This is a genomic window from Alkalibacterium sp. AK22, from assembly GCF_000585255.1.
GTDB lineage: Bacteria > Bacillota > Bacilli > Lactobacillales > Carnobacteriaceae_A > Alkalibacterium.
The window spans coordinates 1-57,671 of the sequence record NZ_JANL01000036.1 but is presented as its reverse complement, the minus strand read 5'-3'; the positions used below and the strand labels follow the sequence as shown (position 1 = coordinate 57,671).

57 protein-coding genes (1 of these 57 running past the window's edge) are annotated in these 57,671 nt (G+C 43.7%); 39 read left to right on the top strand and 18 right to left on the bottom strand.

Translation table 11 applies throughout. The features are described from left to right. From ADIAL_RS07755 to ADIAL_RS07745, 3 genes are all read left to right on the top strand, one after another. On the top strand, nucleotides 1–241 hold the 3' end of the coding sequence (locus ADIAL_RS07755; RefSeq protein WP_034302195.1) for a DNA alkylation repair protein. The gene continues 515 nt to the left of window position 1, outside the view; 241 of the gene's 756 nt are visible here — the last part of the coding sequence; the start codon falls outside the window, past its left edge; its stop codon occupies nucleotides 239–241. Nucleotides 242–604: 363 nt separating this feature from the next. Next, nucleotides 605–1,471 (top strand): hypothetical protein, encoded by an 867-nt coding sequence (locus ADIAL_RS07750; protein WP_051503812.1) that lies wholly within the window; start codon nucleotides 605–607, stop codon nucleotides 1,469–1,471. 101 nt (nucleotides 1,472–1,572) lie between these two features. Continuing rightward, entirely contained in the window at nucleotides 1,573–5,028 is a 3,456-nt protein-coding gene (locus ADIAL_RS07745; protein WP_034302189.1) for a hypothetical protein, read from the top strand. Between the two features lie 194 nt (nucleotides 5,029–5,222). Here ADIAL_RS07745 and ADIAL_RS07740 read toward each other — a convergent pair whose 3' ends face one another. Continuing rightward, nucleotides 5,223–6,437: an HD-GYP domain-containing protein gene (locus ADIAL_RS07740; protein WP_051503811.1), complete on the bottom strand. Its 1,215-nt coding sequence runs from the start codon at nucleotides 6,435–6,437 to the stop codon at nucleotides 5,223–5,225. Between the two features lie 183 nt (nucleotides 6,438–6,620). Here ADIAL_RS07740 and ADIAL_RS07735 point away from each other — a divergent pair, with 183 nt between their 5' ends. The 14 genes from ADIAL_RS07735 to ADIAL_RS07670 all read left to right on the top strand — a co-directional run bounded on the left by ADIAL_RS07735 (nucleotide 6,621) and on the right by ADIAL_RS07670 (nucleotide 21,573). Then, on the top strand, nucleotides 6,621–7,226 hold the full coding sequence (locus tag ADIAL_RS07735) for an N-acyl amino acid synthase FeeM domain-containing protein (RefSeq protein ID WP_197017783.1): 606 nt from the start codon (nucleotides 6,621–6,623) through the stop codon (nucleotides 7,224–7,226). Beyond that, complete coding sequence (locus ADIAL_RS07730) at nucleotides 7,226–7,984, top strand: ThiF family adenylyltransferase (RefSeq protein ID WP_034302183.1); 759 nt, start codon at nucleotides 7,226–7,228, stop codon at nucleotides 7,982–7,984. The genes ADIAL_RS07735 and ADIAL_RS07730 overlap by 1 nt, the downstream gene beginning before the upstream one ends. Before the next feature lie 252 nt (nucleotides 7,985–8,236). Beyond that, nucleotides 8,237–9,667 carry a DASH family cryptochrome gene (locus tag ADIAL_RS07725; protein ID WP_034302181.1) on the top strand — a complete coding sequence of 477 codons (1,431 nt, stop codon included), beginning with the start codon at nucleotides 8,237–8,239 and terminating at the stop codon, nucleotides 9,665–9,667. Nucleotides 9,668–9,897: 230 nt separating this feature from the next. Next, nucleotides 9,898–10,704, top strand: coding sequence for an alpha/beta fold hydrolase (locus tag ADIAL_RS07720; protein WP_034302178.1), 807 nt, complete (start codon nucleotides 9,898–9,900; stop codon nucleotides 10,702–10,704). A 254-nt stretch (nucleotides 10,705–10,958) separates the two neighbouring features. Next, on the top strand, nucleotides 10,959–11,828 hold the full coding sequence (locus ADIAL_RS07715; RefSeq protein WP_034302175.1) for a DUF6671 family protein: 870 nt from the start codon (nucleotides 10,959–10,961) through the stop codon (nucleotides 11,826–11,828). Nucleotides 11,829–12,095: 267 nt separating this feature from the next. Then, entirely contained in the window at nucleotides 12,096–12,905 is an 810-nt protein-coding gene (locus ADIAL_RS07710; protein ID WP_034302172.1) for a TspO/MBR family protein, read from the top strand. 477 nt (nucleotides 12,906–13,382) lie between these two features. Continuing rightward, nucleotides 13,383–14,651, top strand: coding sequence for a hypothetical protein (locus ADIAL_RS07705; RefSeq protein WP_034302169.1), 1,269 nt, complete (start codon nucleotides 13,383–13,385; stop codon nucleotides 14,649–14,651). Between the two features lie 240 nt (nucleotides 14,652–14,891). Next, entirely contained in the window at nucleotides 14,892–15,866 is a 975-nt protein-coding gene (locus ADIAL_RS07700) for a Gfo/Idh/MocA family protein (protein ID WP_034302165.1), read from the top strand. A 27-nt stretch (nucleotides 15,867–15,893) separates the two neighbouring features. Then, on the top strand, nucleotides 15,894–17,204 hold the full coding sequence (locus ADIAL_RS11125; RefSeq protein ID WP_051503810.1) for an SH3 domain-containing protein: 1,311 nt from the start codon (nucleotides 15,894–15,896) through the stop codon (nucleotides 17,202–17,204). A gap of 330 nt (nucleotides 17,205–17,534) precedes the next feature. After that, nucleotides 17,535–18,536, top strand: a complete 1,002-nt coding sequence (locus ADIAL_RS07690; RefSeq protein ID WP_034302162.1) for a tRNA dihydrouridine synthase — start codon at nucleotides 17,535–17,537, stop codon at nucleotides 18,534–18,536. Nucleotides 18,537–18,716: 180 nt separating this feature from the next. Then, nucleotides 18,717–18,899, top strand: coding sequence for a hypothetical protein (locus ADIAL_RS07685; protein ID WP_034302160.1), 183 nt, complete (start codon nucleotides 18,717–18,719; stop codon nucleotides 18,897–18,899). A gap of 233 nt (nucleotides 18,900–19,132) precedes the next feature. Next, nucleotides 19,133–19,333, top strand: a complete 201-nt coding sequence (locus tag ADIAL_RS07680; protein WP_034302157.1) for a cold-shock protein — start codon at nucleotides 19,133–19,135, stop codon at nucleotides 19,331–19,333. Nucleotides 19,334–19,643: 310 nt separating this feature from the next. Then, a complete protein-coding gene (locus ADIAL_RS07675; protein WP_034302155.1) occupies nucleotides 19,644–19,844 on the top strand; it encodes a cold-shock protein in 201 nt (66 codons plus the stop codon). A gap of 373 nt (nucleotides 19,845–20,217) precedes the next feature. Then, nucleotides 20,218–21,573, top strand: coding sequence for a YjiH family protein (locus ADIAL_RS07670; RefSeq protein WP_034302152.1), 1,356 nt, complete (start codon nucleotides 20,218–20,220; stop codon nucleotides 21,571–21,573). A gap of 105 nt (nucleotides 21,574–21,678) precedes the next feature. On the opposite strand, the gene heR is transcribed toward ADIAL_RS07670, so the two are convergent. Then, nucleotides 21,679–22,461, bottom strand: a complete 783-nt coding sequence (heR, locus tag ADIAL_RS07665) for a heliorhodopsin HeR (protein ID WP_034302150.1) — start codon at nucleotides 22,459–22,461, stop codon at nucleotides 21,679–21,681. Nucleotides 22,462–22,789: 328 nt separating this feature from the next. Here heR and ADIAL_RS07660 point away from each other — a divergent pair, with 328 nt between their 5' ends. From ADIAL_RS07660 to ADIAL_RS07635, 6 genes are all read left to right on the top strand, one after another. After that, nucleotides 22,790–22,984, top strand: coding sequence for a YwbE family protein (locus tag ADIAL_RS07660; protein ID WP_034302148.1), 195 nt, complete (start codon nucleotides 22,790–22,792; stop codon nucleotides 22,982–22,984). A gap of 349 nt (nucleotides 22,985–23,333) precedes the next feature. Continuing rightward, nucleotides 23,334–24,431, top strand: coding sequence for a hypothetical protein (locus ADIAL_RS07655; protein WP_034302146.1), 1,098 nt, complete (start codon nucleotides 23,334–23,336; stop codon nucleotides 24,429–24,431). Nucleotides 24,432–24,443: 12 nt separating this feature from the next. Beyond that, entirely contained in the window at nucleotides 24,444–25,670 is a 1,227-nt protein-coding gene (locus tag ADIAL_RS07650; protein WP_034302145.1) for an NADH:flavin oxidoreductase/NADH oxidase family protein, read from the top strand. 52 nt (nucleotides 25,671–25,722) lie between these two features. Then, nucleotides 25,723–26,475 carry an alpha/beta hydrolase gene (locus ADIAL_RS07645; protein WP_034302142.1) on the top strand — a complete coding sequence of 251 codons (753 nt, stop codon included), beginning with the start codon at nucleotides 25,723–25,725 and terminating at the stop codon, nucleotides 26,473–26,475. A gap of 165 nt (nucleotides 26,476–26,640) precedes the next feature. Beyond that, on the top strand, nucleotides 26,641–27,486 hold the full coding sequence (locus ADIAL_RS07640; protein WP_034302139.1) for a M15 family metallopeptidase: 846 nt from the start codon (nucleotides 26,641–26,643) through the stop codon (nucleotides 27,484–27,486). Beyond that, nucleotides 27,479–28,747 carry a CapA family protein gene (locus ADIAL_RS07635; RefSeq protein ID WP_155849203.1) on the top strand — a complete coding sequence of 423 codons (1,269 nt, stop codon included), beginning with the start codon at nucleotides 27,479–27,481 and terminating at the stop codon, nucleotides 28,745–28,747. Before ADIAL_RS07640 ends, ADIAL_RS07635 begins: the two co-directional genes overlap by 8 nt. A 115-nt stretch (nucleotides 28,748–28,862) precedes the next feature. Here the strand turns inward: ADIAL_RS07635 and ADIAL_RS07630 are convergent, their stop codons facing one another. Further along, nucleotides 28,863–29,873, bottom strand: coding sequence for an EAL domain-containing protein (locus ADIAL_RS07630; protein ID WP_081757756.1), 1,011 nt, complete (start codon nucleotides 29,871–29,873; stop codon nucleotides 28,863–28,865). Nucleotides 29,874–30,012: 139 nt separating this feature from the next. Next, nucleotides 30,013–30,156 carry a lmo0937 family membrane protein gene (locus tag ADIAL_RS11400; protein WP_155849202.1) on the bottom strand — a complete coding sequence of 48 codons (144 nt, stop codon included), beginning with the start codon at nucleotides 30,154–30,156 and terminating at the stop codon, nucleotides 30,013–30,015. A gap of 169 nt (nucleotides 30,157–30,325) precedes the next feature. Between ADIAL_RS11400 and uvsE the strand changes: the two genes are divergently transcribed. From uvsE to ADIAL_RS07605, 5 genes are all read left to right on the top strand, one after another. Further along, entirely contained in the window at nucleotides 30,326–31,585 is a 1,260-nt protein-coding gene (uvsE, locus tag ADIAL_RS07625) for a UV DNA damage repair endonuclease UvsE (protein ID WP_034302136.1), read from the top strand. A gap of 21 nt (nucleotides 31,586–31,606) precedes the next feature. Continuing rightward, nucleotides 31,607–32,362, top strand: a complete 756-nt coding sequence (locus tag ADIAL_RS07620; protein ID WP_034302134.1) for a tryptophan-rich sensory protein — start codon at nucleotides 31,607–31,609, stop codon at nucleotides 32,360–32,362. A 224-nt stretch (nucleotides 32,363–32,586) separates the two neighbouring features. Further along, complete coding sequence (locus ADIAL_RS07615; RefSeq protein WP_034302131.1) at nucleotides 32,587–33,594, top strand: YeiH family protein; 1,008 nt, start codon at nucleotides 32,587–32,589, stop codon at nucleotides 33,592–33,594. Between the two features lie 26 nt (nucleotides 33,595–33,620). Then, a complete protein-coding gene (locus ADIAL_RS07610) occupies nucleotides 33,621–34,520 on the top strand; it encodes a glycerophosphodiester phosphodiesterase (RefSeq protein WP_051503808.1) in 900 nt (299 codons plus the stop codon). A gap of 35 nt (nucleotides 34,521–34,555) precedes the next feature. After that, nucleotides 34,556–36,109 carry a bifunctional metallophosphatase/5'-nucleotidase gene (locus tag ADIAL_RS07605; RefSeq protein ID WP_034302128.1) on the top strand — a complete coding sequence of 518 codons (1,554 nt, stop codon included), beginning with the start codon at nucleotides 34,556–34,558 and terminating at the stop codon, nucleotides 36,107–36,109. 88 nt (nucleotides 36,110–36,197) lie between these two features. On the opposite strand, the gene ADIAL_RS07600 is transcribed toward ADIAL_RS07605, so the two are convergent. The 10 genes from ADIAL_RS07600 to ADIAL_RS07555 form a co-directional block, all read right to left on the bottom strand. After that, nucleotides 36,198–37,097, bottom strand: coding sequence for a cation diffusion facilitator family transporter (locus ADIAL_RS07600; RefSeq protein ID WP_034302125.1), 900 nt, complete (start codon nucleotides 37,095–37,097; stop codon nucleotides 36,198–36,200). Nucleotides 37,098–37,393: 296 nt separating this feature from the next. Further along, the gene (gene hisIE, locus ADIAL_RS07595) at nucleotides 37,394–38,035 is read right to left on the bottom strand and encodes a bifunctional phosphoribosyl-AMP cyclohydrolase/phosphoribosyl-ATP diphosphatase HisIE (protein WP_034302122.1); all 642 of its coding nucleotides are present in this window, start codon (nucleotides 38,033–38,035) and stop codon (nucleotides 37,394–37,396) included. Then, a complete protein-coding gene (gene hisF / locus ADIAL_RS07590; RefSeq protein WP_034302119.1) occupies nucleotides 38,028–38,792 on the bottom strand; it encodes an imidazole glycerol phosphate synthase subunit HisF in 765 nt (254 codons plus the stop codon). The genes hisIE and hisF overlap by 8 nt, the downstream gene beginning before the upstream one ends. Then, the gene (hisA, locus tag ADIAL_RS07585) at nucleotides 38,792–39,496 is read right to left on the bottom strand and encodes a 1-(5-phosphoribosyl)-5-((5-phosphoribosylamino)methylideneamino)imidazole-4-carboxamide isomerase (RefSeq protein WP_034302117.1); all 705 of its coding nucleotides are present in this window, start codon (nucleotides 39,494–39,496) and stop codon (nucleotides 38,792–38,794) included. The genes hisF and hisA overlap by 1 nt, the downstream gene beginning before the upstream one ends. Then, nucleotides 39,493–40,071 (bottom strand): imidazole glycerol phosphate synthase subunit HisH, encoded by a 579-nt coding sequence (hisH, locus tag ADIAL_RS07580; RefSeq protein ID WP_034302114.1) that lies wholly within the window; start codon nucleotides 40,069–40,071, stop codon nucleotides 39,493–39,495. Before hisH ends, hisA begins: the two co-directional genes overlap by 4 nt. Next, complete coding sequence (gene hisB, locus ADIAL_RS07575) at nucleotides 40,068–40,649, bottom strand: imidazoleglycerol-phosphate dehydratase HisB (protein ID WP_034302111.1); 582 nt, start codon at nucleotides 40,647–40,649, stop codon at nucleotides 40,068–40,070. Before hisB ends, hisH begins: the two co-directional genes overlap by 4 nt. Beyond that, nucleotides 40,646–41,644, bottom strand: coding sequence for a pyridoxal phosphate-dependent aminotransferase (locus tag ADIAL_RS07570; protein WP_034302109.1), 999 nt, complete (start codon nucleotides 41,642–41,644; stop codon nucleotides 40,646–40,648). Before ADIAL_RS07570 ends, hisB begins: the two co-directional genes overlap by 4 nt. Beyond that, the gene (gene hisD / locus ADIAL_RS07565; RefSeq protein ID WP_034302107.1) at nucleotides 41,641–42,891 is read right to left on the bottom strand and encodes a histidinol dehydrogenase; all 1,251 of its coding nucleotides are present in this window, start codon (nucleotides 42,889–42,891) and stop codon (nucleotides 41,641–41,643) included. The genes ADIAL_RS07570 and hisD overlap by 4 nt, the downstream gene beginning before the upstream one ends. Nucleotide 42,892: 1 nt before the next feature. After that, nucleotides 42,893–43,501, bottom strand: a complete 609-nt coding sequence (hisG, locus tag ADIAL_RS07560) for an ATP phosphoribosyltransferase (protein ID WP_034302105.1) — start codon at nucleotides 43,499–43,501, stop codon at nucleotides 42,893–42,895. Nucleotides 43,502–43,522: 21 nt separating this feature from the next. After that, entirely contained in the window at nucleotides 43,523–44,368 is an 846-nt protein-coding gene (locus ADIAL_RS07555) for an ATP phosphoribosyltransferase regulatory subunit (RefSeq protein WP_034302103.1), read from the bottom strand. A 137-nt stretch (nucleotides 44,369–44,505) separates the two neighbouring features. On the opposite strand from ADIAL_RS07555, the gene hisJ reads away from it, so the two are divergent. The 3 genes from hisJ to ADIAL_RS07540 are packed head-to-tail and all read left to right on the top strand — an operon-like array spanning nucleotide 44,506 to nucleotide 46,352. After that, nucleotides 44,506–45,291 carry a histidinol-phosphatase HisJ gene (gene hisJ, locus ADIAL_RS07550; RefSeq protein WP_034302100.1) on the top strand — a complete coding sequence of 262 codons (786 nt, stop codon included), beginning with the start codon at nucleotides 44,506–44,508 and terminating at the stop codon, nucleotides 45,289–45,291. Beyond that, the gene (locus ADIAL_RS07545) at nucleotides 45,284–45,505 is read left to right on the top strand and encodes a YdbC family protein (RefSeq protein ID WP_034302098.1); all 222 of its coding nucleotides are present in this window, start codon (nucleotides 45,284–45,286) and stop codon (nucleotides 45,503–45,505) included. The genes hisJ and ADIAL_RS07545 overlap by 8 nt, the downstream gene beginning before the upstream one ends. 40 nt (nucleotides 45,506–45,545) lie before the next feature. After that, the gene (locus ADIAL_RS07540) at nucleotides 45,546–46,352 is read left to right on the top strand and encodes an aldo/keto reductase (RefSeq protein ID WP_034302095.1); all 807 of its coding nucleotides are present in this window, start codon (nucleotides 45,546–45,548) and stop codon (nucleotides 46,350–46,352) included. Nucleotides 46,353–46,502: 150 nt separating this feature from the next. Here ADIAL_RS07540 and ADIAL_RS07535 read toward each other — a convergent pair whose 3' ends face one another. Further along, nucleotides 46,503–47,096 carry a ribonuclease H1 domain-containing protein gene (locus tag ADIAL_RS07535; protein ID WP_034302092.1) on the bottom strand — a complete coding sequence of 198 codons (594 nt, stop codon included), beginning with the start codon at nucleotides 47,094–47,096 and terminating at the stop codon, nucleotides 46,503–46,505. A 630-nt stretch (nucleotides 47,097–47,726) separates the two neighbouring features. On the opposite strand from ADIAL_RS07535, the gene cls reads away from it, so the two are divergent. The 6 genes from cls (at nucleotide 47,727) to ADIAL_RS07505 (ending at nucleotide 53,783) form a co-directional block, all read left to right on the top strand. Further along, nucleotides 47,727–49,274 carry a cardiolipin synthase gene (gene cls, locus ADIAL_RS07530; protein ID WP_034302090.1) on the top strand — a complete coding sequence of 516 codons (1,548 nt, stop codon included), beginning with the start codon at nucleotides 47,727–47,729 and terminating at the stop codon, nucleotides 49,272–49,274. 18 nt (nucleotides 49,275–49,292) lie between these two features. Continuing rightward, nucleotides 49,293–50,168 carry an MBL fold metallo-hydrolase gene (locus ADIAL_RS07525; protein WP_034302087.1) on the top strand — a complete coding sequence of 292 codons (876 nt, stop codon included), beginning with the start codon at nucleotides 49,293–49,295 and terminating at the stop codon, nucleotides 50,166–50,168. A gap of 64 nt (nucleotides 50,169–50,232) precedes the next feature. Further along, on the top strand, nucleotides 50,233–51,612 hold the full coding sequence (locus ADIAL_RS07520; protein WP_034302085.1) for a bifunctional metallophosphatase/5'-nucleotidase: 1,380 nt from the start codon (nucleotides 50,233–50,235) through the stop codon (nucleotides 51,610–51,612). 15 nt (nucleotides 51,613–51,627) lie between these two features. Then, entirely contained in the window at nucleotides 51,628–52,407 is a 780-nt protein-coding gene (locus tag ADIAL_RS11120) for a YutD family protein (protein ID WP_051503807.1), read from the top strand. Beyond that, nucleotides 52,397–53,167: a TIGR01457 family HAD-type hydrolase gene (locus tag ADIAL_RS07510; RefSeq protein WP_034302083.1), complete on the top strand. Its 771-nt coding sequence runs from the start codon at nucleotides 52,397–52,399 to the stop codon at nucleotides 53,165–53,167. Before ADIAL_RS11120 ends, ADIAL_RS07510 begins: the two co-directional genes overlap by 11 nt. Further along, nucleotides 53,160–53,783 carry a TIGR01906 family membrane protein gene (locus ADIAL_RS07505; RefSeq protein WP_034302081.1) on the top strand — a complete coding sequence of 208 codons (624 nt, stop codon included), beginning with the start codon at nucleotides 53,160–53,162 and terminating at the stop codon, nucleotides 53,781–53,783. The genes ADIAL_RS07510 and ADIAL_RS07505 overlap by 8 nt, the downstream gene beginning before the upstream one ends. Nucleotides 53,784–53,894: 111 nt before the next feature. On the opposite strand, the gene ADIAL_RS07500 is transcribed toward ADIAL_RS07505, so the two are convergent. Genes ADIAL_RS07500 through ADIAL_RS07490 form a run of 3 tightly spaced genes read right to left on the bottom strand, consistent with a single transcriptional unit; the run spans nucleotide 53,895 to nucleotide 55,933 of the window. Next, nucleotides 53,895–54,404, bottom strand: coding sequence for a phosphatidylglycerophosphatase A family protein (locus ADIAL_RS07500; RefSeq protein ID WP_034302079.1), 510 nt, complete (start codon nucleotides 54,402–54,404; stop codon nucleotides 53,895–53,897). Nucleotides 54,405–54,427: 23 nt separating this feature from the next. Beyond that, nucleotides 54,428–55,426 (bottom strand): NAD(P)/FAD-dependent oxidoreductase, encoded by a 999-nt coding sequence (locus ADIAL_RS07495; protein ID WP_034302076.1) that lies wholly within the window; start codon nucleotides 55,424–55,426, stop codon nucleotides 54,428–54,430. A gap of 27 nt (nucleotides 55,427–55,453) precedes the next feature. Next, nucleotides 55,454–55,933, bottom strand: coding sequence for a divergent PAP2 family protein (locus ADIAL_RS07490; protein ID WP_034302073.1), 480 nt, complete (start codon nucleotides 55,931–55,933; stop codon nucleotides 55,454–55,456). Between the two features lie 155 nt (nucleotides 55,934–56,088). On the opposite strand from ADIAL_RS07490, the gene ADIAL_RS07485 reads away from it, so the two are divergent. Beyond that, on the top strand, nucleotides 56,089–56,679 hold the full coding sequence (locus tag ADIAL_RS07485; RefSeq protein ID WP_034302070.1) for a peptidylprolyl isomerase: 591 nt from the start codon (nucleotides 56,089–56,091) through the stop codon (nucleotides 56,677–56,679). Between the two features lie 33 nt (nucleotides 56,680–56,712). Beyond that, nucleotides 56,713–57,567 carry an ROK family protein gene (locus ADIAL_RS07480; protein WP_034302068.1) on the top strand — a complete coding sequence of 285 codons (855 nt, stop codon included), beginning with the start codon at nucleotides 56,713–56,715 and terminating at the stop codon, nucleotides 57,565–57,567. Nucleotides 57,568–57,671: the final 104 nt, after the last annotated feature.

Genomic DNA, 57,671 nt, shown 5'->3' with positions numbered 1-57,671 from the left:
CAAGCTGACTGTCTTTTTGAAAGAACCAGAGAAAGTGTTTGCCGTACTGGAATTACTTAAACAAGATGAGGTTATGTTTGTAAAAAGATCAGTTGCCAACCATATGACTGACTGGCTGAAAGTCAACCGAGAACCCACAGCTGAGTTGCTGAGAAGCTGGCGGGAGTCGGACAATGTGCATACGCAGTGGATTGTTAAGAAAGCGACTAAAAAAATTGAAATAGACACAGCTGATAGTTAACACAGGAAGAAGAGAGGCATGTGGATTTCCTTTTATATGTAGTTATTACATGTGAGAGGATTCCATTCTAGTCTTTATAATAAAAGCCAGCAGGCCTGCGTCCTAAGGTGAAAAAGAGGCGCAGGTCTTTGTGCACAGAAACGAGAGATAAGCGAAAATGTGTCTCTCTCCAGGTTAAGAGGAGATGTTTTACAAGTGGGTTAAGCGCTTTATTTTTACTCGTTTTTGTGCTATCTTAGAACATGTACGGTGAAGACTACAGCTGTCCTTAACTGCGTGTCATTTTGAAAAAAAGGTAATAACAGAGGGGATTATTCAAAAGTATAGATTGAATTCAGCGATACATAGACAAGGAGGATAAGGGTGTTACATTTAAAAAATGAGCGACTAGAGATTGAAATCCAGGAACCCGGAGAAATCTATGCGGGGTCCCGATTTGACTGGACAGGTTTTATAACTCAAATTACCCTGGACGACACTGTGACATACTGTGTTCCGGAACAACAGAAAAAAGGTAAAGGAACGGGTGGACTGGGGTTCTGTAATGAATTTGGCATAGACAAACCTATTGGCTACAACGCTATTAAAACAGGAGAGTTTTTTCCGAAAATTGGTGTAGGCTTGTTGAAGAAAGAAACCGAAGAAGCCTATGACTTTTTCAAGGCATACGAGCTGATTCCATCGGATGCCACGGTTGAAAAAAATCAGAATACTCTGCGATTCAAGTCAGAGGCTTCCAGTTCAAGTGGATATGGGTACCACCTGATTAAAGATGTCACGCTCGAAGTTAACCGCTTAACTTTGAGCTACGAACTGACCAACACGGGAAGCCAGCCCCTTGTAACGACTGAATATTCACATAATTTTATAGGAATCAACAATCAGCTAATTGGTCCTGAATATGAGCTGAGCTTGCCTAAAATGACGGCTATTGATGTCGCTGTAGGTTCTGTTGACAGAGAGGGACAGAAGTTGACTTGGGGGGAGACTCCCGAAGCTGATTTCTACGCAGCGATTGAATGGAATCACAAGGATGGCGACTGCAACTGGAATCTATATCACAAACAAATTTGTGCGGGGGTCAGAGATATTTCTGTTTTGACGCCATCCAAAGTAGCGCTTTGGGGGTATACCCATGTTGTTTGCCCGGAACTGTTCATTGACATCGATTTAAAAGCCGGCGAAACAAAAAAGTGGGAACGGGTTTATGAGTTCTATCAAAATAGATAAACCAAACTTTCGTCCTGTCAGACAACTTTTTTTAAACAATAAACAGATTCGATACTAAAAGTAAGATGAGTAGACAAAATAGATACAGAAAGGAAATAATTATGACTCAAGAAAATGTATACCTGGGTAACACCCCGCTAAAGGATTTGGAAAAAGAGGTGGAACTGGAAACAGTTAGCCTCAATGATGAAACTTATTTTAAAATTGAAAACTACGACGAAATGAATCCCTTTTTCATGACCGTTGTTTCTGATGTTGACCACTGGATGTTCATTTCCAGCACGGGAGGTCTGACTTGCGGACGTAAAAATGCTGAATCAGCCCTTTTCCCATATGATACGGATGATAAGATTCACGACAGTTTTGAAACAACGGGATCCCATACAGTACTGATCCTTGAAAAAAATGAAAAGCAGTATCTGTGGAAGCCTTTTTCCAGACACAACAAAGATGTCTATCGTATAACTAGAAATCTTTATAAAAACACGACCGGCAACAAGATTAGGTTTGAAGAAGTCAACCATGACTTAAATATCAAGTATGCCTATACCTGGAAGAATACGGAAGCTTTTGGTTTTGTCAAAACGTCTGAACTGACCAACTTGACAGAAGGCGGTACAGACGTTCGTATCCTCGACGGAATCCGTAACATCCTACCTTATGGCGTCAACACTTTGCTTCAGACGACCAAAAGTACTTTGGTCGACGGTTACAAACGCTGTGAGCTGATTGAAAAAGCAGGACTGGGGATATATAATCTGAGCTCGATTTTGACAGACAAGGCAGAGCCAAGTGAATCCCTCACGGCTACAACGGTCTGGTCCAAAGGGTTAGATAATCCGACTTATCTGTTGTCAGAGCAGCAGATTGTGACCTTTGCGAAAAATGAGGCAATTCAAACAGAAGAGGATGTCAAAGGTAGAAGAGGGTCTTACTATGTTGCTGAAACTGTGAATCTTTCAGGACAGGAGACAAAAACGTGGTCCATCATTGCTGAACTGAATCAGAGTGCCTCTCAGATCGAAGAATTGATTCAGACCATCACTTCAGATGAGCAGCTGCTTGAAAAGGTGGAAGCCGATGTATCCAAGGGCGACCGCCACCTGCGGAAGCTGGTCTTTGAAGCAGACGGTTTTCAGCAAACGGCTGATGAAAAAGCCAGTTTCAGACACTTTTCCAATACTCTCTATAACATTATGCGTGGCGGGATTTATGCGGATGGATATACAATCGATAAAAAAGATTTCAAGGCCTTTGTCCATAACTGGAACAAAGACATCTATATGCAGCAAAAAGACTTCCTGGATGATATGCCTGAAACCATAGACTACAATGAGCTCCTTGCTCAAGCAGCAGAATTAGACAGCCCTGACTTTGAGCGACTGGTATTTGAATATCTGCCATTAACATTCAGCCGGCGTCACGGAGATCCAAGTCGTCCGTGGAACAAGTTCAATATAGAAGTTGTAAAAGAAGATGGCGGAAAAGAACTGAAATACGAAGGGAACTGGCGGGACATTTTCCAGAACTGGGAAGCCTTATCCTTGTCTTACCCAGCTTATACGGAAAGTATCATCGCCAAGTTTGTCAATGCTTCAACGGCAGACGGCTATAATCCTTATCGTATTACTAAAGACGGGATCGACTGGGAAACACTGGACCCTGAAGACCCCTGGTCAAATATCGGCTACTGGGGAGATCACCAGATCATTTACTTGCTTAAGCTGATGGAATTGTCTAAAGCATACAATCCAAAAAAACTTAAAGATCTGCTGCACAAGGAAGTCTTCGTGTACGCTAATGTTCCCTACCGTATTAAAGGGTTTGATGCTTTAGTAGCTGATCCGAGAAACAGTATCGAATATGATGACGTTAATGAAGCAGCCATCAGCAGCCGGACAGATAAAGTCGGTTCAGACGGCAAGCTGGTATATAGTCAAAATGATATCTATAAGGTCAACTTAATGGAAAAACTGTTGGTTACCCTATTGTCCAAATTTTCGAACTATGTTCCTGAAGGCGGCATCTGGATGAATACACAGCGTCCGGAATGGAACGATGCTAATAATGCTCTAGTAGGAAATGGCTTATCCATGGTGACACTGTATTACATGCACCGCTTCCAGGTCTATATGAATGAACTGCTAGAGGATATCGATAGAGACAGCATTGCCGTCTCAACAGAAGTTCTGAAGATGTTTAAGGATACCCAAGCGGTTCTAAAAGACAGCCGTAAGCATCTGGGCAGTCAGCTTACAGATCATACACGTTTTGAAATTGTTGAAACGCTAGGAAGAATTGGGGAAACATACAGAGAAGCTATTTATACTAATGGCTTTTCCGGAGACAAGGTAGATTTGTCTCTTGAGGAACTCAAAAACTTTATTGGCATTTCTATGGAACACCTGCAAGATTCTATTCGTAAAAACAAGCGTGAAGATGGTCTCTACCACTCTTACAACCTGATTCGCTTTAAGGACCGAGCCTGCAGTCTGTCTTACCTGTACGAAATGCTAGAAGGGCAAGTTGCTGTACTCAGCTCGAAAGCTTTGAGCGGTTCAGAAGCGAATGCTGTATTGAAAGCTTTAAGAAAGAGTGCAGTTTACCGTGAAGATCAGAACAGTTATATGCTGTATCCGAACCGCGACTTGCCGAAATTCCTTGAAAAGAACCTGATTCCCGAGGAGGCTGTTTATTCGTCTTCAATCTTAAAAAAGGAAGTGGAAGCTAAACGGTCGCGTTTTGTTGAAAAAGATGTCCATGGCAATTATCACTTTAATGGCCGCTTCAGAAATGGAGAAGAAATTGAAGCAGCTCTAAAGGCAACTGGAGAGTTTGCCAAAGCAGATATCAAGATGGTTGAAGAACTGTTCTCTGATCTTTTCAATCATCACGCTTTTACTGGACGTTCCGGAACCTTCTATAAATACGAAGGGCTGGGTTCTATCTACTGGCACATGGTATCTAAATTGGTACTGGTGACTCAGGAAAACTTCAATGCGGTTCATGCTGAGTCCGGGATGACTGAAGAGGCGAAAGAGCTTATGAAGGACTATGAAGAGACAAAAGCCGGCATCGGACTGGAGAAGTCGCCTGAAGAATACGGGGCCTTCCCAACTGAAGCGTACTCTCATACGCCAAGCTTTGCCGGAGTTCAGCAGCCGGGTATGACTGGACAAGTAAAAGAAGACTTTATTTCCCGACTGGACGAACTGGGAGTCAAAGTCACCGAAGGCCAAGTCTCTTTCGAACCTGTTCTTCTAAGAAAAGCAGAATTTCTGACAGAAGAGACGATATGGAATCTTCCAGCCAAAGACATCACAGAGACAACCGCAGTTAAACTGCCCGAGCAGTCTTTGGGCTTCACTTTCTGTGCCGTACCAGTAGTTTATACTTTGTCAGACAAACAGTCTGTAACCGTCATCTATACTAATGGAACAGAAAAGACTATGGACGAGACGCAGAAGCTGGATTCAAAAACAAGTCAGCAGCTGTTTGAACGATCAGGTGAAATTAGTCAGATCACTGTTTGTGTTGACTCAAGCCGGCTGATTTAAACTGTGTACCACGACTCCGTTTCTTTCGTAAATAAGAAGAAAAGCGCTGTCGAATGATAGAGTGACTCTGTTTGGCGGTATTTTCTTACTACCTATGGGTGATCATGTGAGGGTGGACAATAGTGGTAGATTCAAAACCAAAGAGCACAGTCACAAAAAATGATTATAGAAGAAATATAAAAATAACCGACTTCTCAAAGGAAGTCGGTTATTTTTTCGAATTCATCAAGCGAATCCTGAGCAGCTGTATAAATTTCAAAAAACTGTGGTTTAGCTTTCTCAAGTATCTCTTTAAGGCTCGGATCAAACTGACTCCCAAAGCCTTTTTCTATTTCACACAGGGCATCTTCCATAGACAATCCGTCTCTATAGGCTCTGGTTGACGTCATGGAATCAAAGGCATCAGCAATGGACAGAACACGCGCTTCAATCGGAATCAGGTATCCTTTGAGGCCAGTGGGGTATCCTTTACCATCCCAGCGTTCGTGATGGTACAGTACGCCATTTTTCAAGTCTTCCAGACCGTCAACTTTTTCAATCATTTGAGTTCCGAGGACGGTATGCGTTTTGATTTCTTTATATTCAATGTCTGTAAGTTTACCCGGCTTGGTCAAAATACTTTCAGAGACATGAATTTTTCCAATATCATGAAGGAGTCCGCTGAGTCTCAATTTTTTCATCCGATGAGGATCTTGAAACTCAGGAAGCTGAGCACCTAAAGCCATCGCATATTTGCTGACACGTTCGCTGTGACCAAAAGTGTACTGGTCTTTGGCTTCCATCGCAATGATAAAACTTTTGACAACCTGCTCGATTGTTTTCTCCAGCGATTCAACTACCGTATTGACTTGTTTATTGTAAAGCATGTTTAATTTGGCCAGCAGTAAATAGCTGAAGGTCGCAACGATAATATAAAGTAAAATCCTGTTTGAAATATCAATATTGTCTGCCGTGTTATCGATGGACGTGGGGAAAACAAAGCTGACAGTTGAGAGACTGATCAGACCAATCAGGGAATAGGAAAGCAGCAGTGAACGCTTACCGTAAAGACTGTTAATGATAGGAATCAGCAAAAAGTAACTCCAGGCCTCTGAGTAGCCGGAACCAAAATATAAACTGACAATAATATAGATAATAAAAATAAGGATAATATGCGTGTTGGTTCGGGTATGAAAGTGTGCAAAGCGAAAGAGCAGGACAATTCCTATGCCTACAACTAGAATAGTCAATAGTATACTCAAATCTGCCCTAGAATAGGGCAGATTGTACCACTGAAAAACAGAATTCCAGCCGATGCTCATGACAATATAAATCAGGGCAATCAATAAAATCTGACGGTTCAGACTCTGGTCATAATCCGAAACAAGATTTTTGAACAGTTTGTTGCGGACGTTTTCTATATTATTCATTAGGCATTCATCCTAGTTATGTATTTGGCGCTTATTTACACCATAAAGTGTATCACTTTTTTTGAAAAAAGACCATAAATATAAATAATGGTGCAAAAAAATTCAGAAAAAGCTTTTAATTCATGACAAAATTGTATTTAATAGAGGAGTAATGTGAAAAAAATGCTAAAGGAGTGTTTTTTGTTGGAAGCTAAAGAAGAGTACTGTTTCAGTGTCGTAGGGGATACGATGCTGAATGACGCTATTACCATGCACCATCAACGCTACCAGGAAGTCGGATTTTTTAAACAGGGAGAAGACGATCCTTATGTCGATCATTCAAAGTATTTTATTGTTCAAACTGAACCTGAAAAGAAAGTGGTAGGAGTCACTCGCCTCATTTTTATGCCTATGGATGAGCTGCCGTCCATCAGACATTTTAAAATATTTGATGACGAAAAGCTCAAGCTTGCTGGACTTGAGGCAGATAAATATGCAGAAATCAGTGCATTCACCAAGATGCCTCAGCATGATGTAGGATTGGGGCTGATCAGAACAGTACTGAATTACTCAATTAAAAACAATCTGACGCACTGGGTCTGCTGTATTGACGAACGTGTTTACCGCTATCTACACCGTATTTTCAAATTTCCTTTTGAAGTCATCGGTGAACCGAATGTATACCTAGGGTCGAAGACCATTCCTTGTCTACTGGATCTGAAAGAGTGCCTGGAGACTTTAAAAGTCAAACGTAAAAAACTGTACGACTACTTGACTGAAGAAGATTATACACTGGAGGATGCAAAATAATGATTAAAGATCAATTTTCAAGGAACTTAGGTATCATGTCAGAAGCAGAGGTACAGCAGCTGCACGATTCAACGGTTGCCATCGCCGGATGCGGCTGTATTGGAGGTTTTTCAGCTGAACTGCTCGCACGTATGGGTGTAGGCAGACTGATCCTGGCAGACCCGGATGTATTTGATGTATCTAATATCAATCGCCAGTGTGCCGCCACTCACCTTTCTGTCGGGCTGAAAAAAGCTGAAGCGCTAAAAAGTCATTTACTGGCAATCAATCCTGAACTGAAAATCGACTGTTACCTGGACGGGGTAACTGCAGAAAACGCCAATGCTTTTCTTGAGGGCGCTGACTATGTCATCGACGCCATTGATTATTTTGCTTTTCCGGAATCTGTGGCGCTGCACCGTGCAGCTAGACCTAAAAATCTTTTTATTACAACAGCTGTCGCTTTAGGTTTTGGGACTTCTGTCATGACGTTCTCGCCTACTGGCATGAAGCTTGAAGAGTATGTCGGCATACCCGAGGATATAACGATCGAAGCGCTCAAGGGACACACCTTCCCCCCTTCAGGCTACAGCAAGAGCCTGCCGGCCTATGCGACAGAAGAAAAAATTACCGAATGGATTCTAAATGAAACCATTCCGACTATCAGTGTCGGACAGGCACTGGGCCCCGGTGTTTTGGTTTCGAAACTAGTGTTGCATCTGCTCGGTCGCAAGCAGCCTGACATTGTACCCGAATTCTTTCAGCTACATCTGGAATAAGTGAGCGTGTCAGGGGATATAGTTCATTTAACGTATAGTCGGTTTGAAAAGAAGGGGTTGCGATAGGCGCCCAAATATAGCTATGGTGTCCAGTGAATCTAATAGCATCCGGAAAGGGGTCTAAACAGGCTCCTTTTTGCTTTGATATCAGGGGGAAGGTCTGAAGGGAAAGGCTGCATAGCCACCACAGAAACGTGAAGGCCATCAGTATGAGCGGCCATGGTGTATAATTTAATAAAGGAGTGAAAAAGTATGCGTGTAGTATGGTTCAGAAATGACTTAAGAGTACATGATCACCAGGCTCTTTATGATGCAGTAAAATCAGGAGAGAAAGTTCAGGGGGTGTATATATGGGATAAACGTTTTGAGGCGGAACAGACACCTGGTCTAAAGCGGATGGGACAACACAGGCAACGTTTTCTGGAAGAAAGCCTTGAGGATTTAAAACAGTCCCTCAGCATTCTGGGCATTGACCTAGTTGAGCTAAGAGGAAAAGGCAGCAAACTGCTGCCTGAGTGGCTGCAAGAGCAGTCAGTCCGAGATGTGTATGTCCATACTCATCCAGGAGTTGAAGAGAGTCAGGAGTTGGCTATGGTCCAGGAGAGCAGTCCTCAGGTACGCTGGCATATCAAGGAAGGACATATGCTGCTGAGAAAGGATCAGCTAGCAATGGATCTTAGTGAGTTCCCCATGTCTTTCACTCAGTTTAGAAAAAAGTTGGAGAAGGCCCTTCAGATTCCACAAAAAAATAGTGCCTACCATTCCGTTGAAAGAGAAGTGATCAAAGAAGCGCCTGTTCCTGATTGGATAAAAAAACAGCTTAATGCAGATAATAATAGAGCTTATAGTGCAAAAAGCAAGAGGGAAAACTTAGGAACAGATCCAGTCAAGGGGGGAGAAACAGCAGCTCTTAAGCGCCTGGAAACGTATGTGGGACAAGCAGACCGCCTCTTCAGCTATAAAGAGACTCGTGATGGTATGCTGTCTTTTGACGATAGTTCTAAGCTGTCTTTCTGGCTAGCTTCAGGGTGTCTGTCCCCGAAAAGAGTTTATCAGCGCATTTTGGATATGGAGAGTCAATCCAAGCGGAACGAATCCAGCTACTGGCTGTTTTTTGAGTTGCTGTGGAGAGAGTATTTTCAGTGGCTGCTCGTGGCCACTGGCAGTCGACTGTTCGAGCTGAGAGGTCTACTGGACTATGAAAGGCAGTGGTCTCATAATAACGAATATTTTGATGCCTGGAAAAACGGGCAGACGGGGTACCCGCTTGTAGATGCAGCCATGACTGAGCTGAAGAAGACTGGTTACATGAGCAATCGTTCCCGACAGAATACTGCGAGTTTTCTGACTAAAAATCTTGGTGTCAACTGGTTGTGGGGAGCCAGGTACTTTGAAGAGCAGCTGATCGATTTTGATACTGCTAGTAATTACGGGAACTGGGCCTATCAAGCGGGTGTAGGAACAGACACGCGAGAAATGAGAGCTTTCAATGTAATCAATCAGGGAATCCGTTATGATCCTAAAGGATTATATGTAAAACACTGGTTGGGTCTGCCATCCGATTTGCCAGGAAAAACCGTTTATGACCCTTATGCACTAATGAAAAAGACGGATTGGCACAAACCGATTGTTGAGCAGACCAGATCCCTTGAAGCACGCAAAAAAGAATGGGGACTGAGATGAAGAATGATGCTGATAGTTGAACACGACATATGATAAACTTGAAGCAAGACAGACTGATTAGGTCTGAGCCTCTTGGACCAGATATATTTAAGGGTAATGTCCGTTCTATAGAACCAGGATCGGACTGGAGAAACATGTGAAAAAATGAGCAGATAAGAGATAGGATAAAAACCAGAAAACAAGGTTCATAACACGATGTAATCATACATAAACTTTATGGAGGTGCTGCCATGTTTTACGGGGCAAAAAAGGGACAAGTCAAGATCGGGACAACAGAGATGGATTATGTCACATTCGGGAAAGGTGCGCAGCCGCTGGTAATTATACCGGGCTTATCGGACGGTCTGCGTACAGTCAAAGGTGCGCGTTTCACCATAGCGCGCATGTTTAGAGACTTTGCCAAAGACTTTAAAGTATATGTATTCAGCCGAAAAAATACTTTGTCAGAAGGGTATTCTACACGAGACATGGCTGATGACCTGAAGACGGCAATGATCAAAACAGGAATCAGTCAGGCAGATATTTTGGGTGTTTCACAGGGAGGAATGATTGGACAGCATCTTGCTGTCGATCACCCGGAAATGGTCCGCCGGCTTGTACTTGCTGTTTCGGTTTCCAGACCTAATCAGACGCTAGATCAGACGATTGGCCGCTGGATTGACTGTGCAGAAAGAGACGATTATCAAAGCTTCTTTATAGATTCTATAGAAAAAACGTATACAGAAGAAAAAGCGAAGAAATATCGACCGCTCTATCCAATACTGACTAGAATAGGAAAACCTAAATCTCTCGAGCGTTTCAAGATACAAGCCACTGCTTGCATAGAGCATAATGCATACGACAGCCTTCAGTTTATTACTCAGCCCACGCTTGTCATTGGAGGCGATACGGATCATGTAGTAGGCAAGGGCAGCAGCGAAGAGATGGCAGAAAGAATAAAAGAAAGCAAGCTTGTCCTCTATGAAGGTCTTGGGCACGGAGCATTTGATGAAGCCAATGACTTCAATGAACAGATTTTATCTTTTTTAAACCGGTGAATAGTCTCTTTATGTCAAAAGAGCATTGACTAGTGATGCATCTGGTTTGATCGGAGTGATGTAAATGTGTATTCGTATCTCTGTTTAAAGGAGACTTCACTGAGGGATTCCTTTTTATTTAGCTGAGTATGCTGAAAAGTCCCGACTTGTTTTCGATTTTTTATTAGAATCGGGTGCAACTGTACAGGAAAAATGATAATCTATTCATCGTAAAGAACAAACGTCTGCTAGTCTGGATGGGAGATAAGGTGAACATGGTGAAGGAAAAGCAAAATATATTCAGTGGGCGAACGGCCGTACTGGGGACTATGCATAAAAAAGAGCGAGTAATTGCGCCGCTGTTCAAGCACGCATTCGACATAGACGTAACTGTGCCGAGTAATTTTGATTCTGATCAGTTCGGAACGTTTACAAGGGAGGTTAAGCGCAGAGGAGACCAGCTAGAAGCAGCCAGGTATAAAGCGCAAAGTGCAATGGAAATAAGCGGTCAGACGCTGGCTTTGTCGAGTGAAGGAACATTTGGGCCACATCCGGCTATCCCTTTCTTTGCTGTCAACCGCGAATTGATATTACTATTGGATCAGAAAAATGACCTGGAAATCAGTGGTATGTCGGTTAGTACAGAAACAAACTTCAAGCACGGTCATGTCGCGAACTTCGATGAAGCTTTAGCTTTTGCCCTGGCTGCAGGCTTTCCAGAAGCGGGCATGGTCGTCAGATCAGCCGGACAGTCTGAGAAAACACAAAAATTATTCAAAGGAATTACTGATGAATGTAGCTTACAAAAAGCGGTACAGACAGTCCTGGATTGCTCAATAGACGGTACAGCATGCATCGAGACGGATATGAGGGCCTTGTACAATCCCAAACGTATGAAGGCTATACAGGCAGCAACACATGATTTAATCAAGAATATGAACAGTCTTTGCCCGGCCTGCAGCTGCCCCGGCTTTATGGTGACTGAACGGATCAAGGGCCTCCCCTGCGGGTGGTGCAGGCAGCCGACCCAACAAACACTGGCTTTGACCTATGCCTGCAGCCGATGCGGGCACAATGAAGACAGATATTATCCGGAAGGTATAGAGGAAGCGGACCCTGGAAGCTGCTCTTTCTGTAATCCATGAATACAACAGAAGAGGTTTGAACCGGCACCTGCCTTGTATAGAAAATTAAAAAGACGATAAGAAACCGCTGTTTCCCCTGAACGGAAAGGCAGCGGTTTTTTTGCACTATAAACGGACCAGCTGTTTAGAATAAATGGACATGAGCGGGTGTATATCAGGGGCTTGTTTCCTTTATGTCTGATACAATTAAAAATGAACCTGGTGAATTCATTTGTGACAGCATATTGCCGGGACATATTGATTAATTTTTGAGAAGGAGGAAAAAGAATGCAAGCAAAAACTAAGGCGTGGGTGAATCTAGGCCTACTTCTACTGACTCTCGTGGTCAACGCGATGGGGGCGATGGGTGTAATCAACGGCCTCTCGCAGGAAGAAATATCCGACCGGTATGCTACGCTAATTACGCCGGCATCATCCACATTTAGCATATGGAGCGTGATTTACACCCTACTTTTCATCTCAGTCATTGTGATGATCATCAAACACAAGTCACCTTATTTCGAAAAAGCCATTCATAAGATCAGTTATCTTTTTTGGGCTACTTGTGCATTCAATATTTTATGGATCGTTCTGTTCTCTTACCTGTGGATTGGCCTGTCCTCACTGTTTATTTTCATCTTCCTGCTGACTATGGTCACGATTGTCAAGCAGCTGGGTAAGATACACAGCAAAAAACGGTGGCTGTTGCCAGTAACCTTTGGTCTCTATGGAGGCTGGCTTTTGATTGCAACAGTAGTCAATATTGCGACCTGGCTGGTACAGATTGAATGGAACGGTTTTGGCATTGGAGACGAAGTCTGGAGCATCGTGATTCTTATTGTGGCTGTTCTGATTACCCTGGCCGTATCTTTGGACCTGCAGAATGCGGTCTTCCCGTTGCCGGTTGCTTGGGGATACTTTGGCATCTATAACAACCTGTTCGATCCTGAAGGGTATCAGGGAGACTTTACTCTGATCCAGTGGGTAGCACTCGCAGGTGCCGCGGTTCTCGTCGGTGTTGCTGCCGTACAGTTATACAAAAATACCTTTAGCGTTATGCCCAAAAAATCTTCACAGCTGAAATTTCAGGAAAGCTGACCTTTTGGTGTGCAGTATATGAAATCGTCCCTGTCCTCTAAAATATGAGGGCAGGGACGATTTTTTTGTTCAGACACATCTTGATATGTAAGCATGCTGAACTATAGTCGGCCTTGACATCAGGAGAGTGAATGATTTTAAAAAATTAAACAAAAATAAGCTATCAGCCAGTCGGTTTGATACAATATAGGTAGTAACTGCTTATTTGGTATTTGAATGCTAAAGGAACTTAGCCGATTCTCGGGAAAGGTTACAGGTATGGTGGTTCAATTCATTTCGTTGTCTATTGCTGGCCTTCCCTATATTTTTGCAGGCATGTGTAATCGCTCTATTTATAGTGGCAGACTGGGCTCAGGATTTAAGAATCGAGGTATAAATAGAATACGGTGAGGCAGTCCGGTAGGCACACAGCGGGATCAGCTCGTCTTTATCAAAACAGTGGCACTGGGAATAATGGATAGAAAAGGAGAAAAGGAAATGCAAGCTAAACGATACGGTTACAGGCTGACAGGCTTTATGGCTGCACTTATGATTCTGGCAGGCTATGCAGCAGCCAGTAGACATAGTGATCAGGACAATGCTCTGCTGAAAGAATCAGAAGAAAACCGTCAGGAGGAGCAGCTTGCTCCTGGATTCGAAACGGGTGAGACAGGTTTCAGTCAAAATGAAGATGAACGAGCGGATGCACATGAGGAACAGGCTATTTTTGGAAATCAGCGAGACATGGCTTATGTTCTGCCTGACCAAGTGAGCTTGAGAGTAGAGGACGAAGAGCGCAGCCAGGAAATCGGTCGGTTGGCGAGAGGAAATGAAGTCCGAATTCTTGACATAAGGGAAACTGAAGCATCTACCTGGGTCCAAATCAGCCATCATGCAGTTGAAAGCGGTTCAGGATGGATCCAAGCGGAGCACCTGACCCGGCAGCTGACGGAGCTTTCTGAGGACCTATTTGATGAGGCTGAACAAAATGCCTTATTCACTTCGCCTGAATTGTTTGAAGTCAACCGAGTCGTTGCTTACTATGGTCATCCTTATACTGAAAGCATGGGCGTTGTGGGGCGTTATGGGTTAGATGAACTCATCACTTCCCTTAAGAAAACAGCCCAGTCTTATGATGAATCAGATGAACAAAAAGGAGTATTACCGGCTGTATATCTCGCTTACGGGACTGTCCAGCCTGGAGGAGATGTTTTCAAAATAAATCATGAGCTGGTGATGACTTACATTGAAGCGGCTTACCAGGAAGGTGTCTTGGTTTATTTGGAGCATCCGATAGGCAGGCAAGATCTTAATTTTTCGGTCCAGGAACTTTTGCCTTTTTTGAGGTATCCGAATGTTCATCTAGCCCTTGACCCCGGACAGCGGATCGGCCTGCCGATGCAGGAGATAGGACAGCTGAGTGGGGAGGAAATCAATACGGTTCAGCAGACAGTCCAGACTTATATACAAAAGCAGGCTATACCCGGAATCAGGCAATTTGTCTTTCCTCAGTTTGTTGAAGAGAGGGTAGAGGACATTAAAACAGTATCCAATGATTTTGAACCCGTCTTGCCTGTTTACATCACGAATGAGAGAGAATTACCGGAAGGACAGCTTACCTCGCATGAGTGGGCGCCGCAAGCAGCGCATATTCCTTATAAAGGCATCAAACTCAAGTATAACAGTATCGATCAGGCGGGTTCAGTCCTGACTCCCCAGGAAGTACTCAGACTTGATCCGCAGCCTAGCCTGATTATTTATCAGTAATTTGTGAAAGACTCCTCTGGTACCTGTCAGGCACGGGGACACTGTTCAACAGTGGATACAGCAAAATTTTTCAAGTAAATACAGCCGATGGTGTGGCTGTATTTACTTGATTGCAGAAGGTTCAGGATGTGTCAATCTATTAGAAAAAAGGGCAAACCCCACTTGTTAGCCCACTAAGACCTTACATCAAGCCGGCAGAATAGAAGGTGCACCGACCGATAAAAGAAGGAGTAGAAGAACATGAATAAATTTAAATGGGCATATATTGGATGCGGCGGGATTGCTCAGATCACCGCTGCTGAATTGATTCAGACAGCAGATAATGAGATTACTGCCGTGTGGAACCGGACCCGAGAAAAAGCGGAAAAGTTTGCCGAAATCTACGGTGGTCAAGTCTATGATACCGCCCTTGAGGCGATTAGGGCCCCTGAAGTGGAAGGCGTATACATTAATGTCAATGGAGACCAGCATGCTTACTTTACCCGGCTCTGTCTCGAAGCAGGCAAGCCAGTCTTGTGCGAAAAACCGTTCACTGAAAATGCAGCAGTCACCAGAGAATTGTTTAACTATGCCCACAGGCAAAAGGTCTATGTGTCCGAGGCCATGTGGACCTGGCACAACAAACCGGCTCTGAAAGTAAAAGACTGGATTCAGTCCCAGGCAATCGGAGACATGGAAGACGTCGTCTGTGCCTTTGAAATCCCCCTGCTTGAGCAGACAGATAATCCAAGACTGACGACACCTGAAATGCTGGGCGGGGCACTGCTTGATCTGGGCATCTACACTATTCGCTACATTTATGAACTCTTTGGACCGCCGCTGTCTATTCAGTGTGCAGGGCATATGGAGGAAGTAGATTTGTCCGATCAAATAGTCATGAATTATGGGAACTTCAAAGCCACTCTTCTTGTATCCATGGAAAAAGAGGGTGGCCACTACTTTGAGGCTAAAGGGACAAAAGGAAGCATTCATGTGCCTTATTTTCATGCAGCACATAAAGCCATACTGGAAGTCGAGGGTCAGACTGAAGCCTTCACAACAAATGATCTGCTATATGGGCAGCAGTTTTCCAATGTAGCCGAAGAAATAAGGTCGGGTCGAAAAACAGGGTTGAAGATTTCAGCTGAGAGTACCTTGGCAGTCATGGAACTGATGGATGAGTGCCGCAGACAGATGGGGCTGGTCTATCCGCAGGAAAAAACCGGTACTGAATAACATAGGAAAATAGGAGAGGAAAAAAATATGACGAATAAATGGCATGCACGTTTACTTACACTGCTCTCGCTGTCTGTACTAACACTGTCAGGATGCCCTGAGGAAGAACCTGCTCAGGAAGAATCTGGCCAGATGGAACAGGAAAAGCAAGCAAGGAGTGAGACAGTTTCAGAATCAGACGAGACAGAAACGCAAGAAAAAGACGCTGATTATGATGAAGGTGAGGAGTCCGGGGAAGAGGTTCCTGAAGAAGATGAAGTGGAAGCACCCGTTTCTAGTTTTGGAAATCAGGAGAACGTCAGGTACATTACTGCTGACCGCCTGACAATCAGATCAGAAGGATCAGCTGAAAGTGTTGAGTTAGGTTCTTTAAGAAAAGGAAATGAAGTCCGGATTACCGATGAAATAAAAGAAGAGGACCTGACCTGGTATCAGATCGAACACCACAATCTGGCACTGAACGAAGGCTGGGTCTCATCTGAATTTACAACAGGCGATCTGAACGATCTGCACCAGCTGACAGACTTCAGTGATGAGGAACGGAATGATTTCTTTGCTTCGCCCGCTCTGTTTGAAGACCATACGGTAGTGGCATACTATGGACACCCTAATTCTGAAATCATGGGTATAGTAGGGCGTCATCCAGTTGAGGAACTGCTAAATCTGGTAACAAAAACCGCTGAAACATACGATGCGCTTTTAAACGACAAAAAAACAATCCCTGCCGTATACTTGGTGTACGGAACCGTTCAGCCTGGGGGCGAGGTATTCAAAATGGACTATGATCTGGCTCTTTCTTATATTGAGGCGGCTTACGAGAGAGGGATCCTCGTTTATATCGATCATCAGATGGGCAGACATCACCCGACTTATTCTATTCAGGAAATCCAGTCTTTTCTGAGATACCCGAATGTTCATCTGGCACTCGATCCGGAATGGCGTACGGAAAGACCGATGCAGGAAGTCGGCCACATCACCGGTACAGAACTGAATGAAGTACAGGAAATAATGAAAGCCTATATCGAAGACAATGAAATTCAGGGGACACGTCAGTTTGTCTTCCATCAGTTTGTAGAAAAGATGATCCGTGATGTTGAAGCGGCGTCCAGTGACTTTGATCCGGTCCTACTGGTTCATAACACATCCGGCTGGGGCACACCGGAAGGTAAACGGGCGACGCATGACCGGGTTGCAGAAGCAACGAACATTCCCAACAAAGGCTTCAAGCTGTGGTACCACTTCTCGGATAGACCTGGCGTTCACTATGATCGTCCGTTAATGACTCCAGAAGAAGTCATGGATCTTGATCCACAGCCCGGTCTAATTATTTATCAGTAAAAAGTGAAGGGTTGAATAAACCATACTATTTGCTGGGAGGCATACTTATAACCCTAAGCAATGAAAGGACTGCCGAACGTACAAACTGAAAAATACCTTTGGCAGTTACTAGCTGAAGGTGTTTTTATATGCTGAAAAGGAGTATTTGACAAAAGCCGTGTAATCGTTAAAATAAATAGAGTTAGTTTTTCACTGCTATTTAAATCTTTTTAAGAATTAACCGGTAAACTAAATAATAGCGCAAGCCAATCATCAATAATGCAGTGGGGTTGAGACTGGAAAGGCTGCTGCTTATACACGAATTTAAATAATGAAAGGATTTACTTTATTATGAAAGAGAATTTCTGGAAAAATCTGCCGAAACCCTTCTTTATTCTGGCACCGATGGAAGATGTAACGGACGTCGTTTTCAGACATGTCATAGCCGAAGCCGGCCGTCCAGATGTGTTTTTTACAGAATTTGCCAACTCTGTAAGCTACTGCCATCCGGAAGGACGCAACAGTTTACGTGGCCGACTGGCCTTTACTGAAGATGAGCAGCCGCTGGTGGCCCATATCTGGGGAGACGAGCCGGAGCATTTCAAAGAAATGAGTATCGGAATGGCTGAAGCAGGCTTCAGCGGTGTGGATATCAATATGGGCTGCCCGGTCCCTAACGTAGCCGGTAAGGGGAGAGGAAGCGGGCTGATTCTTCGACCGGAAGTGGCGGCTGAACTGATTGAAGCTGCCAAGGCTGGAGGTCTACCCGTTAGCGTGAAAACCCGTCTGGGATACACCAAACTGGATGAATGGAGAGACTGGATTACCCACTTACTCAATCAAGATATCGTAAACCTTTCAATACACCTTCGTACGAGAAGGGAAATGAGTAAATATGACGCTCACTGGGAACTGATACCGGAAATCAAACAACTGCGTGATGAAATCGCGCCGGACACTCTGCTGACGATCAATGGGGATATTCCTGACCGTGAGACAGGCCTAAAAATCGTTGAAGAGACTGGAGTTGACGGAGTAATGATCGGCCGCGGTGTGTTCACCAATCCTTTTGCTTTTGAAAAAGAAGCAAGGGAGCACAGCAGTCAGGAAATGCTGGATTTGCTGCGTCTGCATCTCGACTTATTCGACCAGTACGGTGAAGTGAATGGCCGAGCCTTTAAACCATTGAGACGATTCTTTAAAATCTATGTCCGTGGCATGCGAGGGGCAAGTGAATTGAGACAAAAACTGATGGAGACCGTCACAACTGATGAAGTTCGAGTGCTGCTCGATCAATTTGAAGAGCAGCTGAATCAGCCTGTTGAAGAAACAGCTGACACATACAGTAATTGATTGAAAACCCGCTTACGCGGGTTTTTTAATCCTTCAAATCGTCCAGCTTCCCGGCTTTCAAAAACAAGAGTATAATAAAGGTGGAATATAAAAGTCGAAACAGTGATCTAGGTTGTGAGCTACCTTAAAAAAATCAGAGCAGTATCTGAACCGTTCCTGAAGTAGAAGGGGGGCAGTATCATGAAAAAAGAGACAGCTGTGATGCTGGGGATCCTGCTTTTTGTGATTCTCATTTCGATGAAACTTTGGATAAAAGCGACCTTAGAGCTACAGCTTTTGGGTCTAGTTGCCTTATTTGCCCTTTCTTTCTATCTAAAGAAGGTGGTAATGAAGCGACTAAAAGCTAGAGTGAAACATACCTGAGCGCTATATACAGGTGATCTGATTCAAGGAGAACAAGTTATTTTGCAAAAATGACAAAAGTAAATGAGTCAGAAATAAGACAATTGGAAAATAAATTTGGCAATCCGCTCTGCTTGTGCTATGATATGTATAACATATTGTAAGAGACATTTTACGAACTGTGTAATGCATTCCGAATTGGTCCTTAAGCAATATTGTAAATACGTGCAGAAGGCACAAGGAGGAATTTTATTATGGAAACAGGTACAGTAAAATGGTTTAACGCAGAAAAAGGTTTTGGATTTATCGAACGTGACGGAGCGGACGACGTATTCGTACACTTCTCAGCAATCCAAGAAGAAGGATTCAAGTCTCTTGACGAAGGTCAGACAGTAAACTTTGACACTGAAGAAGGCGCACGCGGACTTCAGGCTGCCAACGTAACTAAGGCTTAATCACCTAACTTAATCACTGACTAGAGGTATGGATCATTCCATGCCTCTTTTTTGTGTACATATCGCAAAAACGGTCAGCCTGTTGAGGAATGAAAGGTATACGGCCGACATATCAGAGAAAAAATCAGTAAGGACATCAAATAAGTCAATAATAAGGCAATTGAAAAATAAATTAGGTAATTAGTGACTCGTGTGCTATACTGTGTATAACATATTGTAAGAGACATTTTACGAACTGTGTAATGCATTCCGAATTGGACCTTAAGCAATAATGTAAATATGTGCAAAAGGCACAAGGAGGAATTTTATTATGGAAACAGGTACAGTAAAATGGTTTAACGCAGAAAAAGGTTTTGGATTTATCGAACGTGACGGAGCGGATGACGTATTCGTACACTTCTCAGCAATCCAAGAAGAAGGATTCAAGTCTCTTGACGAAGGTCAAGCAGTAAACTTTGACACTGAAGAAGGCGCACGCGGACTTCAGGCAGCAAACGTTACTAAGGCTTAATCACCTAGCTTAATCACTGACTAGAGGCATGGATCACTCCATGCCTCTTTTTTTGTCCCTGTTTAAGTTTAAGGGAAGAGCCAAAATGATAGCTTCATAAATATACTGTCGTCTATAGGCAGATTAAAGAACTTTTTTTTTACAAAAACTGTCTTTAGAGTCTTTTTTTATAATAGTTTTTTTTTTGATACTGTTTTACAGGATAGTGGGTAGAAGCTTTCGAAAAAAGGAGCTTTATATGTATAAAATAACTACATAAGTACTATTTATACAACAATAACACTTTCTATTTGACAAGACAAAGATAAAAAAATTGTATAATATTCATATTTGTGCTATCCTGAAAAGCGACAAAATTGGAGGAGTATTATACATGATTAATAAGTTAAAGTTTATATTATTATCCCTTCTGGGGGTAGTGTTTTTTCTGGTCCCCTTTGAAATAGGTGGAGAAAGCAGAATAATGATTTCACACATCATTTATCTGGTTACCGACAATATACTGGATGAATTTCTTTTGTTCACTGAAGTATCCTCCTGGATTGTACTTTTAGGAACGGTTATTTTTCTCTTCTACACTTCAAGCAGCAAATTTTTGAACAATGTGTTCAAGGCATCACCCATAAATGTTGTGCTTAGGCTGGTAGGATCTTTTCTCTACCTGATGGTCATCAATGAATGGTTTGCGGGGAATACACTAGTTGATGCAGTTCTGGACCCAGATACTGGAGGGCTGATGGCTGGAGGGGACGGCCTGCTGACGACACTTTATATCACTTTCTTTGTGGGCCTGCTGGCTTTACCACTGCTGACCCACTTCGGTATGGTAGAATTTATCGGTATTATTCTTGGCCCTGTGGTGGAGAAAGTCTTCAAAGTTCCAGGGTATGCGATGATTGACGGTATTGCATCTTTTGTCGGCGACGGGACGATTGGTATCGTAGTCACTGACAATCAGTACCAAAGGGGTTATTACAATAAAAGAGAAGCCTATATCATCTCTACCAGTTTCTCTATTGTGGGTATCGCATTTGCTGCAGCCGTAGCTGATCTACTCGGATTCAGTTCCATTTTCCCTATTTTTTACGGTACAATTCTGCTGGTTACCCTGATTCTTGCCTTTATAACTGCCCGGATGCCCTTGAAAAAATTTGAGCCGACGTATTATGAAAATACGGAGCCCAAATCAAATGATGTACCGGATGAAAAAACGGTCGTGACGCACGCTTATGATTCAGCTGTAGAAGAAGCGGAAGCGACTCGAGTGGGTGGAGCGTTTATTGAAGCTGTCAAAAATATTGTCCACATATATGTAGGCTTCCTACCGATTATTATGGCAGTAGGGACAGTATCGCTGATTATTGCTGAGTATACAGCCTTTTTTGATGTAATCAGTGTTCCCTTTATTTATATATATCAGCTACTTGGTTTCAGTTCAGAAGTTGCTGCTGAAATGGCTCCGGCTTCATTGGCCGGTTTTGCAGATATGTATTTGCCGGCGCTTTTCATCAGCGGTTCAGTATCTGAAGCAGCCCGTTTCTTTATTGGAGTACTCGCCTTCACGCAACTGGTATTTATGTCGGAAACAGGTATGATCCTTGTCAAAACAGAAATTGGACTCAACTTCTGGGATGTTACCAAAGTCTTTATTTTCCGGACTATTTTATCGATTCCCGTATTATATCTTCTGACCCAGCTGCTTAGTCTTGCCGGGGTGCTCTCGTTTTAATTGACGTATAGCAAGCCGCGATAATCTAAAAAAGTCACTCCCATCAAAAAGTTGGTGGGAGTGACTTTTTTAGTCAAAATCAGTTATTAGGCTAATGGTCAGACATTAAGGCTGCATGACACCGGCAAAAGCCAGCCAGGCTAGTACAGATTTGGCAACCAGGCTCAGGATAATATAACCACGCTCACCATAAAGGTAGTTTTCCCATTTTCCAATCTTTTTATACTGTAGAATCATATTGATTGGAAAAAGATTGAAAAAGACAAAGTAACTCCCGACAATGGCGTAGACAAACCAGGGAACTTCGGATGGATCGGCATTTCCAAAGCCATAAAGAACGATCACGACCCAGGGGGCCAGTCCGGCAATGGTTCCAAAAATGAAAGGCTTCCAGTTGATCTTTTTCGTATACTGATTGATTTCTTCCATGTCCAGGCCGAAAAGGTTCATGGCGGCATTAGCCGCAAAAATAGCTACTAAAGCACCAATATCGTATACTCCAAACAGCAAAGCGATAAGCACAATCATGATGGAGGAGCTTAGAGCATATTCATACCAGCGGAAGCGATTGATTCCTTTACTAAGATCGCGGTTATAAATAGGATTTCCCCATGGACTGACAATAATAAAATGAGCTAGAGCAGAAAGAAACAAGAATATGGAGACAGCAGCTCCAAAAGGCAATTCGCCAATCTGACCAGGGTCGGTGACTAGGCGCATCTGACTTTCATCAAAAGTAAGAAAATAGGATAAGATCGGAATCCGAAAATCGGCAATACGTTCGATAAAGAGGGCAAATCCCAACATCAATAAGCCTTGAATGAGATGCAGAACACCCATAATTAAGTTGAATCGCTTCAAAGATGCATACGTGATAGCTTTTGACATAATACACACGCTCCTTTTCGGTATGAAGCAGTTGCAGGAATCATCTACGGACCAACTCCCCCCCTTTCTGTCTGAAGAAAAAAGCGGATCAAACTGTCTTTGTTTAGGACTATTTTACCATACATTCACTAAAAATAGGATTCGGACCTCCTGCTGGCATGTATCTAAAGGGGAAACAATCTAAGGCTTCAAAATGGGACTAGTATCTTATACAGCTGAAAGAGTGTATACTATATGAAGACAACTGAGTCTGATTATTAGCAGACGATAAGCTCTAAGGGTATAAGGATGCTTATTCTATTTATTTACCGACAAGGAGGATATATATATGGATGGAACAAAAAGACAAAATATCAAACCGGGGGACAAAGTAAAGGTTGTTCAGAAGCAGGATCAGCGTTCGGGTAAGCTGACAGAAGGCGTGGTCATGAAGCTACTCACCAACTCACCCACCCATCCGCATGGAATTAAAGTCATGCTGGAAGACCAGACAGTAGGTAGGGTAAAAGAAGTCCTTAAGTAAGCACTATTGATTAGTAAAAAGGATTCTGATCAGTGACAGACGCTGGCCCGAAACGGCCAGTGTCTGTTTTTGTTTGTCTACGTTTGTCAAAGCTGATATAGCAGCGGGGATAGTGTGGACTATAGAGGTATATCGTTAAAGAAGGAAGTCTGCATTTATAATTACATATTCTAGTACAAAAAGGTTATAATGAAAGTGAAAAGCTGCTAGCTTTCTGCACAGACCATGCTATCGGTTCGGAAAGATTCTATATGTAGGAGTCTGAGATTTGAGGCGTACAGTGAAATAAACTTTAAAAGGTATAAAAAGTGGAGCCTAAGCAGGATTGAAAAGTAAGGAGGGGGTTCTTATGACAAATGATCTGCGGTTTTTAATTAATCCTTTTCAAATTAAAGTAGATCCTATTGAACGCCTACTGATGATTAGTTTTGAAAAAGATCCTGACAGTCGGTATAATGGCTTTGAAATTCAGTATGTAAATGATCACAAGGTAGGCAAAGGGCATCTAATCATAGCTTGGCGACGAGACGGTCAAGTCGATGTCTATCATCAGCCTGATATAAATATCAAAGAAAAGCATTTTAATTCTGCCGGTCGGGGCTTATGCGAGACTATCCGTTGTATGTTTGATGTAAGTTCCTTTGATATCACCAGCAAAGGAGTCCAGGCCCTTTACCGGTTCAACGATAAGTACGGCAGAAATATAAAGATAAAAATCAACGAAAAAAACCACAAGAAGCGTGAACCTTTCAATATCCTTGCTCCTATGGGAGCTAATGCATCCAATCCTTCCTCCTTCCCCTTAGTTATGCTGTATGATTTTTATTTCGTCAGAAGAAAGCAGACGGTTATTGAAGTGGACATCAATAGTCGTCTTCATAAAACGGATAATCTACCCGTCTTAATCAATGGATCAGCTATGTCAGCAGCAAGATATAGTCCCCGTCCGCTCATGGTAGACTTCAATCCTTCAGCGGATGACTACATTCCTGTACTCAAACTCAGGAAAAAACAGCTGGAGTTGCTGACCTATACAGAAGAACTCTTTTTCGAGTGGACAGGTCAAGGTGTCGGGATCAAGCATATGCGAAACATTAATGGGGTCTGTCCGCTGACCCTTTCCTTTGCACCGGCTTTTCCAGACGTCATTACGATGAAGCCTAACCAGTTTTTTGAAGGAACATTTGAAATCAGCTGTGATAAGACAGCAGGGGTGATTTCGGGACAGTACCGGGTGACAAAAAAAAATCAGCTCATCAAAATTAAGTGTATTCCCTCGGGCGGTTGGTCTCCGGTAGCTGATCGGCTTGCTTTGAAGTTTTTGTTCCGTACTACCCCAGTCTATAAAGACTGGCCTAAAACGTATGAATGGACAGCCTACATCACTGAGCGGGACCAGGATAATTATTACATCCACTCCTGGTGGAAACGAACAAAAAGACAGTAAGAGGAGGAGTCGATGGAGACATTAAGAGTAAAACAGCCGATGACGCTTCCTAACGGCCGAGTAATCAAAAATCGATTTTTTAAATCAGCGATGAGCGAAGCGATGGCTGACAAGAACAACAGTCCGACAAAAGCCCATTTGAATTTATATTCCAAGTGGGCTGAAGGAGGGGCGGGTATAGTTGTGTCTGGGAATGTAATGGTTGATAGGGCGGCACTGGGTGAGCCGGGAAATGTTGTAGTCGAGGATGAGCGAGACTTGCCTAAACTCAAAGAGTGGGCACAGACAGCGACTGTTGAGCAGACCGAATTGTGGATGCAAATTAATCATCCAGGACGTCAGTCGCCTAAATCGATGAGCAGCCAGCCGGTGGCGCCAAGTGCCGTTCCGCTTAGAAAGCCGTATGCTTTATTTTTCGCTTCCCCCAAAGCCTTAACGCTTTCGGATATTGATATACTGGTCAATAAGTTTGTCAGTACAGCTCTGGTGGCCAAAAAAGCAGGGTTTACGGGTGTACAGATTCATGCTGCCCATGGTTATTTAGTGAGCCAGTTTCTATCGCCTTTAACGAACCAGAGGCAGGACCAGTACGGCGGCAGTCTGAATAACAGGCTGCGTTTTTTAATAGACATTTACTATGGGATGCGTCAGACGCTGGGGAAAGACTTTTCTATCAGTGTAAAGCTGAATAGTTCAGACTTCTCGCCTGGAGGCTTTACTGGAAAAGAAGCAACTGAAGCTATTAAAATACTGGCAACTGCAGGGATCGATTTGGTGGAAATATCTGGCGGGAGCTATGAAAATCCACATATGTTTCAGTCGGTTGAGAGAGAGACTATTTTCTTTCTGGACTATGCTGAGCAGCTCATGGAAACAGTCGACATACCGCTAGTTGTCACTGGCGGTTTTCGGACACTTGAGCGTATGGAACAAGCATTGGAACAAAAAAGTACATCTATGATTGGTTTGGCCCGTCCACTAGCTCTTTATCCTGATTTACCGAGGAAGCTAATGAATGGAGAAATGACTGGGGCAGATCTTCCCAGACTGACGACAGGTATTAAACATTTGGACAAGAAAATCGGTGGTCTTATGGCTATCAGTTATTACGAACAGCAAATGAAAAATATTGCGTCTGGTAGAGCTGTTGATTTATCCAGAAATGGATGGAAACCGCTGATAACGAGTTTGAAGGGGCACGGTTTGACCGGTCTGTACTCGGCCAGAAAAAGCGAGTAAAATACACGCGCAGGCGCAATGAGACATTTTAGTCAGAAAGCAGGAACTGTACATGCATATACTGAAAACATACTGGAAACGCATCGGACTAATTATGGGAATCATCCTGATACTATTACTGATCGGCTCTTTTTACGTGCTCTCGGCAAATACTTACAGAGCTATGTTAGAGGCGGAGAGGATGATTGAAAAAGAACAGGTGACCGTTGAAGATAACGTCATCATTGTAAATACTGATGAGCACAAGGGAAATCTTGTATTCTATCAAGGTGGACTGGTAGAGTCGACTGCCTATCTTCCCCTAGCTTTAAGTTTGAGCAGGGAAGGGTTCAGAGTATTTATTCCGAATATGCCGTTGAATCTGGCAATTTTAAACACGGCTGCGTTTGAAGATATTCAAAGCACTTATCCATCTGATGAACCCTGGTTGCTCGGTGGCCATTCTCTGGGAGGAGCCAGTGCATCCATTTTTGTTTCCGGCAACTCAGAAGCAGTCGATGGCCTGTTTTTCCTGGCTGCCTATCCCAGTTCTGGAAGCGACTTGTCAAAATATGCTCTTCCGGTCTTATCGGTAACGGCAACAAACGACAACATCTTAAATTGGGAAAGTTATGAAGAGGCTCAGTTAAACTTGCCTGAAGAAAGCCTGACGAGTGTCATTATCGAGGGAGGGAATCACTCCAATTTTGGTTACTACGGTTTTCAGTCAGGAGATGGGGAAAATACCCTTTCAAGGGAGGAGCAGCATGACTTAACGGTACAGGCAGTAACAAATTTTTTTAATCAGCAATTAGCCGATGATTAACCTTTAGATCAGGGTTAAATATATTCAGCTATTAGGCAGTTAATCGCTAATGATTGGTGAACTGATTTGAGTAAAGATAGCAGCTTAAGGTGAAATATGGTAATCTATGACTAATATCCGAGACAGGCCGGTTTTGTCTCAAGAGAATACGAAGGAGTCATTAATGTGAAAAAAAAAGTAATAATACAGTCTATTGGCTTGCTGGCCAGTGTCCTGCTGATTTCAGGCTGCCAGGAAGCATCAGAAGATCCGTCAGAAGACATTGCAGAAGAAAGCGGACAGGACAATAGTGAGGAAACACCTGAAAATAACAGTAACTCAGATGGTCTAAACGAATCAGATTCAGTTAGTGACGAGGAAGACCAAGACGAAACTTTTGAGGATGTTAGTGTGACAGTCGATTATGAGGCAGATCTGCTGAAACCTTCGAGTATTAAGGCATTGGTGAACAAGCAGTATGCCTTGCCCGAGGATTATTCTCCCGAAGATCTGGTGACGGTTGAGGTACCGACCATTCTTGAAAATCCAGAGGTCAACCAGCTGAGAGAAGCGGCTTCTATAGCCTTGTCTGACATGTTTCAGGCTGCTGAAGAAGAGGGAATCAAACTCTATGCCCGCTCCGGTTACCGCTCCTATCAGACTCAAGTTCAGCTGTTCGACAGCTATGTCTCCAACCATGGAGAAGAAGCAGCCAACCGATATAGTGCGCGACCTGGTGAAAGTGAACATCAGACCGGACTGGCTATGGATGTGACCAGTGAAAGTGCTAATTACCAGTTGTCCGAAGCTTTTGGCGATACCGAGGAGGGAATGTGGGTAGCTGAAAGAGCCCATGAATTTGGATTTGTCATACGTTACCCGAGAGGAAAGGAAGACGTGACTGGTTATCAGTTTGAACCTTGGCACCTAAGGTATTTTGGAGAAGAGCTGGCTCAGGAGATATATGAAAGCGGATTGACTTATGAAGAATACTTAATGGAAAGAGGTTTGGATATTGAAGCCGGTGAATAACAGAAATAAATCATGGAAATTACTTGGACTGATTATTACTCTGCTGCTCGTTTTGACTGCAGCGGTTGTCATTGGTATGGGCCTTGCCCAAGGAGATAATGACGCTTCTGATTCAACAGAAGAGGTAGCATCCGAGGGACAGAGCACAGGAGAAGATGAAGCACGGGAAACAGACGACAGCGCAGAAGAAGTAACAGAAGAGCCGGAAGAGACATTCACAGACATCCGAATCTCTGCTGTGGGAGATGTCATGGGCCATATGTCTCAAATAATCAGTGCGTATGATGCTGAATCCGACTCCTATGATTTTACCCCGGTCTTTGCTGATGTGAAACCCTATATAGAAGAAGCAGACCTAGCCATTGCAAACCTAGAAACCACTTTGGCAGGGTCAGCCCGTACCTATGCCGGCTATCCGGCCTTCAATACACCGGATGCTATTATAGACGCACTGGATTTTGCGGGCTTTGATACACTGATTACGACAAACAACCACAGCCTGGACACTGGTCCTGATGGTTTGAGACGCACCGTAGAAGTCATCGAAGACAGAGGACTGGAGCCGGTCGGCACATATGCAGAAGAACCGGCTTCCCGTGTGCACCTGAAAAATGTCGAAGGAATAGAGATTGCGGTACTGGCTTATACTGAGCATCTTAATGGTCTGGAAGCCAGTTATTCAGCTGAGCAGTTGGATGCCATGGTCAATGTCATTAGTGAAGAGCGTATTTTGGCAGATATTGCAGAGGCGAAAGAAGCTGAGCCGGATCTCATCCTCACCTATATGCATTGGGGTCAGGAATATACGAGAGAGCCTAACGACTTCCAGAATCAGTGGGCAGAGTTTCTGACTAAAGAAGGGGTCGATATTATTATTGGAAGTCATCCTCATGTGATTCATGAAACGACGCTTCTTGAAGTGGATGGGAACGAAACTGTTGTGGCTTATTCTCTTGGTAATTTTGTCTCTAATCAGCGCCGAGAAACGTTAGGTGCGGGTTATGAACCAACTGAAGACGGAGTCATACTGAACATCGACATTCAAAAAAATGATCAGACCGGTGAAACAAGTGTAACGCAAGTAGACTATACACCGACTTGGGTATACCGGAACCGGTACTCTGGTGATGCCAACTACACTTACCGCATCCTTCCTGTAGAATCTGCTCTTGAATCAGGGGAATTCAATGAAGATATCAATAATCGATTGAGACAGTCGCTAGAAGAAACGCGCTCACGAATGAATCTGGAAGATGATTAGCCTATCTGTGAGTGAAAAACTGCCTGAGAGAGTCCTTTGGGAACGACTCTCTCAGGCAGTTTTTTGTGCAGAAAAAGAATTGAGTGCTTGACAGATTACCGGCTGGAAGAGAACATCAAATCATCAAGTTAGCGAGTTCGATTTTGCAGGTATCCAACGGTTCCGGTAGAGGCCTTCCAATAAAATATCCTTGAAATAACTGATATCCTTTGGATTTGAGCCATTCAAAATCGTCAAAACACTCAACACCTTCTGCGAGTGTAACGGCCCCGTAAGTATCTGCGATTTCCAGAAATTTTAAGGCTACCTCCTGCTTGTCCAGACAGCTACTGACTCCTTGAACATACTGCATATCTAGTTTCATGTAAGGAGGCTCCAAATCTTCTACTATGGATAAGGTATTGGAGCCCGCTCCGACATCATCCAGGGCGTAATGAAAACCGTGACTGCGGTAATACTCCAAAATTGACTTGAGGTGATCCAAGTCAGCGATTTTTTCAGTCTCGACCACTTCAAAAACAAAACGGCTACTGTCTATTGATAGCTGGTTGGCGATATCAGAAGTTGTTTTTAGACAGTATTCAGGATTGTATATAGCTGTAGGAACGAAGTTGATGAAGGCTTTCAGCTGTTCAGGCAGACGGGTGATCTGCCTGACTGCATTCATGCGGCAGAGGCGGTCCAGTGCAAATAACCGGCCACGCGCTTTGGCTGCAGGAAACAACCGATCCGGGTAGATCATTGATCCATCCTGATCCTGGAAACGTGCCAACATCTCATAACCGTACAAAGTACCGTCCGGCATGATGATAGGCTGAAAATGCATTCTAATGTATTTCTCCTGAAGAATATGGTCTACCCAGGAAGACTCTATGTAATTGGCCAGTTCTTCAATAGGCTGCCAGCCATGCTCATGAATTTTGAAATAGGCGCCTGCCGTCTGGCTAGTCGCTGTCAAGAAGTCGGCTACGTCAGCGGCAGCCTCTTCAGTAGTCGCGAGTGTTTTGTTGTGATGCCTATGTGGGTAATCTTTCTGTGCAAAATGAATAAGAATTGGGGGGACAACCTCTTCAGGCAATTTCAAAGTAATGCGTTGCTTGGAAACTGTACAATTTGGACAAGTCATATCTTTACCTCCATTATTAATCTAGTCATATCTTAACATTAATTAGAGAGAGCTCAAAATCCGCGCAAATAAAAAAAAAGACTTCCCCGATGAATAATCATCAGGGAAGTCTAATAATTATAAAACTAAGTAGAGGAAGTTAAGTTCGTCTACCAGTGATCATGTTAAAGATAAAGACAACAAGTGCAACGACCAGTAAAATATGAACAAGTCCACCAGCAACTTCAAATACAAGACCGAGAATCCAGAACAAAATCAATAACCCAATTAATGTCCACAACATATTTATTCACTCCTTTTTATTTATAAGTTAAGTATAGCAGATTGATAGAGCATAAGACTAGTAATAAGCTCCAGTATTCAAATACTTACAGGAAATCACTTCAGTAGGGATATACTAGCTATAGTGTTAAAATTGATATAGAAAAAATTATTAGGTGGAGGAAAGTATCATGAGAATAGGATATCCATGTATTACTAGGGGGCTTGACGGCCAGCAGTATAAAACCTGCCGCAAACAGAATGCCACAGAGGAACGGTTGATTGAACTGATTGGGCATAACCTGAATGTGTTGGAGCAGATGATTGATTATAATCACGCTAAAGGGATTCGAATGTTCAGAATCAGTTCGGACATTATTCCTTTCGGCTCAGACCTTGAAGTAAATCATTTAAACTGGCCGAAAATATTTGCTGATACGTTCTCTCGAATCGCTAAAAAAATTCAGGCATATGCTCTCAGAGTATCGATGCATCCGGGTCAGTATACGGTACTGAATTCACCTAAACAGGATGTCATTAAACGGGCAGTGGAAGATCTCCGGTATCATTGTCTTTTCCTCGACAGTTTAGAAGTTGGACGCGAAGGCAAGCTTGTTTTGCACATAGGGGGTCTGTATGGAGACAAGGAAAAGGCAATGGAACGTTTCGTGGCCAACTACAAAGAACTTGACCAGACCATTAAAGATCGGCTGATTATTGAAAATGACGACCGGTTGTTCACTATTGCTGATGTCCTGTCTATCAGTGAAGAAACAGGAGCGCCAGTCGTTTATGACAACCTGCATCATAAGCTTAATGGAGAAAAGTTGAATGATTCAGACGCTTACTGGATAGAAAAAGCAATTCAGACCTGGTCTTCCTTGGACGGCCGTCCAAAGGTTCACTATGCCCAGCAGCAAAAAGGTGCCCGCTTGGGGGCACACTCTCTGACGATCGAGATTGAGCCTTTTTTGACGTATTTTAAAAAAATTAAAGACTTTGACATCGACATCATGCTGGAAGTTAAGGACAAGAACTTGTCTGCCATTAAATGTATACTAGCCACTTCAGACAAGCAGGAGACTAGTGAGCTGTATAAGGAATGGGACTGCTACAAGCACCTGATCCTAGAACGGTCACCTGAAATATATAGCCAAATCACAGAATTGCTCAATAACAAAGACCATTATCCGGTCAAACGCTTTTATTCTCTTATCGAAGAAGCAATTCAGCTGCCGCTGGATGCAGGCAATCTCATCGAGGGGCTGGAGTATGCTTGGGACTGTATCAGTCAGCAGGCGACGGCTAAGGAAAGAGAAACAACAAAGGCTTATAAGCAAAAGCTTGCTAAGGATACAAATGAGCTTTCTAAAGCCAAACGTTATTTGAAAAAACTGGCTGTGAAGTATGAGGCAGACAGCCTGCTGTCAAGCTATTATTTTGAATTATAAAAAAAGGAAGGGGAGAGACTTATGACGCTCAAGAAAAAATTCGGTATGATATACACCCTGTCATTTATTCTTATGCTGACCTTGAATTACCTTTCATCTACGGATGTGGGGGACATTGCAGACCAGGAACAGGCTATTATTCAGCCAGCCGGTTATGTGTTTTCGATTTGGGGGCTGATCTATCTTTTGCTTCTGATCTGGCTGATTCGTTTATTTGTATCCAGAAGCGGGGAGAAAATGCTCCGTAGGCTGCATTACTGGCCGCCTGCCAATTTTGTCCTCAACGGCCTGTGGATCGTTGCATTCACTCAGGAATGGTTCCTCATTTCCGTTATGATTATCGCTGCTTTACTGCTTACACTCATTGTGATTTACAAAAAAATTGACAAGGATCCTCTTCACTGGTTCAATCGGGCCCCTTTTTCTGTTTATTTTGCCTGGGGGACAGTTGCGACTATTGTGAATGTGTTCCGCTGGCTGCTGGATAGGGATGTGGAAGAGTTGATGGGACTGAATGAATACCAGTGGACACTCATACTTTTGGTGATTGCTACAGGTATTGCCATGTTTGTCTCCCTCGTTCATTTGGACTGGATTTATCCGCTGGTCTTTGTCTGGACGTATGTCGGAATTATCCTGGAGCATGAAAATCAGTTGTTTCTGCTCATGGTCATTTGTTCCATGGCCATTGTTTTTCAAGTTTTGTCCTCAACGATTGTCGCCTTTGTCCGCTTGAAACAGAAAGTTAGCAACAGGCACACTCCTGCTACCACCTGAGGTATCACAGATAAATAAAGATACAAAACCGACCGGGAAAAGATGCGGGCGGTTTTTTATTTGCTGTCGTTACTACAAAGAAACTAGTCTTAATAGCAGAGGAAAGAGTCTTTTCCTTACGTAATCTTTACATTAGCCGGAAGCTAAAATGAACAGCAGTCCTTAATTTACGGAAAAAAAATGGTATAATAGTCCAGGTGATCAAGGAAAGGAATGAACCAAAAATGAAAAAACTGATTGACCGGTTTCCGGGGACAGGCCTGGCTGTACTTATAGCAGGAGCAGCTATTTTGACTGAAGCTGCACTGCCGGGACATTACATAGGATCTGCAGTGCTGGCAATGTTTATAGGCATACTGATCCGGTCTGTTTACTATCCGCAGACCCTCTTAGATCCGGGGGTTCAGTTTACTTCTAAACGTATTTTGAAACTGGCTATCGTACTCTTGGGAGCCTCGCTGAATTTTTCCATTATTCTGGAAGTCGGCAGCCGCACACTGTTTGTACTGATTTTCACCTTGCTGACAGCTTTCGGCGGTGGCTATCTTTTAGGGAAAATATTTAACGTGAACTGGAAGTTGAGCAATATGATTGCTGCAGGTACAGCTATTTGTGGAGGATCGGCTATTGCGGCCATGGCGCCAGTAATCGAAGCAGAAGACGGGGATGTTTCCTATGCTATATCCTCTACGTTTGTCTTTGACATGCTGATGGTCATCCTGTATCCACTAGCCGGAAGACTGCTGCTTTTGAACGATACGTTTTTTGGTTACTGGACTGGAACATCAATCAATGACACTTCCAGTGTCGTGGCAGCTGGATTTGCTTTTTCCGAGACAGCCGGTGAAATTGCGACTATGGTCAAGCTGACGCGTACACTAGCGATCATTCCAACAGTTGTCATCTTCTCTCTGATTTACTTTAACCGAAAAATCACCAGTCCTGAACGCAGAAAAGATAAACTTTCACTGAGGGGACTGATTCCCTGGTTTATTGTATTCTTTGTTCTGATGGCTGCGATCAATACAATTGGACTGATGCCTTTAGGTTTGGCAGATGTCTTAAGACAAATCAGCCGCTTTTTGATGGTGGTGGCCCTGGCTGCGATTGGACTGAAAACGGATATTCGCCTGTTTGCACGAACCGGCTGGAAGCCATTTATTCACGCCATGCTTTTATCCAGTACTGTTGTAGCTGTTTCCTTTGCCGTCGTTTTTCTAATTATCGACTAATACAAAAATGCTGAAGGAGGAAAATTATGAGAAAGTGGTTCAAAGGCTTAGGATTTGTCTTTAGTCTGATCTTTCTAGTATGGCTGGTGCTGTTTCTTTTTCCATTGTCGTCAGAAAGTGAGCATGCTTTTTTAAAGGATAAAGACAGACCTCTGGTGATTGCACACAGAGGAGGGATGACTCACCGTCCGGAGAATACGCTAGAAGCTTTTCAGCATGCAGATGAGCTTGGAGTGGATATGCTGGAGTATGATGTGTTTATTACCGCAGATGGAGAGTTAGTCGTCATACATGACGATACAGTTGACCGAACGACTGATGGTACAGGACGGGTCAATGATCTGAAGCTGGAGGACATCCGTTCACTAGATGCTGGCTACCGCTTTGTAGATGAACAGGGCAATACTTCATACAGAGGAATAGGAGTAAGGGTACCGACAGTGGAGGAAGTATTTCAGACTTTTGGCCACAAAAGGCAGCTGATAGAGCTAAAAGCGACTAATGATCCTGAGCGCTATGAAGAAATGATTCAGGAAATGTGGCGCCTGATTGAAGCTTATGACATGCATGAATGTGTACTGATTGCCAGTTTCGATCATGACATCAATACACGATTTGATGAAGTGGCTGGAGGTCAGGTGGCGATAGGAGCTGGAGAGCAACAGGCCAGGCGTTTTGTCATTGCCCACAAAGCTTTTGCAAATCTGCTCTATCGACCAAGTGCGCAGGCTTATCAGCTCCCGATTGAACAGGACGGCTTTAATTTGATGGACTGGAAGTTGATACGTGGTGCTTCTAACCGGGGGCTGCACGTATACTACTGGACAATTAACGAGAAAGAGACCATGCGGGAGCTGATCGATTTGGGGGCCCATGGAATCATGACTGACAATATTGAAGGCCTGATGAACGTTATTAATGAATGACCAGACAAGAAAAGCACAGAGGAAAGGTTGAGAAGATGAAAGTAACATTGTATGAAACAAGTGATATTCACGGGTATCTGTATCCCACAGATTATCAGTCAAGAGAACAGGGGGCGGCTTTTGGGCTGTTCAAAATTGCCTCCTTGCTTGAGAGAGATAAAGCCAAAACAGGTGGGCACAGCTTAGTGATTGAAAATGGGGATCTAATCCAGGGGTCCCCCTTTACCCATTACATCGTCAAGGAAAAACAGAGTGCAGAGAGCGTTATGGAAGCTGTCAATGCTATAGATTATGATGCTGGCGTACTTGGGAATCATGAGTTCAATTACGGCATGGACTACCTTGAGTCCGCTGTGCAAGCGGCCGCTCACCCGATTCTGTGCGCCAATATTTTGAATGAGCAAGGTGAACCGGCGTTTGGTGAAGCTTACAAGATATTTGAAAAAGAGGGCATCAAAATTGCTGTTCTTGGCTTGACTACCCCTTATATTCCCAACTGGGAGCACCCGGAAAATTACGAGGGGCTTACATTCAAAACAGCTGTTGAAACAGCCCAATCGTATGTACCTGATTTAAAGGAGCAAGCAGATGTTGTTGTCATCAGCTACCACGGCGGCTTTGAGAAAGATCTTGAAACAGGTGAAGAAACTGAAATTCAGACCGGTGAAAATGAGGGCTATGCGCTACTTAAGGAAGTAGAAGGAATCGATGTACTGCTGACGGGACATCAGCATCGGGTGATTGCTCAGAAAGTGGGCAGTACAGCTGTAGTGATGCCTGGCGACAAAGGCAGGTATCTGGGAAAAGTTACGCTTGATTTTGAGCACATTGACGGCACATATCACTTGAAAGATAGTTATCCGGAGCTGCTCTCAGCTGCAGATGCGCCGGCAGATGAAAAATTAAAAGAGAGCCTCCAGAATATCAATGAAGAAGTGGAGCAATGGCTGGACCAGCCGATTGGACATGTAGCCGGCGATATGACCATCTTTGATGCAGAACAGGCACGCCGAAAAGAACACCCTTACGTTGAATTTGTTCACAGAGTCCAGATGCATTATGCTGAGTGCGATATTTCAGGCACTGCATTGTTCAACAATCAGGCCAAGGGATTTGAGAAGGTAGTGACCATGCGGGACGTGGTACTTAATTACATCTATCCTAACACTCTAGCTGTTTTAAAAGTTAGCGGCAGCGATCTTAAGGCAGCTCTTGAACGCTCTGCTACTTATTTTGACCTGGATCAGGATGGAGAGATTACCGTTAATCCGACCTTTCTTCATCCTAAGCCCCAGATGTACAATTACGATATGTATGAGGGCATAGATTATACCATCGACGTTTCTCGACCACAGGGACAGCGAATAACTGAGCTTTTGTACAAGGGCGAAAGCATTCAGCCCGAAGACAGTCTGGAAATTGTCATCAATCAATACCGGGCCGTTGGAGGAGGAGATTATAGCATGTTTGATGCCTCTAAGATCATCAGAGAGGTGACGATACCCATGAACGAACTGATGGGAGACTTTTTCAGTCAGTTTTCACCGATAGAAGCACAAGTGAATTATAATTTTAAAGTAACAGTCTAAGCACATGTAAAAAGCACGCTTCTTTTTCTCATAAGATGAAAAAGAGAAGCGTGCTTTTTAAGTTACAGCCTTTTAAAACATTTTCATGCTACATCTGATCCTGGTTGAACTGCCCCTTCAAGCTATCGGGTTCAACATGGACGTCAGTATGCATGACATCAAAGTGTTCATACAAAACTTTTTCGATGATTTCCGTCACATCATGCCCTTCCTGAACAGTCATATGACCATCAACCAAAATCGTTACATCTACATAAGTATTGGCTCCATACATGCGGGCTTTGATTGTCGCCACATCCCGAACATGTGGCACAGCCAGAATAGCTTTTTTGTAGTCTGACAGGTATTTATTCTTGAAGCCGTCAGACAGTGAAAAACTGCTTTCTCTGAAAACATCAATACCGTTCTTGATAATGATCACTGAAACCAGAACAGCCATGAGTCCATCCATCCACGCAAGGCCAAAGGAAGTAGCAAGGATGGCGACTGCGGTGGCTAGACTCGTCAGGCAGTCTGCCAGATTATGCTTGGCGACAGCTTTTAGTCCAGTACTGCTGGATTTTTGCGCTAGATAAAGATTGTAGCGGTAAAGCAAAAATAAAAGCAGGGCACTTATAAGCGAAACGACAGCCGCAAGCTGACTGGGAACCACCGTTTCTCCAGTCAGAATAGACTGGATGCTGCTCTGCAGAACCTGAAAGCCAACCAGCAGCATGATAAAGGAAGTAATGAGACTGGCAATAGGTTCCGCTTTCCAGTGACCATAGGGATGATTAGAATCGGCCGGGATCCTGGCGGTCTTCAGACCTATCAGAACAGTGATCGAGGCCATAACATCGGTCAAGTTATTAAAACCGTCCGCAGAGAGGGCGGATGAGTTGAGCAAAAAGCCTACAAATAGTTTTACAGCTGCCAGCAGAATATAGACAGTCGTGCTGGTAACTGCTCCCCATTCAGCAAGCTTGACCCGGTCGATTCGATCAGACATGTATATTTCCTCCGTTCGTTCTTAACTCTATTATCATATAAAATTTAAAGCCCTCAGGCAATGACTGGAAACAAACCTTCATACTATCCTTATTTTTTAGGCAAAAAGAAAAACAGAATCAGCTTGGATAAGAAAAGAAGCTTTATGCAATGTGCTGCTGTATTCGGTTTGTTAAAAGGCAGGCTAAACAAGGCGGGTGACCTCTAAACCTGTCCGGTTTAGGGAGCCCCCGCCTGTAAAGTGTTGCATATGACGCTTGAGAACCTTAATAGCGCTCACTTCCTTGCTTAATAGAGCTACCAGTTGTCTACCGGATTGCGTTCACCCTTGAAGTTATTTTTTTTCTGATGGCGGGCATGAAGAACGGCTTCGACTTCCTCTACACTTACACCAGCTTCATATAACAATACACCCATATGGTACAGGACATCTGCTGCTTCGCTTCTGATTTCATTCTTATCTGCATTCTTGGCGCCGATTACGAGCTCAAAGGCTTCTTCACCAAATTTTTTGGCAATCTTGTCCCTGCCTTCTTTAAGTAGATAGGAGGTGTAGGAGGAGTCATCAGTCGATTTCTGGCGGCTAGAGACAGTATGTTCAATATCTCTGAGCGTAAATGAGGGGGTCAGATTAAAGCAACTTTCGGTACCCTTATGGCAAGTCGGACCGGCTGGGTCCACCATGATTAAAAGCGCATCCTGATCACAGTCTAGGTGCATATCAATGACACGCTGTACATGACCACTGGATTCCCCTTTTTTCCATAATCTGTTTTTAGATCGGGAGAAAAACCAGACAACTTTCTCCTGTTTTGTCTTTTCAAAAGCTTCCTCATTCATATAGCCTAACATGCGGACTTCCTTGCTAGCATGATGCTGGAGAATTACAGGCAGCATACCTTTGGAAAAGTCCGGTTTAAGTGATTGGTCATCAGACATGTCTCACAGGCACTCCTTTCTTATCGCATAAATCCTTTACTGACTGAATTGTCACGTCTTCATCGTGAAAAATAGACGCAGCCAGTCCAGCCGATACATTAGTCTCTAAAAATAAAGAAACAAAGTCTTCCGCACTTCCAGCACCACCCGAAGCAATAACTGGAATAGAAACGAGGTCCTGTATTTTTGATAGCAGCACGTGATCAAAGCCTTGCTGCATGCCGTCATAGTCCATACTGGTCACGAGAAGTTCGCCTGCTCCACGGACTTCGACTTCTTTTACCCAGTCAAGCGTTCGAATATCTGTTTTCTGTTTGCCTCCATGCGTATAGCAGAACCAGTCCTGTTCTGCTTCTTCCCATTTGGCATCAATGGCAATACAAATGCACTGAGCACCAAATTTCTCACTGGTTTCATTAATTAAATCAGGATTTCTCAAAGCAGCTGAATTGAGGCTTACTTTATCCGCCCCCGCGTTCAGCACGTCAGAAATATCGCTGATTGCTTTAAGACCGCCTCCGATAGTCATGGGAATAAAGAGTTCTCTGGCCGTTTTTCTGATGACATCAAGCATCAGAGCATTACCGGTCTGAGTAGCTGAAATATCCAGAAAAACCAGTTCATCAGCTCCCAGAGCATTATAACGTTTGGCCAGTTCGACAGGGTCACCGATTTCTCTTAATCCTTTGAACTGAACTCCCTTGACGACGACGCCATCTTTGACATCCAGGCAGGGAATTATTCTTTTTTTTATCATTACTGGATCCCCTCCCAGAATTGGTCAGTATTGGCAGCTTTTCCAACAATTGCTGCCTTTACACCGGCCTTTTCAAGTTTTTCCATATCTTCAAGACTTCTAATTCCACCCGATGCAGTGACCGGGTGAGGAGTACTGTCAACCAGCTGCTGAGTCAGTTCAAAGTTGGGGCCTTCCATTTTTCCATCTTTAGAAATATCTGTATAAATAATTCCGCCCAGCTTTAGTGAGGCCGTTTCTCTGGCAACATCGAAAATGGTACGACCAGTGGATTCAGTCCAGCCGTTGACTGCTACTTGGTCTTTTTTAGCATCCAGACCCAGGTAGATTTTTCCAGGATACTTTTCACTTACAGCCTTTAGCCAATCCAGGTCCTGAAGCCCACGTGTGCCAACGATAACGTAAGCCGCACCGCTTTCAAGATAATGAGTGATTGTATCAGTAGAGCGGATACCTCCACCGATTTCAACCGGCCGGACGCTTGTCTGAATCAAATCCTTAATAAAAGCTTCCTCAGCAGGTTTCTGATGCAAAGCACCCATCAGGTCAACGATATGGATACGGGTGACTTGCTTGAATGTATTGTAAAATGCAATTGCTTCTTGTGGGGTGCGGGACATCACTTCTTTTGTGTCATAATCCCCTTCAGTCAACCGGACACTCTGATTATTGATGAGGTCGATTGCCGGCCATAATTCTATCATTGATTAAAACCGCCTTTTAATGCTTGATTAAGAATCTGCAGTCCTTTATCTCCACTTTTTTCCGGGTGGAACTGGATCCCTATAATGTTATCTTTTTGAACAATAGCGACAACCTTGTCTTCATACTCGGCAGTTGCCACAACATTTTCCTCTGTATGCACTTTGTAGGAGTGGATAAAATAAACATCTTCATCTAAAGAAGGTAAATCTGCATTCAGTTTGTTCCATCCCAGGTGCGGCACGGGTAGCTGGCAGGTCATTTTCTTGACGACGCCTGGTAGAAAATCCAGTCCCTTGACATCTCCTTCTTCACTTGATTCGAACAAGAGCTGCATGCCCAGACAAATGCCGATAAAGGGCTTGGTTTCTTTCAGCCGTATCAGTTCCGGCACGAGGTCCAGATCATCTAGTCGGGCCATGGCATCCTTAAAGTGTCCAACACCAGGCAAGATAATCTGATCAGCGGCCTCCAGTTCGTCAATGTTGTTGGTTACATTAACAGTATATCCCAAGTAGTTCAAAGCATTGGTCAGATTGGCAATATTTCCCAATCCATAATCTACGATGGCAATCATGATTCAATCACTCCTTTGGAAGAAGGTAGGCGATTGACATGGGAATCGGCACTGGCTTTTCTGAGAGCCTGAGCATAGGACTTGAACAGAGCTTCAATTTCGTGATGGGTGTTTCCGCCGCGAATCAGATCGACATGTGCAGTCAGTCGAGCATTGATTGTGAGTGCCTGGAAAAATTCCCGAACCAGCTGTACATCAAACGAGCCGACTTTTTCACTGGAGAAATCCGCTTCAAAGTGCAGAAAAGGACGTCCGCTGACATCAATCACTGTTCGGGACAAGGTCTCATCCATCGGAACGTAAGCAGTTCCGTAGCGTTCTATAGTGCTTTTGTCAGACATTAGTTCAGCAATAGCTTGGCCTAATAAAATACCGGCATCTTCTGTTGTATGGTGATCGTCAACGACCGTATCGCCCTTGATTTTCAGATCAATTGTATAATGTCCATGGAAGGCAAAAAGATCCAGCATATGGTTAAGGAAGCCCACACCAGTATCAATGTGTGACGCTTCAAGTCCTTTTTTTATACTCAGTTTAATTTGGGTTTCTTTTGTCTGTCGTTCTTTTTGAACCGTCATTGCATGGCTCTCCAATCTTTTATAATTTGTCTCAATTCATCCAACTGTTCGTCCTTGGCAATAGAGTAACGGACCGTCTTTCTCAGATCAGTAAGCTCTGCCTCGGGGTACATGCGGGGGCGAAAGCCGTTAGCTTGCACATGTTTCCCTAAATCAGCTGCTTTGTCCCCATAGGTGAAAACAAAGTTAGTGTGGCTGTCCAGAATGTCGATGACATCGCCAACTTCTTCTTTGAAAATACGCAGCAGCTTTTTGGAAAGATCTCGATTCATGTCGATAAACCGAGTCAACCGGTTTCCTTGATTAAGCAGGTAATTGGCCATGTTCAACGAAAAAGTATTCAGAGGATAAGGGTGGGCGATGGAGTTCAACCGCTCCATTGTAAGAGCTGTTGAAATAGCCACACCGACCCTTAGACCAGCTAGACCGTAGACTTTACTCAATGTCCTAAATCGGATGACGTGATCACCTTGAGGATAGGAGACTTGATCTTCTATAAATTCACCATAAGCTTCATCAATAATAAAGTAACCACCAGCTTCCTGCATCAGTTCAGCGGCCTTGTCAATAAAAGCCTGTGGATGCAGAGTCCCTAACGGGTTATTAGGCTGAGAAAAGATGAACACGGAAGGGCGCAACTCTTTTATGTGCTTGTATACTTCTTCATAATCAAAAGTCCAGTTTTTTTGGCAGCTGACTTTAACCAGTTTTCGGTCAAACTGTCGGGCGTATTCTTCATACATGACAAAGTCAGGGTCAAGAATTAGAATAGGGCCTTCACCCAGTACAATCATAGCTTTCTGAATCCATTCATCTGAACCATTGGCAAAAGCCAGAAGCTCAGGATCCAAATTGTTGTAAGCAGCATAGCTTTGCTGGAGATGTTCATACTCATTTTCTGCATACTCATTAAAGTGTGTGTCGATAGCAATCTGAGCAATTTCTGACTCAGTCAGTGCTCTATAGGGACTTTCATTTTTATCAATGCGTATCATGACAGATCCTCCATTCTGCAAGCCATAGAGTCGTGGTGAGCCTGCAGCTCTTCCTCCTTAGCCATCCGCATACCGCTTTTAGCCATGTTTAAAAAGCTGTTCTTTTCAAGTGCAATAACAGAGTTGGTCCGTAAAAAGTCGTTGACGGTCAGTCCGTTACTGAATCGCGATGTCCCACCGGTCGGCAGCACGTGACTTGGACCGGCTACGTAGTCACCGATAGCTTCCGGTGCATAGCTACCCACGAAAAGTGCTCCAGCAGTTGTGATTCGGTCAACATAGTTCTGGGCATCTTTTGTCTGGATGGACACATGTTCTCCAGCAATCAGATTGATGATCTCCATGTTTTCCTCAGTTGATTCAGTTAAAATACTATAGTGGTGATCAGACAAACTTTTACGAATGATGTCGGCACGTGGCTGATTTTTAAGTTCTTTTTGAACATGGGTGTAGATTTCCTCAAGCTTCTGTTTATCTGTACTCACTAAAAATGTACGGGCCTCGATATCGTGCTCAGCTTGAGCCAGTATATCAAAGGCTGCCCATCTGGCATCGGTTGTCTCGTCAACGGCAACCACAATCTCGCTAGGGCCGGCAATAGAGTCAATCCCTACATCACCATAAACGAGTTTTTTGGCGAGGGCTACATATTGATTACCAGGTCCAACAATTTTATCGACCTTAGGAATGCTCTCTGTACCATAAGCTAAAGCGGCAACAGCCTGAGCACCTCCAACCTGAAAAACCCGATCGACTCCGGCAATCGAACAGGCAGCCAGAATAGCAGGGTGAATGCCATCCGCTTGGGGAGGTGTCGTAACGATGATTTCACCTACACCGGCGACCTTGGCCAGAACAGCCGTCATCAAAACAGTAGACAACAAAGGTGCAGTTCCGCCGGGAACATAAATGCCAACGCGGCTCAGAGGATGCACCTTCTGAAAAAGCTCACCTTCAAGACCATCGGTCAGTTTAATCGACTGCTGATAGGCCTGGATATTGTCGTGAGCCGCTTGCATTGCAGCTTTCAGATCCTCATCAATAGAGGAGAGGGCTACATCAAACTGGGAAGACGGGATTTCTAGCTGATCGATTGTAACGTGGTCAAAGCGTTCGCTGTATGTCCTCAAGGCAGCATCTTGCTCTTGCTGAACGGTCTGAATAATGTCCATAACCGACTGGGTCTTGGTCCAGTCCACAGAATTGAGGTCTTTAAACTTGTCTTTAAATGATTGTGTTGTGTACATGTCAGGCTCCTTCTTTTTTAAAGGCATCAATAACTGCCTGTATTTCGCTGTTTTTTGAAAAGAATGCATGTTTGTTGGCAATCAGCCGGGCATTGATGTTATCGAGCTGAATTTGCTCTTCCAATCCGTTTTCCTTGAGTGTGGTACCGGTCTGAACGATATCCATAATGGCATCAGCCATGTCGATTGTCGCAGCCAGCTCCACTGACCCTTTAAGGTAAATGATTTTGACCGGCTGCATGATGGAATCAAAGTAATCCTGAGTATAGCGGACATACTTTGTTGCTACAACTGGATAGGTGTTTTTAGGTTCCTTAGCTGCCAGAGCAAAATGGCAATAGCCAAATGGCAGATCCATTAGATTATTGATATGCCGTTTCTGCTCGTAAAGCACGTCGCTGCCGGTGATACCCAAGTCAGCGACACCTTCTTCAACATAAACCGGCACATCTTCTCCCTTGACGAGCAGGAAGCGAACGGATTCGGTTTCTACAACCAGCTCCCGGGAAACAGACTTCAAAGCGTCGCTCCAGTGAGTCATCTGCTTGCTGTTTAAAAATGCGATAAAGTCTTTCAGTTGACGTCCTTTAGACAGTGCAATAGTTATCATTTAAGTTCCTCCACTAATAGCTTAGTAATTGTTCTCGCCCAGATTGATAGCCATGCCGAATGCCTTGGACGGGCTGGAATACTGCCCACCTGTAATAACGGGCTCGACGACATGGTCCGTATAGAACTGCAGAAAAATACCTTTGTAATAAGATTGAGCAGGCAATGAGAACAGGTCACTGTAGACGGTAGGAATGTTCTCTTTTTCCAGTTGAGCTGTCCAGTCAATAATGGCTTCCACGGGTTCTTTCAAGTCAGGGAAATGCGCTCGGGCATACTCAAGCTGGTCCAGTACGGGCTGGCTCATCAGCAGTACAACCGGATGAGACCCTCCCAGTTTGTCTTTTAGCTTATCGAGGTTGCGTTCTCTCAAAAGGTTCCTGATGTCCTGGTCTTCGAGTTCATCTTTTGACAACATTTTTTTTAACAGCGAGTAATGGCTGATAACAGCAACTGAAAGTTTCTGTTCAAGATTTTGCTTTATGAATGCCAGCAGATCTTTCATGGCTGCCTGCTGCCGAACGACATCTTGAGAAAAAATCTCCATACCGAACTGCATTCTTTCCTCATTGTAGGGATAAACCGGTCCAGAATAAGCGATTTTATCAGTCTGCAGTTTATATTTTTTACGGTAGCGCACAATGGCGTCTGTCCAGTCACTTCGCAAAGACAGCAGCATATCATTGGACTGCCAAGTATAGCGGTTGGTCATAGTCTTCAAGTCATCAGGAGACAGGCTGTCCCACTGAAACTCTTCCAGGATGGATAAATCCAGCAGATCGTAATTTAATTGATTGAAATGATGAAGAAACTCCCACTCTTTCTTTTTTTTCTTCAATATCTTTTGATTGTTCTGATCGAAATGCATTAGTCGTTTCCTCATTTCCATTTTTTTGTGAGTCTGATACAATAAAACTATCATACCAGTTTATTAAAAAATACTAACATATAATTAGTTGATCTGAAAAGTTTTTTTCTTGTTCAGGTCCCAAACAGGAGGAAAGTATGTTTTCTGACAATCATGTTCATACCCAATACTGTCCGCACGGGAGTCCAGAAGTCATGGAGATGTATGTACAGGCAGCTGTCAAGAAGGGCCTGACCAGACTGACCTTCACGGAGCATGCTCCACTGATGATCGACGACACGGTACCTGAGAAAGACAGTGCCATGTCGTTGGAGGATTTATCGGCTTACATCAAAGAGGGTGAAAAGCTGAAAAAACGTTACCAGCATGACATCGATATCCGTATCGGACTTGAAGTTGACTATATAGAAGGAAAAGAAAAAGAAACAGAAGCGTTTTTAAGGAAGTACAGTTCACTCGTACCCTACTCAATCCTGAGTGTTCATTTCATTTTGCTTCCAGACGGCACCTATTTTTGTATTGATTACAGCAAAGAGTCATTTATGGAAAAAATAGACCAGGTTGGATTTGACACGCTTACTCAGACTTATGAGCGGACGCTTCATAAAGCGTTGTCCTTGCCTTTTGGAGACGTGACCCCTAAAACGCTGGGGCATTTAAACTTAATTCAGAAGTTTGACAAAGCGCATGGGAGAAAAGTGTTACTGGACTGGACAGCGCTTTTGGATAAGGTCAGTGAAAACCATTACCGACTTGATTATAATTTTGCCGGCCTGGATAAGCCTTTATACGGGCAAACATATCCTTCGGCTCAACTGGTCAGCCAGGCCCTTGATCAAGGAATTGAACTGTCCCACGGGTCAGATGCACATCATCCAGATGAAATCGGACGTTACTTTGAAAGGAGTGTGGAAAATGGATAAACTGTCTTTTGAAGTATTGGAGCACCTCACGGTCCTGTCGGTCTCACCAAAGGGGTGGCAAAAAGAGCTTAATCTGGTCAGCTGGAATGATCGGCCGGCCAAGTTTGATATCAGAGACTGGAGTCCGGATCACAGTAAGATGAGCAAGGGGCTTACCTTTAGCAACGAGGAGATGGCAGCGCTGAAAAAACAGCTGCTGGAACTTGATTTTTAAACAATAAAACCGAAAATTCTAAAACAGAGGAGAGAAAAGCATGGAAAAAGTACGCTTAAACAATGGATCTTCCTTGCCTTATTTAGGGACAGGTACAAATACTTACGGCAAAGAAAACAATGAATATCAAGGCGATTTGAATGGTGATTTCTCAGCTCTGAAGTCAGCGATTGATCTTGGCTACCGTCTGATTGATACGGCTATTTCATATAGAAATGAAGCGGGAGTAGGGGAGACAGTTAGCAAAAGTGGGATTGACAGGTCAGCCTTTTACCTGACAACAAAAATACCTGCAGACAATCAGTATATTAAAGACAAAGACACTGTTAGACATACGCTTGAACAGAGCCTGAAAAACCTGCAGACAGACTATATCGATTTGTATCTGATTCATAAGCCAATCGAAGATGAAGATAAACTTAAGCTGACATGGGAAGTATTGGAAGAATATGTCGGTAAGGGTAAAATCAAGTCCATAGGAGTGTCGAACTTTTCCATCGAAGATCTAAAAAAGCTTGATCAGTACGCCACAATCAAGCCGGCAGTCAATCAGATTGAATCAAATCCGACTAAATGGAACAATGAATGGATCAAGTACATGTTTGCAGAAAATATTCGCCCGCAAGCCTGGGGTCCGATGAAAACAACAGATGCGCACAGACAAGTGCTGGCAGACATCGGTGAAAAATACGGAAAAACTTGGGCGCACGTTCTGCTGCGTTACCAGACACAACGGGGAGTTATTGTTATTCCCAAATCCCATAGCCGAAACAATCAGGAAGCAAACCTCAGTAGCCTTGATTTCACCTTGTCAGATGAAGATATTGAAAAAATTGATCAGCTGTAAAGGATGTTCAGTTATCAAGTGGCCACAAACCAACGACAGAGAGCACAAATCCTATAAGTATACCGTCATACCAGCATCAAGCGGGTATGACGGTATTTGCTTAGCAGATAGGCTGCCAGATTCTTTGTCTAAGGCAAGAACAAGCAGCTGTCATCGCAAAGCTGCTTTGGCTAGCTCGTCAGCACGCTCATTGTAGTCAATGCCGGAGTGAGCCTTGACCTTGACGAAATGAACATCGATTTGAGAGGCATAGCGCTCAAAATGTCTGACATAGTCTTGAGAGACTGTTTTATTTGCACGCCACTTTCTGGTAGCCCACATTTCTATACCAAGGTAGTCGTAGTGTATGATTACTGAGCGGTAACCATGAGCTATAGCCCATTTGATGGCATTGAGCGAGCCAAAGCATTCACCCGCAATTTGGAAACTTTCAGCATATTTCGGGTCATCGTCTGCATTGGACAATTCAGCTACAACGGTGCCCCTTTTGATCATGACAGCACCGTAGCTGTAGCGGGCCGTTTGTTTGTCAAAGGAACCGTCGACGTAAGCAATCACGGTATCGTCCGTTTCTTGTGGTGCAGCTTGCTCATCGTTACTGATATAGGCTTCAGCCTCGTTTCGATTTGTAAACGATTTAAATTCAGCATTGGAATAACCTGAGATGACTTTCTGAGTAGACGCCCAGTCTGTAAATATACCAATCTGACGCCCTTTTTTTACTGCATAATACTTTTTAGACATATATACTCCTTCTATTCTATTTATTATCTTTCATACTCTAGAAGACCAGGGGCTATTTGTCAACAGGACCGCCCAAAGGCTTTGGTGGGATTGGATGATAAAAAGGCAGCAGCTGCCACTGTCTATTCAACTACTGTGTTTTTGAGGCTTAAATAAGCAGGAGTCAGGTTGAAAGCCGGATTCTTTTTTTAAAGTACAGTGACTGAAGCAAAGTAAGCTATCGCCCAGACAAGTAAAGAGTGAAAAGAGAACAGACAACAGCTAGCTGGTAGTAATGATAGCGATAAAGGCCGCATGCTAGCAAACTGAACCCATACTGATCATCAGTATAAGGTGCACATACGGGCTCAATATCTTCCACTGATCTATGATACTCAAGGCTGTGACTGCTTAAGATGCAGGGGCAGAAAAGCCGAACAGTCCCCAAAATATCAATACTGATAGACCTGAGAAAGTAAGGAAGGATATATTCTAGGCGACTGCTTCATCTAAAAGCTCCTTTAAGACAATCCGTTGACAGTCAACCTGTTACAATCTTGTGAGAGGATAAACTTATGTCTTCGGCTTGTCCGCTAGTGACAAAAGGGATGAAAACAGGTAGTCTTATAGGGGAGCAAAGGAGTGATTATTGTGAGTAAAAAATGGCTAATGTACTTATTTAAAAGGCGGGTTCTGCTCGCTTTATTTATTATCGTTCAGTTTACAATTTTTGGCTTCATCATCAATCAGTCGCTTGCCTATTCAATCTTCTGGGAAACTCTGTTTACCCTCCTATCGATTGGGGTCGCCCTGCATGTGGTGTGGAAAAAAGGCAAGGAAGCGTACAAAATCACTTGGATTCTTCAAGTACTTATTTTTCCTGTATACGGCACACTGTTCTATTTGATGTTCAACCGACAAACACGGACAAATAAACTGCAGCACAGACTGGAAGACATTTACAGGTTACATAAACCTTTTTCTCAGCCGGATGAGGCTGCATTAACGTCAGCAAAAAGTGATTTCCCTAACCACGGAAGACTTATGCACTACCTGGAACATACAGGAGGATTTCCGTTGTATGGTCAAACTGAGGCTGAGTTTTATCCAATCGGAGAGGACTTTTTTGAGGGTATGAAGAAGGCACTTAAAGAAGCAGAGCACTATATTTTCTTTGAGTTCTTTATTGTTGCAGAAGGCATTATGTGGCAGGAAATACTTGACCTGCTTAAAGAAAAAGCCCAGGCTGGGGTAGACGTCAGAGTGATGTACGATGATATTGGGAGTTTTGTGACCTTACCCAAAAATACAGCAGAAGATATGAGAGCCAGCGGGATCCAATGCCGGATCTATAATCCCTTTCATCCGATATTGACGTCGTCTCAAAACAATAGAGATCACCGTAAAATTTTGTCTGTAGATGGTAAGGTAGCTTTTACTGGAGGAGTTAATATTGCTGATGAATACATCAATGCAGTAAAGCGTTTCGGGCATTGGAAAGATAATGGAATCAAACTGGTGGGAAGAGGAGCCTGGGGGCTTACACTGATCTTTCTGCAGCTCTGGCAGACAATGGATGAAAGCAGCTGCGAGAAAGAAATGCAAAAGCTGATGCCGTTTTTCGAAGAAGAGAAAAGAATCAAAGGCACGTCTGCTGCGTATATCCAGCCTTTTTCAGACAGCCCGACTGACCAGATTAATTACGGAGAACATGTATTTATCAAGCTGATTCATGCGGCAAAAGAATCGGTTTACATTTACACCCCGTATCTGATACTGGATGAAAATCTTGAAACAGCTCTTATTCTAGCTGCTCAGAGTGGGATTGATGTTAGAATTATTACTCCAAAGAAATGGGATAAGTATTTAGTGCATCTAACTACACGGTCTTACTATGAGGAGCTGGTTGATGCAGGTATCAAAATTTACGAATACAGTCCTGGCTTCATGCATGCCAAGACCGTACTGGTTGACGATGAAGTAGCACTTGTCGGCACAATCAACTTTGACTACCGAAGCCTCTATCTGCACTTTGAAAATGCAGTCCTTATTTATGGGGGGACAATCATGTCAGACATAAAAAAAGATATGACGAAGACATTTGCAGTGAGCGAACGAATCACAGCACAAAAACTGAATCACTCAAAAGGAGTTCGTTTCGTCAAAAGTGTGCTGAGAATCTTTGCTCCACTGATGTAAAGGAGTGGAAAAGAAAAGATGGATCAATTGAAAATAGGCAAAGCCAGCATTACTTGGCTAGATGGAGGCAAGACGAGAATGGATGGGGGGGCCATGTTTGGGCCAGTGCCTAAGAAGTTGTGGAGTAGACGCTATCCAGCAAATGCAGACAATCAGATCGAGCTGCCTACAGACCCGATGCTGCTGGAAATAAACGGTAAACATTACTTGCTGGATGCTGGTATCGGACGAGGAAGACTCAGCAATAAGCAGAAAAAGATATTTGGCGCCACCGAAGAGTCTCGAATAGAAGAAGATTTAAAGAAGTTGAATCTGAAACCTTCTGATATAGATGGGATTTTAATGACTCATCTGCACTTTGACCATGTGACAGGGCTGGTCAAGCGGTGTGGAGACAAGCTGCTGTCGTTATTTCCCAAAGCTGCCATATTTATAGAGCGAAGAGAATGGGAAGCTGTCCGCTTTCCGAGCAAGCGTACTCAAGGGACATACTGGGCAGACAACTGGCAGCCTATTGAAGCACAAGTTAGAATCTTTGACGATACAATTGAAGTTGAAGAAGGAATCCAGATGGGGCATACAGGGGGTCACAGCCCCGGGCACTGCTTTGTCAAAATTACTCAAGGTTTTGAGACAGCTGTTTATTTATCTGATGTCTTTCCAACGCATGCACACCTCAATCCTCTTTGGGTAACAGCTTTTGACGATTATCCTCTTGAATCAATTGAAGCAAAGGAAAAGTGGATCACTGAAGGGATTGAACAGGACTGGACCTTTCTTTATTATCACGATGCCTATTACAGAGCGGCAAAGTACAGTAAGGAAACCAGAGAAATGACCTGGCACCTGAAATGCACCAAACCGTCGAATCTTCCGATTGAGTTGAATGATTAAAACCTCAGTCAGGGTAATAGTGCAATTCTTGGTGGTATGATACTATTGAAGTGGGTGAAGTATAATGGACAAAATTACAATCTACCATACAAACGATCTGCATGCACAGCTCACTTACTGGCCAAGAATAGCCGCTTACCTGACTGGCCAGAAACAACAGCATCAAAGCAGTGGAGAAACGGTGTTTATTTTTGACTGTGGCGATGCAACGGACCGGATTCATCCACTAGTTGAAGCGACAAACGGTAAGGCTGTCGCCTCTCTTCTGCAGCAAGGCAGTTATGATGCTGTGACTATCGGAAATAACGAAGGAATCGGAAACACCAAAGAGCAGCTGAATGATCTCTTCACCACAGCCGACTATAGCGTTGTCGTATCTAATATTGTCGATAAGGATACCGGGCAGCGTCCATCTTGGGCGGAACAGATCAAAATCTTGAAAACGCAAGACAAACGAAGTTTAGCATTGATTGGCTGCACTATTCCCCTGCCAATGAGCTATGACTCACTAGGTTGGGACATAGAGGATCCTCTGGAGACTATCGGTCACCTCATTGAAGCCTACCATGAAAAAGTTGATGGCTTTATTCTACTGAGTCATTTGGGACTGGACACTGACCGCAAGATTGCAGCCTTGTACCCGGAGATACTGGTGATCATGGGCGGACATACGCACCATTTGCTGCCAGAAGGAGAAACCGTAGCCAACACCCTCATTGCGGGAGCTGGAAAGTTCGGCAGTCACATAGGCAAGATAACCTTTTCTCTTGATGGGAATCAAAGCTTCAATGCCCGTGCCCAAGTTATCGACGTCAAAAATGAGTTGCAGCCGGTCCATGATGAAGCAGAAAAAGAAGAGCAGCGCATACAAGCAGGTTTGAAGCTGCTCTCTCAAAAGACATATGGGCGTCTGGCGTCTCCTTTAATGAATGAATGGACTAAAGAGCCTAATCTCATTTCCATTACGCTTGAAGCCATGAGAATAAGAAAATCTGATAGCCTGGCTGCAATCAATTCAGGTCTGTTTCTTCAGTCGCTTCCTGAAGGCGTACTGAACCATAAAGAGCTGCACAAGTCGCTTCCGCATCCCATGCGGCTGGTAGAAATTACCCTCAGTGGATCAGACCTTCTGCTGATGCTGGAGCAAATGGACAAGCAGAAAGACCGGTTGCGGCATCTAAAAGCCAGAGGCTACGGATTCAGAGGCAAGGTATTCGGACAAATTTTTTTTAGTGGAATAGAAAAACAGGCTGCGGGATGGACAGCAAATCAGAAAATAGTCCAGAAAGAACAGGTCTATCATTTAATTACCGTAGATTATTTTTTGTTTGTGCCTTATTTCCCCGTTCTCCAGAAACAGAGTAAGGTGAGACTAATCAGCTCGGACTTTCTAAGAGACATTGTTGGGGGATACGTCAGCAAATATTATGCAAGATCAACGTAGGAAAGGATAATCACAGTGCCTCAGAAAAAAGAAGAAAAAACAAGCAAGCCTCAAATAAAGAATGAAATCGAAACATTAGTTGAGAAAGAAAAAATAGTTAAGAGGCTGGATGCCAGTACGCTAGAGATAAATGCCGACAAGTATCGGATCAATACAGACTACCGCAATGCCTTGGATCTGGAACTGCTTGAAGAGCGATACAGTGATTTGCTTGAAAAGTATGACTTTATTGTAGGAGATATGTCATACGGCAAACTGAGACTTCGCGGGTTCTATCAGAACAGCAACAGTAAAGCACCCATCGATATGAAAATTGCTCATCTGGAAGATTATCTGACTGAGTATTGCAGCTTTGGCTGCGCTTATTTTGTTCTGGAAAGTCTTGAGACGAAGAACAAAAACCGGACTTATCCAGACTCTGATGTCAATTATGAGAAAACTACCCGTAAACCTCAGCAAAAAAAGCAGGACAAAGGTCGGAGACGACCGTCTAAAAGAAAAGGCAATACTACTGGCAGACAGCGTTCCAGTGAAGAGAGACAAGCCAAGCCTAAGCAAGGGAAAAAGGCTGGAAGTAGCCAGTCCCGCAAAAAGGAAAGCCGAAATAAAAGTACTTCAGATAGCAAGACTAGAGGAAAAGAAACGAAGTCCTTCACGAAAAAGAGCCGGTCTGGTTCGAGAAATCAGACGGAAAGTACCGAAAAGGTAAAAGAAGTAAAAAATGAGCAGGGAAATACCCGTTTTCAAATCAGAAAAAAAAGCGGATATCAGAAAGGAGAAAAGGATGGCAGATAAAAGTTACAAGGGCTATCTAATAGACCTTGACGGAACGATGTACAAAGGTAAGGAAAAAATCGAAGCAGCCCCAGGATTTATTAAGCAGCTCAAAGATAAAAACATACCTTACCTTTTTCTGACAAACAACTCGACAAGCAGTCCTGACCAGGTTGCAACTAAACTGTCTAATCAGTTTGGTATACAGGCAGAAGCCGATGAGGTGTATACCAGTTCATTAGCTGCAGCGGAATATATCCGCAGAAAGCCAGGGAATCGCGTCTATGTAGTCGGAGAAAAGGGGCTGGTTGAAGCCCTCGAAAGTGTAGGCTGTGAACTGGTCGAAGACCAGATCGATCATGTGGTGGTCGGACTGGATACAAAGCTAACCTATGACAAGTGTGAGAAGGCCAGTTTGGCGATTCAGCAGGGAGCGAGCTTTGTAGCAACCAATAAGGATACCAATCTGCCGAATGAAAAAGGACTGGTTCCGGGTGCCGGCTCACTTGTCGCACTCATAGAGACAGCCACAAGAGTCAAGCCGACTTTTGTAGGAAAGCCAGAGAGTTTCATTATGGAAGCAGCCCTGGAGAGAATGGGTCTGGAGAAAAGCGAGGTTATCATGGTGGGTGATAACTACGAGACAGATATTCTTGCCGGTATCAATAACGGCATAGATGCACTGCTTGTTCTAACCGGTTTCACTGCAAGAAAAGATCTGAATAAGTATTCGACTCAACCGACACACATTATAGAATCGCTGGAGGAATGGGATGCCTAGGCCTTATGCACTCAAGCGAGCGGCTGGAGTAACGAGTCTGCTGTTACTGATTATTACTTCAAGTATCGCCTTTGTCATACTCTTTACGCCACTCTATCATTTTACTGTATGGTTCCATGATCTTCCGCTGAGGCTAGGGATGTCGGCTGAGACTATATTGGAAAACTATTATGTGCTGATTCGCTACTTGCACTTTCCCTGGATAACCGAGTTGAACCTTCCGGACTTTCCAAGCTCTGAGAGCGGCTTGTTTCATTTTTATGAAGTCAAAATTTTGTTCTATATCAATTATGGGTTCCTGCTGCTCTCTGCAATAGGAAGTGTGATTTATCTCAAGTACATTAAGCGTAATCAATTAAAGTGGACGCTGCGGACGCCTTTTTTTCTGGCCAGTCTGGTTCCACCGGCGCTGCTATTTTTTCTGGCAGTCAACTTTGACCGGATGTTTGTTATTTTCCACGAACTGTTTTTCAATAACGATGCCTGGCTGTTTAATCCGGCGACAGATCCAATCATTCTGGCTTTACCACAGGAATTTTTTATGTACTGTTTCATCCTGTTTTTTCTGTTGGTTGAAGGAGCCTTCCTGTTTTTCTACAAATACAGTAAAATATAGGCTTTTAATTTAATAAAGACCGTTTAAGCTTTGTCTAATGCTCAAAATATTGAGGCAAAATAGACAGACTTAAACGGTCTTTTTTGTAATCAGTAAAAGTAAAGGGCTGATTTATTTCATTACATCAGAAATTTCAGGGTTGTCGTGAGCCAGGCGGCTGGCAGCCGCCGCTGCGATAGCTCCGACGATATCATCCAGAAAGGTGTGCGTCTCGTCAGTATTTTTATGGTCATCCAGCCGGTCAATCACTTTTGGCTTCGTTTTATCGAGAAAACCATAGTTAGTAAAGCCAATGGAGCCATAAACGTTTACGATGGACAGGGCAAGGATTTCGTCAATGCCGTACAGCCCTTCATCTTCCTTGATGATCTCCTGCAGGGGGCTAGATAGCTTACCTTCCTCGCAGAGGACATCCAGTTCGATACCGGTGAGGATAGCATTTTGAACTTCGCGTTTTCGGATAACAGCCTGAACGTTTTCAAGACACAGATCCATAGTTAGTTCGTTGAGGTAAGGTTTTTGAAGGTCATAGACGAGCTCGGCGATTTCACCGAGACTGACGCCTCTTTTTTCCAATTTTTCCAGTGCAGTCCTGTGCAGTTCTGATCCTGATCTTACCATAGTGATTCCTCCTTTTATACTTGTCAATCTTCAAATGAGAGCTTAGTGCTCTGAATCGGTTGAGCATGCTCTTTTGGATATATTGAGTGGATAGCGTGGTTGACTGCTGTAGGAGCTTCGCCAAAGCCTGTAGCTATCAGTTTGATTTTACCGTCAAACGTTGTGCTGTCACCGGCGGCATATATTCCTTTTATGGACGTTTCCATTCTGGAGTCCACAATAATATCCGTTTTTTCTAGCTGGAGATTCCAGTCTTTGATTGGACCAATCGAAGAGACAAAACCATAGTTGACAATAAAGTAGTCTAGGTCCAGTTCTATCGTGTCCTCTCCCCGACTTTTTTTGAATTCCACAGATGTCAGATTCTCTTCGCCGATAAGCCGGTGAGGGACGAAAGGAGTCAGAATCTCCACGCTGGAAGACTTGATCATTTCCAATGACCCTTCATGGGCACGAAAACGTTCTCTGCGATGAATTAACGTGACCTTTTTTGCGATAGGTTCAAGTGTCAGCGCCCAGTCAACGGCAGTATCGCCCCCACCGCAGATCACTACCGACTTATTGCGGTATTGCTCCAAATTTTTAACGATATAATGCAGGTTGGTCTTTTCGTACTGCTCAGCTGAATCAAGAGTGAGTTTTCGTGGCTGGAAGGAACCTTGTCCAGTTGTTAAAATGATTGTTTTTGAGAAATGGGCGCCTTTCGTTGTCTCGATTTGAAACAGCTGATCGTCCAGTTTTTCAATACCAAGCACTTCTTCTTCCAGACACAACGTTTGATCAAAGTGTTGCATCTGAGCTGTAAGCTGATGAATAAGCTCCTTGCCGGTGACCCCGGCATAGCCTCCTACATCATAAATCGTTTTTTCTGGGTAGAGCAAGGATACCTGTCCACCCAGAACCGGTAGAGAGTCGATGATCTTAGTCTGCGCATTACGCATACCAGCGTAAAAAGCGGCAAACATACCGACGGGGCCTCCACCAATGATTGTGATGTCATATATTTTTTCATTAAGACTCAAGTCGAACCCTCCAGTTGTTATCCTGCATCAGTAAAGCAGACCAATCACCAAGGCGATAATGATTCCGGATAGAATTCCAAAAAACACTTCAATCGGCTTGTGGCCTAGGTATTCTCTTGACTGACGTTCTTCTTCCATTTTTTTGATATCCTCTTGCGTATAATGAGTAAACGTTTTGCGCAGCTCTTCAAAATCTGCCAGCAGTTCATTAATCAGAATACCATGTTCTCCACTTTGCCTTCTAACGCCCATGGAATCAAACATGACGATCACACCAAAAGTAGAAGCGATGGCGACATAAGGGGACTGGATACCATATTCGGCAATCAAACTGGTAATCAGAGCAGTCACGCCTGCCGAATGTGAACTAGGCATTCCTCCAGTCGAAGTAGCCAAAGCTACGGAAGACGGCCGCTTCAATAAGAGTGCCACGGGGACCTTGATAATCTGTGAAATGATTATCGCAGAAAAAGCGGCAAACAGCGGATAATTGTCAAATAGTATCATATCAAACGTCCTTTATAATAATGTACAAACTATTCCTAATAATAACATGAATAAAGCGAAATATTGATAAAAAAGTTTGGCAATTAGAAAATTATTGGAATATTGGCAAAACTAGGGTACACTTGACTTATCTATGTACTTTAGGAGGAAAATAAATGAGTGAATTCAAACAACTGCATTTAAGCGACTGTGAAGGTCCAAAGGCTGTAATCAAGACAACGATGGGTGAGCTAACAATCCAACTGTTTCCTGAAGAGGCTCCCAAGACAGTGGAGAACTTTGTTGGGCTTGCTGAAAAAGGCTACTATAATGGTGTGATTTTCCACCGGGTCATTCCTAACTTCATGATTCAGGGAGGAGATCCAACAGGAAGTGGTATGGGCGGAGAAAGCTTTTTTGGAGGTTCCTTTGAGGATGAATTTAGTCCGAACCTTTTTAACTTAAACGGGGCTTTGTCCATGGCGAATGCTGGTCCAAATACGAACGGCAGCCAGTTCTTTATCGTCACCATGAATGAACTGCCTGGGCAGATGGTCTCTCAATTAGAGTCAGCCGGCTTCCCGGATGAAATTGTCACTGCCTACAAAGAAAAAGGTGGGACACCATGGCTTGACCAGAAACACACAGTGTTTGGTCATTTGATTGATGGCATGGACGTTGCTGAAGCAATCCAGAATGTGGAGCGTAATGCGATGGACAAGCCTCATACGGATGTCACAATTGAAAGTGTGACTATTTCTAAATAATCCCTGTTTATCAGGATAAATAGGAGGACAAGCATGTTAGGAGCAATTGAAGCCGGCGGGACAAAGTTTGTGCTGGCAGTCAGTGATGACCAGTTGAATATAGTCGAGAGAGTGTCTGTACCCACAACTACGCCGGATGAAACGTTTGAAAAGGTTTTTGAGTTTTTCGACCGGTTTGAAGTGAACGCTATCGGTATTGGTTCGTTTGGACCAATCGATGTGAATCAAGATTCCAGCACTTACGGCTATATTACGTCAACCCCCAAGACAGCTTGGGAGCATACCGATTTTATTGGCAAGATGAAAGACAGATATGCTGTGCCGATAGGCTGGACAACGGATGTTAATGCAGCTGCCTTGGGAGAACTAACGAAAGGCTCTGCGGTTGGGAAAAAATCCTGCCTTTATCTGACTGTCGGAACCGGAGTGGGCGGTGGAGCCGTCATCAATGGAGAACCGCTTGAGGGATTCGGCCATCCTGAAATGGGTCATATCCTTGTGAGAAGACACCCTGAAGATGCTTACGAGGGGAATTGCCCTTACCACAAAGACTGTCTGGAAGGACTGGCAGCCGGACCGGCAATTGAGAAGCGTTATGGGAAAAAAGCCCAGGAGCTTGCAGAAGACAAAAAAGTATGGGAAATCGAGGCGTACTACCTGGCTCAAGCCCTACTCAGCTATACGCTGATACTCAGCCCGGAAAGAATCATCCTGGGCGGAGGAGTCATGAAACAGAAGCAGCTGTTTCCGCTGATCAGGCAAGAGTTTGCACGTCTACTGAATGATTACGTTCAAACTCCCGACCTGAACGAGTATATTATTCCACCAGGACTGGAAGATGATGCCGGCATTACCGGCTGTCTGATTCTGGCACAAAAAGCAGTATAAAAAAGACCCCGACTGACAAGTGCCAAAGATTGGCTTGATATGCTCCCCTTATAGTAGACAGAGAAATAATAAAAATTCTCTGACACTATAAAGGGAGTTTTTGC

Bases quoted from the DNA above. Each gene is read 5' to 3' on its own strand.
- ADIAL_RS07745 (WP_034302189.1), top strand. From the start codon at position 1,573: ATGACTCAAGAAAATGTATACCTGGGTAACACCCCGCTAAAGGATTTG.
- ADIAL_RS07740 (WP_051503811.1), bottom strand. From the start codon at position 6,437: ATGAATAATATAGAAAACGTCCGCAACAAACTGTTCAAAAATCTTGTT.
- ADIAL_RS07730 (WP_034302183.1), top strand. From the start codon at position 7,226: ATGATTAAAGATCAATTTTCAAGGAACTTAGGTATCATGTCAGAAGCA.
- ADIAL_RS07725 (WP_034302181.1), top strand. From the start codon at position 8,237: ATGCGTGTAGTATGGTTCAGAAATGACTTAAGAGTACATGATCACCAG.
- ADIAL_RS07720 (WP_034302178.1), top strand. From the start codon at position 9,898: ATGTTTTACGGGGCAAAAAAGGGACAAGTCAAGATCGGGACAACAGAG.
- ADIAL_RS07715 (WP_034302175.1), top strand. From the start codon at position 10,959: ATGGTGAAGGAAAAGCAAAATATATTCAGTGGGCGAACGGCCGTACTG.
- ADIAL_RS07710 (WP_034302172.1), top strand. From the start codon at position 12,096: ATGCAAGCAAAAACTAAGGCGTGGGTGAATCTAGGCCTACTTCTACTG.
- ADIAL_RS07705 (WP_034302169.1), top strand. From the start codon at position 13,383: ATGCAAGCTAAACGATACGGTTACAGGCTGACAGGCTTTATGGCTGCA.
- ADIAL_RS07700 (WP_034302165.1), top strand. From the start codon at position 14,892: ATGAATAAATTTAAATGGGCATATATTGGATGCGGCGGGATTGCTCAG.
- ADIAL_RS11125 (WP_051503810.1), top strand. From the start codon at position 15,894: ATGACGAATAAATGGCATGCACGTTTACTTACACTGCTCTCGCTGTCT.
- ADIAL_RS07690 (WP_034302162.1), top strand. From the start codon at position 17,535: ATGAAAGAGAATTTCTGGAAAAATCTGCCGAAACCCTTCTTTATTCTG.
- ADIAL_RS07685 (WP_034302160.1), top strand. From the start codon at position 18,717: ATGAAAAAAGAGACAGCTGTGATGCTGGGGATCCTGCTTTTTGTGATT.
- ADIAL_RS07680 (WP_034302157.1), top strand. From the start codon at position 19,133: ATGGAAACAGGTACAGTAAAATGGTTTAACGCAGAAAAAGGTTTTGGA.
- ADIAL_RS07675 (WP_034302155.1), top strand. From the start codon at position 19,644: ATGGAAACAGGTACAGTAAAATGGTTTAACGCAGAAAAAGGTTTTGGA.
- ADIAL_RS07670 (WP_034302152.1), top strand. From the start codon at position 20,218: ATGATTAATAAGTTAAAGTTTATATTATTATCCCTTCTGGGGGTAGTG.
- heR (WP_034302150.1), bottom strand. From the start codon at position 22,461: ATGTCAAAAGCTATCACGTATGCATCTTTGAAGCGATTCAACTTAATT.
- ADIAL_RS07660 (WP_034302148.1), top strand. From the start codon at position 22,790: ATGGATGGAACAAAAAGACAAAATATCAAACCGGGGGACAAAGTAAAG.
- ADIAL_RS07655 (WP_034302146.1), top strand. From the start codon at position 23,334: ATGACAAATGATCTGCGGTTTTTAATTAATCCTTTTCAAATTAAAGTA.
- ADIAL_RS07650 (WP_034302145.1), top strand. From the start codon at position 24,444: ATGGAGACATTAAGAGTAAAACAGCCGATGACGCTTCCTAACGGCCGA.
- ADIAL_RS07645 (WP_034302142.1), top strand. From the start codon at position 25,723: ATGCATATACTGAAAACATACTGGAAACGCATCGGACTAATTATGGGA.
- ADIAL_RS07630 (WP_081757756.1), bottom strand. From the start codon at position 29,873: ATGACTTGTCCAAATTGTACAGTTTCCAAGCAACGCATTACTTTGAAA.
- ADIAL_RS11400 (WP_155849202.1), bottom strand. From the start codon at position 30,156: ATGTTGTGGACATTAATTGGGTTATTGATTTTGTTCTGGATTCTCGGT.
- uvsE (WP_034302136.1), top strand. From the start codon at position 30,326: ATGAGAATAGGATATCCATGTATTACTAGGGGGCTTGACGGCCAGCAG.
- ADIAL_RS07620 (WP_034302134.1), top strand. From the start codon at position 31,607: ATGACGCTCAAGAAAAAATTCGGTATGATATACACCCTGTCATTTATT.
- ADIAL_RS07615 (WP_034302131.1), top strand. From the start codon at position 32,587: ATGAAAAAACTGATTGACCGGTTTCCGGGGACAGGCCTGGCTGTACTT.
- ADIAL_RS07610 (WP_051503808.1), top strand. From the start codon at position 33,621: ATGAGAAAGTGGTTCAAAGGCTTAGGATTTGTCTTTAGTCTGATCTTT.
- ADIAL_RS07605 (WP_034302128.1), top strand. From the start codon at position 34,556: ATGAAAGTAACATTGTATGAAACAAGTGATATTCACGGGTATCTGTAT.
- ADIAL_RS07600 (WP_034302125.1), bottom strand. From the start codon at position 37,097: ATGTCTGATCGAATCGACCGGGTCAAGCTTGCTGAATGGGGAGCAGTT.
- hisIE (WP_034302122.1), bottom strand. From the start codon at position 38,035: ATGTCTGATGACCAATCACTTAAACCGGACTTTTCCAAAGGTATGCTG.
- hisF (WP_034302119.1), bottom strand. From the start codon at position 38,792: ATGATAAAAAAAAGAATAATTCCCTGCCTGGATGTCAAAGATGGCGTC.
- hisA (WP_034302117.1), bottom strand. From the start codon at position 39,496: ATGATAGAATTATGGCCGGCAATCGACCTCATCAATAATCAGAGTGTC.
- hisH (WP_034302114.1), bottom strand. From the start codon at position 40,071: ATGATTGCCATCGTAGATTATGGATTGGGAAATATTGCCAATCTGACC.
- hisB (WP_034302111.1), bottom strand. From the start codon at position 40,649: ATGACGGTTCAAAAAGAACGACAGACAAAAGAAACCCAAATTAAACTG.
- ADIAL_RS07570 (WP_034302109.1), bottom strand. From the start codon at position 41,644: ATGATACGCATTGATAAAAATGAAAGTCCCTATAGAGCACTGACTGAG.
- hisD (WP_034302107.1), bottom strand. From the start codon at position 42,891: ATGTACACAACACAATCATTTAAAGACAAGTTTAAAGACCTCAATTCT.
- hisG (WP_034302105.1), bottom strand. From the start codon at position 43,501: ATGATAACTATTGCACTGTCTAAAGGACGTCAACTGAAAGACTTTATC.
- ADIAL_RS07555 (WP_034302103.1), bottom strand. From the start codon at position 44,368: ATGCATTTCGATCAGAACAATCAAAAGATATTGAAGAAAAAAAAGAAA.
- hisJ (WP_034302100.1), top strand. From the start codon at position 44,506: ATGTTTTCTGACAATCATGTTCATACCCAATACTGTCCGCACGGGAGT.
- ADIAL_RS07545 (WP_034302098.1), top strand. From the start codon at position 45,284: ATGGATAAACTGTCTTTTGAAGTATTGGAGCACCTCACGGTCCTGTCG.
- ADIAL_RS07540 (WP_034302095.1), top strand. From the start codon at position 45,546: ATGGAAAAAGTACGCTTAAACAATGGATCTTCCTTGCCTTATTTAGGG.
- ADIAL_RS07535 (WP_034302092.1), bottom strand. From the start codon at position 47,096: ATGTCTAAAAAGTATTATGCAGTAAAAAAAGGGCGTCAGATTGGTATA.
- ADIAL_RS07525 (WP_034302087.1), top strand. From the start codon at position 49,293: ATGGATCAATTGAAAATAGGCAAAGCCAGCATTACTTGGCTAGATGGA.
- ADIAL_RS07520 (WP_034302085.1), top strand. From the start codon at position 50,233: ATGGACAAAATTACAATCTACCATACAAACGATCTGCATGCACAGCTC.
- ADIAL_RS07510 (WP_034302083.1), top strand. From the start codon at position 52,397: ATGGCAGATAAAAGTTACAAGGGCTATCTAATAGACCTTGACGGAACG.
- ADIAL_RS07505 (WP_034302081.1), top strand. From the start codon at position 53,160: ATGCCTAGGCCTTATGCACTCAAGCGAGCGGCTGGAGTAACGAGTCTG.
- ADIAL_RS07500 (WP_034302079.1), bottom strand. From the start codon at position 54,404: ATGGTAAGATCAGGATCAGAACTGCACAGGACTGCACTGGAAAAATTG.
- ADIAL_RS07490 (WP_034302073.1), bottom strand. From the start codon at position 55,933: ATGATACTATTTGACAATTATCCGCTGTTTGCCGCTTTTTCTGCGATA.
- ADIAL_RS07485 (WP_034302070.1), top strand. From the start codon at position 56,089: ATGAGTGAATTCAAACAACTGCATTTAAGCGACTGTGAAGGTCCAAAG.
- ADIAL_RS07480 (WP_034302068.1), top strand. From the start codon at position 56,713: ATGTTAGGAGCAATTGAAGCCGGCGGGACAAAGTTTGTGCTGGCAGTC.